This window comes from Alteromonas sp. AWM4_230, from assembly GCF_056158305.1.
In genome coordinates, this window is record NZ_JBSWTB010000001.1 from 1,027,501 (window position 1) to 1,085,171 (window position 57,671).

The 57,671-nt window shown below is 44.3% G+C and carries 44 protein-coding genes, 4 tRNA genes and 2 rRNA genes (2 of these 50 only partly in view); 31 read left to right on the plus strand and 19 right to left on the minus strand.

What is annotated here, in order from left to right:
- The 16 genes from ACXACS_RS04440 to ACXACS_RS04515 form a co-directional block, all read left to right on the plus strand.
- Positions 1–876 (plus strand): 23S ribosomal RNA (locus ACXACS_RS04440) (it extends 2,000 nt beyond the left edge of the window).
- 136 nt (positions 877–1,012) lie between these two features.
- Positions 1,013–1,128, plus strand: a 5S ribosomal RNA gene (gene rrf, locus ACXACS_RS04445).
- 284 nt (positions 1,129–1,412) lie between these two features.
- Positions 1,413–2,336: a class I SAM-dependent methyltransferase gene (locus tag ACXACS_RS04450; RefSeq protein ID WP_474804525.1), complete on the plus strand. Its 924-nt coding sequence runs from the start codon at positions 1,413–1,415 to the stop codon at positions 2,334–2,336.
- Positions 2,337–2,397: 61 nt separating this feature from the next.
- Positions 2,398–2,826 (plus strand): DUF4174 domain-containing protein, encoded by a 429-nt coding sequence (locus ACXACS_RS04455; RefSeq protein ID WP_474804528.1) that lies wholly within the window; start codon positions 2,398–2,400, stop codon positions 2,824–2,826.
- 166 nt (positions 2,827–2,992) lie between these two features.
- Positions 2,993–4,033 carry a UDP-N-acetylmuramate dehydrogenase gene (gene murB, locus ACXACS_RS04460; RefSeq protein ID WP_474804531.1) on the plus strand — a complete coding sequence of 347 codons (1,041 nt, stop codon included), beginning with the start codon at positions 2,993–2,995 and terminating at the stop codon, positions 4,031–4,033.
- Positions 4,030–5,016 carry a bifunctional biotin--[acetyl-CoA-carboxylase] ligase/biotin operon repressor BirA gene (birA, locus tag ACXACS_RS04465; RefSeq protein ID WP_179984680.1) on the plus strand — a complete coding sequence of 329 codons (987 nt, stop codon included), beginning with the start codon at positions 4,030–4,032 and terminating at the stop codon, positions 5,014–5,016. The genes murB and birA overlap by 4 nt, the downstream gene beginning before the upstream one ends.
- A gap of 136 nt (positions 5,017–5,152) precedes the next feature.
- On the plus strand, positions 5,153–5,911 hold the full coding sequence (locus tag ACXACS_RS04470) for a type III pantothenate kinase (RefSeq protein ID WP_474804534.1): 759 nt from the start codon (positions 5,153–5,155) through the stop codon (positions 5,909–5,911).
- Positions 5,912–6,020: 109 nt separating this feature from the next.
- Positions 6,021–6,096, plus strand: a tRNA-Thr gene (locus ACXACS_RS04475).
- A gap of 7 nt (positions 6,097–6,103) precedes the next feature.
- A tRNA-Tyr gene (locus ACXACS_RS04480) sits at positions 6,104–6,188 on the plus strand.
- A gap of 33 nt (positions 6,189–6,221) precedes the next feature.
- Positions 6,222–6,296: transfer RNA gene (locus tag ACXACS_RS04485), tRNA-Gly, on the plus strand.
- 7 nt (positions 6,297–6,303) lie between these two features.
- Positions 6,304–6,379, plus strand: a tRNA-Thr gene (locus ACXACS_RS04490).
- A gap of 67 nt (positions 6,380–6,446) precedes the next feature.
- Positions 6,447–7,631 carry an elongation factor Tu gene (tuf, locus tag ACXACS_RS04495; RefSeq protein WP_012519826.1) on the plus strand — a complete coding sequence of 395 codons (1,185 nt, stop codon included), beginning with the start codon at positions 6,447–6,449 and terminating at the stop codon, positions 7,629–7,631.
- Between the two features lie 293 nt (positions 7,632–7,924).
- A complete protein-coding gene (locus tag ACXACS_RS04500) occupies positions 7,925–9,277 on the plus strand; it encodes an alkaline phosphatase PhoX (protein ID WP_474804537.1) in 1,353 nt (450 codons plus the stop codon).
- A 265-nt stretch (positions 9,278–9,542) separates the two neighbouring features.
- Entirely contained in the window at positions 9,543–9,719 is a 177-nt protein-coding gene (locus tag ACXACS_RS04505; protein ID WP_474804540.1) for a hypothetical protein, read from the plus strand.
- Entirely contained in the window at positions 9,716–11,332 is a 1,617-nt protein-coding gene (locus ACXACS_RS04510; RefSeq protein WP_474804543.1) for a catalase, read from the plus strand. The genes ACXACS_RS04505 and ACXACS_RS04510 overlap by 4 nt, the downstream gene beginning before the upstream one ends.
- A 162-nt stretch (positions 11,333–11,494) precedes the next feature.
- Complete coding sequence (locus tag ACXACS_RS04515) at positions 11,495–12,109, plus strand: ankyrin repeat domain-containing protein (RefSeq protein ID WP_474804546.1); 615 nt, start codon at positions 11,495–11,497, stop codon at positions 12,107–12,109.
- 52 nt (positions 12,110–12,161) lie between these two features.
- Here the strand turns inward: ACXACS_RS04515 and ACXACS_RS04520 are convergent, their stop codons facing one another.
- The gene (locus tag ACXACS_RS04520; RefSeq protein WP_474804549.1) at positions 12,162–13,805 is read right to left on the minus strand and encodes an alkaline phosphatase D family protein; all 1,644 of its coding nucleotides are present in this window, start codon (positions 13,803–13,805) and stop codon (positions 12,162–12,164) included.
- Positions 13,806–13,892: 87 nt separating this feature from the next.
- Positions 13,893–16,130, minus strand: coding sequence for a DNRLRE domain-containing protein (locus ACXACS_RS04525; RefSeq protein ID WP_474804551.1), 2,238 nt, complete (start codon positions 16,128–16,130; stop codon positions 13,893–13,895).
- A gap of 143 nt (positions 16,131–16,273) precedes the next feature.
- Between ACXACS_RS04525 and ACXACS_RS04530 the strand changes: the two genes are divergently transcribed.
- The 4 genes from ACXACS_RS04530 (at position 16,274) to ACXACS_RS04545 (ending at position 21,841) form a co-directional block, all read left to right on the plus strand.
- Positions 16,274–17,773 (plus strand): ethylbenzene dehydrogenase-related protein, encoded by a 1,500-nt coding sequence (locus ACXACS_RS04530; RefSeq protein WP_474804554.1) that lies wholly within the window; start codon positions 16,274–16,276, stop codon positions 17,771–17,773.
- Positions 17,774–17,783: 10 nt separating this feature from the next.
- On the plus strand, positions 17,784–18,512 hold the full coding sequence (locus ACXACS_RS04535) for an Lcl C-terminal domain-containing protein (RefSeq protein ID WP_474804556.1): 729 nt from the start codon (positions 17,784–17,786) through the stop codon (positions 18,510–18,512).
- Positions 18,513–18,606: 94 nt separating this feature from the next.
- Positions 18,607–19,161 carry a hypothetical protein gene (locus tag ACXACS_RS04540; protein WP_474804558.1) on the plus strand — a complete coding sequence of 185 codons (555 nt, stop codon included), beginning with the start codon at positions 18,607–18,609 and terminating at the stop codon, positions 19,159–19,161.
- 232 nt (positions 19,162–19,393) lie between these two features.
- Positions 19,394–21,841 (plus strand): S8 family serine peptidase, encoded by a 2,448-nt coding sequence (locus ACXACS_RS04545; protein ID WP_474804560.1) that lies wholly within the window; start codon positions 19,394–19,396, stop codon positions 21,839–21,841.
- A gap of 287 nt (positions 21,842–22,128) precedes the next feature.
- On the opposite strand, the gene ACXACS_RS04550 is transcribed toward ACXACS_RS04545, so the two are convergent.
- The 6 genes from ACXACS_RS04550 to ACXACS_RS04575 all read right to left on the minus strand — a co-directional run bounded on the left by ACXACS_RS04550 (position 22,129) and on the right by ACXACS_RS04575 (position 31,150).
- Positions 22,129–22,758: a response regulator gene (locus ACXACS_RS04550; RefSeq protein WP_474804562.1), complete on the minus strand. Its 630-nt coding sequence runs from the start codon at positions 22,756–22,758 to the stop codon at positions 22,129–22,131.
- Positions 22,755–23,444: a sensor histidine kinase gene (locus ACXACS_RS04555; protein WP_474804564.1), complete on the minus strand. Its 690-nt coding sequence runs from the start codon at positions 23,442–23,444 to the stop codon at positions 22,755–22,757. Before ACXACS_RS04555 ends, ACXACS_RS04550 begins: the two co-directional genes overlap by 4 nt.
- Positions 23,437–26,622, minus strand: a complete 3,186-nt coding sequence (locus ACXACS_RS04560) for a protein kinase domain-containing protein (RefSeq protein ID WP_474804566.1) — start codon at positions 26,620–26,622, stop codon at positions 23,437–23,439. Before ACXACS_RS04560 ends, ACXACS_RS04555 begins: the two co-directional genes overlap by 8 nt.
- Positions 26,623–26,744: 122 nt before the next feature.
- A complete protein-coding gene (locus tag ACXACS_RS04565) occupies positions 26,745–27,587 on the minus strand; it encodes a GAF domain-containing protein (RefSeq protein ID WP_474804568.1) in 843 nt (280 codons plus the stop codon).
- A 147-nt stretch (positions 27,588–27,734) separates the two neighbouring features.
- Positions 27,735–28,580: a DUF6689 family protein gene (locus ACXACS_RS04570; protein WP_474804571.1), complete on the minus strand. Its 846-nt coding sequence runs from the start codon at positions 28,578–28,580 to the stop codon at positions 27,735–27,737.
- Positions 28,581–28,672: 92 nt separating this feature from the next.
- A complete protein-coding gene (locus tag ACXACS_RS04575; protein WP_474804573.1) occupies positions 28,673–31,150 on the minus strand; it encodes a S8 family peptidase in 2,478 nt (825 codons plus the stop codon).
- 286 nt (positions 31,151–31,436) lie between these two features.
- Here ACXACS_RS04575 and ACXACS_RS04580 point away from each other — a divergent pair, with 286 nt between their 5' ends.
- From ACXACS_RS04580 to ACXACS_RS04590, 3 genes are all read left to right on the plus strand, one after another.
- Positions 31,437–32,495 carry a chemotaxis protein gene (locus tag ACXACS_RS04580; RefSeq protein ID WP_474804576.1) on the plus strand — a complete coding sequence of 353 codons (1,059 nt, stop codon included), beginning with the start codon at positions 31,437–31,439 and terminating at the stop codon, positions 32,493–32,495.
- A 90-nt stretch (positions 32,496–32,585) separates the two neighbouring features.
- Entirely contained in the window at positions 32,586–33,638 is a 1,053-nt protein-coding gene (locus ACXACS_RS04585) for an aldo/keto reductase (protein WP_474804578.1), read from the plus strand.
- 107 nt (positions 33,639–33,745) lie between these two features.
- Positions 33,746–34,894 (plus strand): Na/Pi symporter, encoded by a 1,149-nt coding sequence (locus ACXACS_RS04590; protein ID WP_474804581.1) that lies wholly within the window; start codon positions 33,746–33,748, stop codon positions 34,892–34,894.
- 203 nt (positions 34,895–35,097) lie between these two features.
- On the opposite strand, the gene ACXACS_RS04595 is transcribed toward ACXACS_RS04590, so the two are convergent.
- Positions 35,098–36,261 (minus strand): DcaP family trimeric outer membrane transporter, encoded by a 1,164-nt coding sequence (locus tag ACXACS_RS04595; RefSeq protein WP_474804584.1) that lies wholly within the window; start codon positions 36,259–36,261, stop codon positions 35,098–35,100.
- Positions 36,262–36,519: 258 nt separating this feature from the next.
- On the opposite strand from ACXACS_RS04595, the gene acs reads away from it, so the two are divergent.
- Both acs and ACXACS_RS04605 read left to right on the plus strand, forming a co-directional pair.
- A complete protein-coding gene (gene acs / locus ACXACS_RS04600; RefSeq protein WP_474804586.1) occupies positions 36,520–38,466 on the plus strand; it encodes an acetate--CoA ligase in 1,947 nt (648 codons plus the stop codon).
- Positions 38,467–38,483: 17 nt separating this feature from the next.
- Complete coding sequence (locus ACXACS_RS04605) at positions 38,484–39,128, plus strand: response regulator (RefSeq protein ID WP_474804589.1); 645 nt, start codon at positions 38,484–38,486, stop codon at positions 39,126–39,128.
- Here ACXACS_RS04605 and ACXACS_RS04610 read toward each other — a convergent pair.
- The 4 genes from ACXACS_RS04610 to rimK all read right to left on the minus strand — a co-directional run bounded on the left by ACXACS_RS04610 (position 39,088) and on the right by rimK (position 42,570).
- A complete protein-coding gene (locus ACXACS_RS04610; RefSeq protein WP_474804591.1) occupies positions 39,088–40,059 on the minus strand; it encodes an amino acid ABC transporter substrate-binding protein in 972 nt (323 codons plus the stop codon). The two genes, ACXACS_RS04605 and ACXACS_RS04610, sit on opposite strands and share 41 nt — an antisense overlap.
- An 81-nt stretch (positions 40,060–40,140) precedes the next feature.
- On the minus strand, positions 40,141–40,575 hold the full coding sequence (locus ACXACS_RS04615; RefSeq protein WP_474804594.1) for an ATP-dependent zinc protease family protein: 435 nt from the start codon (positions 40,573–40,575) through the stop codon (positions 40,141–40,143).
- Positions 40,576–40,590: 15 nt separating this feature from the next.
- Positions 40,591–41,622 carry a succinylglutamate desuccinylase/aspartoacylase family protein gene (locus ACXACS_RS04620; protein ID WP_474804597.1) on the minus strand — a complete coding sequence of 344 codons (1,032 nt, stop codon included), beginning with the start codon at positions 41,620–41,622 and terminating at the stop codon, positions 40,591–40,593.
- 42 nt (positions 41,623–41,664) lie between these two features.
- Positions 41,665–42,570 (minus strand): 30S ribosomal protein S6--L-glutamate ligase, encoded by a 906-nt coding sequence (gene rimK, locus ACXACS_RS04625; protein ID WP_025257684.1) that lies wholly within the window; start codon positions 42,568–42,570, stop codon positions 41,665–41,667.
- A gap of 332 nt (positions 42,571–42,902) precedes the next feature.
- Between rimK and ACXACS_RS04630 the strand changes: the two genes are divergently transcribed.
- On the plus strand, positions 42,903–43,526 hold the full coding sequence (locus tag ACXACS_RS04630) for a mechanosensitive ion channel domain-containing protein (RefSeq protein ID WP_474804601.1): 624 nt from the start codon (positions 42,903–42,905) through the stop codon (positions 43,524–43,526).
- Between the two features lie 90 nt (positions 43,527–43,616).
- Here ACXACS_RS04630 and ACXACS_RS04635 read toward each other — a convergent pair whose 3' ends face one another.
- A complete protein-coding gene (locus ACXACS_RS04635; protein ID WP_474804604.1) occupies positions 43,617–47,060 on the minus strand; it encodes a PAS domain-containing hybrid sensor histidine kinase/response regulator in 3,444 nt (1,147 codons plus the stop codon).
- A 257-nt stretch (positions 47,061–47,317) separates the two neighbouring features.
- Here ACXACS_RS04635 and ACXACS_RS04640 point away from each other — a divergent pair, with 257 nt between their 5' ends.
- From ACXACS_RS04640 to ACXACS_RS04655, 4 genes are all read left to right on the plus strand, one after another.
- Positions 47,318–47,584 (plus strand): DUF4212 domain-containing protein, encoded by a 267-nt coding sequence (locus ACXACS_RS04640; protein ID WP_039216401.1) that lies wholly within the window; start codon positions 47,318–47,320, stop codon positions 47,582–47,584.
- Between the two features lie 3 nt (positions 47,585–47,587).
- Complete coding sequence (locus tag ACXACS_RS04645; RefSeq protein ID WP_474804608.1) at positions 47,588–49,294, plus strand: sodium:solute symporter family protein; 1,707 nt, start codon at positions 47,588–47,590, stop codon at positions 49,292–49,294.
- A gap of 98 nt (positions 49,295–49,392) precedes the next feature.
- A complete protein-coding gene (locus ACXACS_RS04650) occupies positions 49,393–51,222 on the plus strand; it encodes a putative nucleotidyltransferase substrate binding domain-containing protein (protein WP_474804611.1) in 1,830 nt (609 codons plus the stop codon).
- A gap of 5 nt (positions 51,223–51,227) precedes the next feature.
- Entirely contained in the window at positions 51,228–51,914 is a 687-nt protein-coding gene (locus ACXACS_RS04655) for a 3'-5' exonuclease (protein ID WP_474804614.1), read from the plus strand.
- Here the strand turns inward: ACXACS_RS04655 and ACXACS_RS04660 are convergent.
- The 3 genes from ACXACS_RS04660 to ACXACS_RS04670 all read right to left on the minus strand — a co-directional run bounded on the left by ACXACS_RS04660 (position 51,911) and on the right by ACXACS_RS04670 (position 54,254).
- Positions 51,911–52,894, minus strand: coding sequence for a GGDEF domain-containing response regulator (locus ACXACS_RS04660; RefSeq protein WP_474804617.1), 984 nt, complete (start codon positions 52,892–52,894; stop codon positions 51,911–51,913). The two genes, ACXACS_RS04655 and ACXACS_RS04660, sit on opposite strands and share 4 nt — an antisense overlap.
- A 208-nt stretch (positions 52,895–53,102) precedes the next feature.
- Positions 53,103–53,522, minus strand: coding sequence for an MAPEG family protein (locus ACXACS_RS04665; RefSeq protein WP_474804620.1), 420 nt, complete (start codon positions 53,520–53,522; stop codon positions 53,103–53,105).
- A 225-nt stretch (positions 53,523–53,747) separates the two neighbouring features.
- Positions 53,748–54,254 (minus strand): fasciclin domain-containing protein, encoded by a 507-nt coding sequence (locus ACXACS_RS04670; RefSeq protein ID WP_474804623.1) that lies wholly within the window; start codon positions 54,252–54,254, stop codon positions 53,748–53,750.
- 319 nt (positions 54,255–54,573) lie between these two features.
- On the opposite strand from ACXACS_RS04670, the gene ACXACS_RS04675 reads away from it, so the two are divergent.
- The gene (locus tag ACXACS_RS04675) at positions 54,574–55,731 is read left to right on the plus strand and encodes a tetratricopeptide repeat protein (protein ID WP_474804626.1); all 1,158 of its coding nucleotides are present in this window, start codon (positions 54,574–54,576) and stop codon (positions 55,729–55,731) included.
- Positions 55,732–55,786: 55 nt separating this feature from the next.
- Here ACXACS_RS04675 and ACXACS_RS04680 read toward each other — a convergent pair whose 3' ends face one another.
- Together ACXACS_RS04680 and ACXACS_RS04685 are read right to left on the minus strand one after the other, a co-directional pair.
- Positions 55,787–56,626 (minus strand): isopenicillin N synthase family dioxygenase, encoded by an 840-nt coding sequence (locus ACXACS_RS04680; RefSeq protein WP_474804629.1) that lies wholly within the window; start codon positions 56,624–56,626, stop codon positions 55,787–55,789.
- Positions 56,627–56,795: 169 nt separating this feature from the next.
- Positions 56,796–57,671, minus strand: partial view of a NupC/NupG family nucleoside CNT transporter gene (locus ACXACS_RS04685; protein WP_474804632.1) — the 3' portion only. The gene runs 336 nt beyond the window's last position; 876 of the gene's 1,212 nt are visible here — the last part of the coding sequence; its start codon lies beyond the right edge, outside the window; its stop codon occupies positions 56,796–56,798.

Sequence of the window (57,671 nt, forward strand, 5' to 3'; positions counted from 1 at the left end):
GTGAAGATGCTGTGTACCCGCACCTAGACGGAAAGACCCCGTGAACCTTTACTACAGCTTGGCACTGAACATTGAACCTACATGTGTAGGATAGGTGGGAGGCTTTGAAGCACAGTCGCTAGATTGTGTGGAGCCGTCCTTGAAATACCACCCTTGTATGTTTGATGTTCTAACATTGGCCCCTTATCGGGGTTGTGGACAGTGTCTGGTGGGTAGTTTGACTGGGGCGGTCTCCTCCCAAATAGTAACGGAGGAGCACGAAGGTTAGCTAATCACGGTCGGACATCGTGAGGTTAGTGCAATGGCATAAGCTAGCTTAACTGCGAGACAGACACGTCGAGCAGGTACGAAAGTAGGTCATAGTGATCCGGTGGTTCTGTATGGAAGGGCCATCGCTCAACGGATAAAAGGTACTCCGGGGATAACAGGCTGATACCGCCCAAGAGTTCATATCGACGGCGGTGTTTGGCACCTCGATGTCGGCTCATCACATCCTGGGGCTGAAGTCGGTCCCAAGGGTATGGCTGTTCGCCATTTAAAGTGGTACGCGAGCTGGGTTTAGAACGTCGTGAGACAGTTCGGTCCCTATCTGGTGTGGGCGTTGGATGATTGATGGGAGCTGCTCCTAGTACGAGAGGACCGGAGTGGACGAACCGCTGGTGTTCGGGTTGTGATGCCAATCGCATTGCCCGGTAGCTATGTTCGGAACGGATAACCGCTGAAAGCATCTAAGCGGGAAGCCGGCCCAAAGATGAGTCATCCCTGAACTTTAAGTTCTGGAAGGGTTGTTATAGACGATGACGTTGATAGGCAGGGTGTGGAAGCGTTGTAAGGCGTTAAGCTAACCTGTACTAATTGCCCGAGAGGCTTAACCATACAACGCCCAAAAAGCTTTAGGCTTTTGAGTGTTGTAGACAAGCTAAGCTCTGAAACACGAGCCGCAAGTAGAGTGAAAAGCAGTTACTCACTGATTGAATTGATATTATCTTTCCCAAATTGTTACCAGTTTTTTCCTGGCAGCCATAGCGATACGGTACCACCTGAATCCATTCCGAACTCAGAAGTGAAACGTATTAGCGCCGATGGTAGTGTGGGGTTTCCCCATGTGAGAGTAGGACACTGCCAGGTCCCATTAAGAAAAACCCGCCTAACGGCGGGTTTTTTGCTTTCTGCACCAGAGAAAATAATGGGGTCAGAGTCACGACTCTGACCCCATTCCTCCCCCAGCAAAACCCCATTGTTTAAACTATTCTCAATCTTTCCTCGCCAATACGCTGTTTCTATAACGGAATACGTTCATTAATTAATAAAAATTTATTTAAAATGCTTTTAAGCTGTGCTTTAGCCTGTCTATACTCGACTGCTCGGCGAGTTCAATATTTTTAAATTAGAAGTAAAAGGGCGGGTACCACATGAGTGATTATTGGTCTGACTATTGGAAAGTAGGTCATCTAAGTTCTTTTGCGCAATCCAGTAAAGATAACTATTCGGGAGAAATTGCTTCGTTTTGGGAAGAATTTCTTCGTGAGTACAATCACTCACATTGCAATATATTAGATATAGGTTGCGGTAACGGAGCGCTAACGGACTTAGCGCTAAACAAGTTCAAGTACACCCAACCCAACTATATAGGTGTAGATGCCGCTAAACTGAGTATTCCTAAGCACTTGATGCAAGAGAGGGTACGCTTCTACCAGAGTACGCGAGCAGAAACCCTGCCGTTAGAAAGCCATACTATAGATATTGCTATTTCACAATTTGGCTTTGAATATACAGATATGGGTAAAGTCTTAGAAGAACTATCACGCACTCTGAAATTAGGCGGGAAGGTTTGCTTTGTAATACATCATAAAGATTCGGCAATTGTTAAGCCCAATGCGTTAATTCGCCAGGCCGTAGATGAAGTTATGGTAAAGGACGGCCCTTTCGACCTGTTATCCATGTTGGTCAATTCTATTCACAAGATTGGTAAAAATAACCCTAATGCTGAAAAGTACCGTCATTCGTTGAATACGCAAATTCAACAGTTATCCCATTCTAACAAATTCGGCTTATATGGAACTGGGTTTCCAGATCTGCTTAAAAATACAATGTCTTCTTCGCCAATTGACTTCAAATCACGAAAGAACAAACTCAAAAACTTCCGCAGCGAAATGAAAACACTTGCTAAACGACTAGATAATTTACTTTTAGTTGCATTAGACAGTGATCGAATAGACAGTCTATTAATGTCTATGTCTGAATTAGGTTTTACCGATGTAAGTCAAACACCATTACGCCAAGAGAACGAGCTTCTTGGAATGTCGATACAAGCGAATTTAATTTTGCCGTCTTAAGGGAAATGTACTCTGACCCAACATTTTGTGCTAAATCGGTAGTTCACTAGTAGATATAAGTATGAAGATTATCTACTTTATTATTTTTATACTGCTCACGGGGTTCTACTCCACCTTTACATTTGCAAATAGCGCTAAGAACCATTGTGAAATTACTCTTGGGGAGCTTGCTTGGAAAAGCAGGGTATTAGTCTACAAAGTGCAAAGCAAGAGCGAGCTGGACGATCTTTATGCATTCGCTGAATATGAAAAGGTTGCCCTTACTGAGAGGAAGCTCGTTGTGATAGGTATAGTAGAGCAACAACCTGTTGTTGTTTTTGGTTACCCTAAGTGTCATGTCTTTCTTGGTAAGCTAAAACCGGAAAATAAAGTAACGCTCATAGGGCTAGATAGTACAATTAAAGCTAAATATGACACCTTTGATAGTAAGCTTATCTATAGCACGATTGATAAAATGCCTATGAGAAAAACAGAACTAAGGCGTTACTAAGTACGACTTTTAGAGAAACGCTACTCCGAATAGCGTGGTAGCGCTATAAATATCTTTAGGAGTAAAAAACTTACAGCAAAGCAGCTGAGTTATTTGCATGTTTGCGCTTTTATTTAACGCGTCGTTACCCTACCATTAGCGGATTGTTCGCAGTTCGTAAAATTCTATGCCCTCACTACAACCTTACAGCACATTCGGCCTTTCAGCGTCGTGTGATTCCATCCAGTCGTTTACCGATGTAGCCTCATTTCAATCTATCTTTAATACCTATAAGAATGAAACAAACAAAGCTATTTATATTTTAGGTGGTGGAAGCAACTCGATTTTTACCGACGATTTTGACGGTACGATTCTGGTAAACGAAATAAAAGGCATTAGTCACTTCGATACTGAAAGTCACCACTATTTACGAGTAGGAGCTGGGGAAAACTGGCACGACTTTGTAACTCTCTGTATGAAAGAGAGGTGGTATGGGTTTGAAAATTTAGCGTTAATACCTGGTTCGGTAGGGGCTTGTCCTATTCAGAATATTGGAGCCTATGGTGTAGAAGTAAATTCGTTAATCGATAAGGTGGAATGTGTATTTCTTGAAACCGGCGAACAAGTATTACTAAGTAATGCAGACTGTCAGTTCGGTTATAGAGACAGTGTGTTTAAACATGCCTTAGCCAACAAAGTACTTATCACCCATGTAAACTTTAAGTTACCTAAGCAATACGAACTTAAAACAAGTTATGGAGAATTAGCCGCACTTACCGAGCCGACACCAGAAAAGGTGTATAGTAAGGTAATTGAAATTAGAAAAAGCAAACTGCCAGATCCCAGTGAATTAGGTAATGCAGGTAGCTTTTTCAAGAATCCCGTTGTCTCAAAAGCAGTCTACGAAGCGATAGCGCAAGAATATGACTCGGTACCGCATTTTGTTGTAAGCGAAAATGCTGGTTCATCAAATACTGGAAACGAACAAGAACAAATAAAAATACCCGCTGCTTGGTTAATTGACCAAGCAGGTTTTAAAGGCAAAACGTTAAACAAAGTACGTTGCCACCCTACACAGCCATTGGTACTTACTAACTTAGGTGGCGCCACCGGAAACGATGTAATTACCATGGCGAAAAATATCATAGCAAGCGTACAGGATAAATTTGGCGTACAGCTCGAACCCGAAGTACGCTTATTAGGAAACAAAGGACTTATTTCGCTATGAGACAAGCATCAAAAGCTATAAGAAAACATATACTCGCTTTGTTGTCTGACGGTCAGTTCCATTCAGGTGAAACCATTGCTCAGCAAGTTGGACTTTCACGTACCGCAGTAGCGGGTCATATTTCCCAACTTGCCGATTGGGGTCTAGATGTATTTAAAGTAAAAGGTAAAGGCTACCGATTAGAACGAGGTTTTCCATTGTTAAGCGCTGACAGCATTAAACGTCATTTAGGCAATACAAAACGAGCGGTTATTGATGTGGAGTCGGTTTTACCTTCCACCAATACAGAAATGAAAAAGCGTATTGCGAGCAAACGAGAAGATCTTGAAAATGGCGATGTTGTTTTTGCTGAAATTCAAACCGATGGGCGAGGGCGACACGGTCGTTCGTGGTTAGCTCCTGTTGGTGGCAGCTTAACTTTTTCCATGTATTGGTCTTTTCCTGATGGTTATCAGAGTATGGCTGGTCTTTCTTTATTAGTAGGTCTAGCTGTTTGCGATGCGCTTAAGGAATTTGGTGTCGAAGACGCTGAACTTAAATGGCCAAACGATATTTATCTGCAGGGTAAAAAACTTGCGGGTGTACTTATTGAGGTAGAAGGGCAGATAGGTGCAACGGCGCATAGTGTTATCGGCATAGGTTTAAATGTTTGTGTTCCCGATAATCAATATGATGTTGGTCAGCCTCATAGCGATCTTGCGTCTTATTTAGGCACTATCCCCGATAGAAATGCATTAGCGGCAGAAATAATCAAATCTCTGTGGTTTTATTTGCCCAAATTTACTCAACAAGGCTTCGGGCCATTCACAGCATATTGGGAAGCGCTCGACTTATACGCAGATAAACGCATTGTTTTGCAGATGGGCGAGAAGCGTTTTTCCGGAATTGACAGGGGAGTGGACGCCAGCGGCGCACTTCTTGTTGAAACCCAAGATGGCATTACCCGATTCCACGGTGGTGAAGTTAGCCTTAGAGGCAATTAACGCTTTATTTTATAACTGAGCTACGAAAATTTTGGCCATTTTTATTATAAAAGTACTTCGTAGTTCATCTTTGTGATTTTTAGATAGAACTCTTTCCGTTCGTTTTACGCATTACATTGCGACTGAAACCTAAAATATGAACAACATTGAAGAAAACCACGTCATATTAGTGGATATCGGTAACACCCGAATAAAATATTCACTGCTTTGTCATGCAGAAGAAGAGCCTAATGCATGTGAAGATGCCAATTCTCTTTTCTCTTTTATCGATTCTCACAAAAAAATTTCCCATTTATATATAGCTTCTGTGAGAAATCAGGAGCTGGTTGATGAAATATCCGCCATGTGTAACGAGCGAAATATTATTTTTGTAGAAAAACAAACAGAGAAAGAAGCCTTCGGCATAAAAAATAGTTACACGAATGTTCAAAAAATGGGCGTTGATAGATGGCTTGCCATGGTCTGTGCTGCAGAAAAATCAAAAAAAGCATTTTTTGTTATGGATGTGGGTACGGCAATTACGGTTGATTTTGTTGTAGGTGGTCAACATTTAGGCGGTTGGATCGTGCCTGGTTTTCAAGTTATGCGTAATGCATTGGTAGCTTCTACTAAAAAAGTGTACGCAAATGATGAAATTCCGACCACCTTTGGGGTAGGGACCGATACAGAAGATTGTGTAGCATCAGGGTGTCATGCGGCACTATATGGTGTTTATTTGAGCGCGATTGATTACATATCAAGCAAACAAACCGATTTTGATATAATTTTAGGGGGTGGAGACAAAAAAGTGTTTGCATTCTTAAAATCTGCTGATAACATGCGCCTCGCTCATTTGGTGATGCAGGGTCTTGCCCGCTACGCTCGAAGTGAACTTCTAAAGGGAACATCGACGTAAGTTTTTGATTAGTTGAAAAATTGGTCAAAAAAGAAAATTGAAAAATTTTCAAAAAGACACTTGCACAGAGTTAAACAATACTCTAGAATGCGCACCCACTTGATGTAGTGCCGACTTAGCTCAGTTGGTAGAGCAACTGACTTGTAATCAGTAGGTCGCCAGTTCGATTCCGGCAGTCGGCACCATCAATCTGGAGGGGTACCCAAGCGGTCAACGGGAGCAGACTGTAAATCTGCCGGCTCAGCCTTCGCAGGTTCGAATCCTGCCCCCTCCACCACTTTCTCTATGAGGTGGCCAGAGAATTAGGATTGCGGGCATCGTATAATGGCTATTACCTCAGCCTTCCAAGCTGATGATGCGGGTTCGATTCCCGCTGCCCGCTCCAAATCAGTGCTGATATAGCTCAGTTGGTAGAGCGCACCCTTGGTAAGGGTGAGGTCGGCAGTTCAAATCTGCCTATCAGCACCAGTTTATTTCTCCCCAGCTCATGTAAAATTTCTAAATTTTTTAATGTAACTTTGCTGGGATAATAGAAATGGCAAAAGAAAAGTTTGAACGTACGAAACCCCACGTAAACGTGGGTACAATCGGCCACGTTGACCACGGTAAAACTACCCTAACTGCAGCTATCACTACAGTTCTTTCTAAAACTTACGGCGGTTCTGCTCAGGCTTTCGATCAAATCGATAACGCGCCTGAAGAGAAAGCTCGTGGTATCACCATTTCTACTTCACACGTAGAATATGACACTCCTACTCGTCACTACGCACACGTAGACTGCCCAGGACACGCTGATTACGTTAAAAACATGATCACTGGTGCTGCTCAGATGGACGGTGGTATCCTAGTAGTAGCTGCGACTGATGGCCCTATGCCTCAGACTCGTGAGCACATCCTACTTGGTCGTCAGGTTGGTATTCCTTACATCATCGTATTCATGAACAAGTGTGACATGGTTGATGATGAAGAGCTTCTAGAGCTAGTAGAAATGGAAGTTCGTGAACTTCTTAACGAATACGAATTCCCAGGTGATGACCTACCAGTTATCCAAGGTTCAGCTCTTAAAGCGCTTGAAGGCGACGCAGAGTGGGAAAAGAAAATCATTGAGCTTGGTGAAGCGCTTGATTCATACATCCCAGAGCCAGAGCGTGCAATCGACAAGCCGTTCATCCTTCCAATCGAAGACGTATTCTCAATCTCAGGCCGTGGTACTGTTGTAACAGGTCGTGTTGAGCAAGGTATCATCAAGGTTGGTGAAGAAGTAGAAATCGTAGGTATCAAAGACACTACTAAGACTACTTGTACTGGTGTTGAGATGTTCCGTAAGCTTCTTGACGAAGGCCGTGCAGGTGAGAACGTTGGTGTTCTTCTACGTGGTACTAAGCGTGATGAAGTTGAACGTGGTCAAGTACTAGCTAAGCCTGGTTCAATCACTCCACACGTTAACTTCGAAGCAGAAGTATACGTACTGTCTAAAGATGAAGGTGGCCGTCATACTCCATTCTTCAAAGGCTACCGTCCACAGTTCTACTTCCGTACAACTGACGTAACTGGTGCTGTAGAGCTTCCAGAAGGCGTAGAAATGGTAATGCCTGGTGACAACCTTAAATTTAAAGTTGAGCTAATTGCTCCGATTGCGATGGAAGAAGGTCTTCGTTTCGCAATCCGTGAAGGTGGTCGTACAGTAGGTGCTGGTGTCGTATCTAAGATCCTAGACTAATCTAGACTTAGCAACACAAGCCAAAAAAGCGCACTTAGGTGCGCTTTTTTTATGCCTGCGATTTAGTTCGTGATTGTTGTGCCCGCTGAAACACGCTGTAAACCCATCCCTTCTTTTACAAAAGAGCTTCGACACCACACCCCTGCAGGTCGGGTTACAGCGGGTATATACTCACTCCCTTCTATCGATATAAGATAAGCACGAAGATAAGAAGTGGAATTTTCATCCCTTTGTTGTTATACAATAACAATTAATGGCTATCATGCCCGGCTTTATTGTTTAACGAGATTTTCATGATTACACGACGCCAGTTTTTAGTAGGCTCTTTGGCATTTGGTGGACTAGCTACCAGTGCTTTTGGTAAGAAAATGAACTTGGCATCAATGCCAATTAGTGAAGGCTATGGCGCGCTCGTAGACGACCCTCAAAAGCTGCTCGATTTACCCAAAGGCTTTAGCTATAAAGTTATTTCTAGTTTTGGCAATGCGATGTCTGACGGTATGCATGTACCTGATAGGGCGGATGGAATGGGGTGTCTACCTATAGATGGTAGTAGCAATAAACTGGCGCTAATACGCAATCATGAACTACACCCTAAACATTTAAGTGCTCAGCCTAAGTCTATTCAAGCGCATACCAGCGACTTAGCTTATGATAGTTACGCTAATGGCATTGCTATACCCGGCGGTACCACAACCATGGTGTATAACCTTGCCACGCAAAAGGTTGAAAAAGAGTTTATTAGCCTGACTGGCACCGTAAGAAATTGTTCCGGCGGCATTACGCCCTGGGGCACGTGGTTAACCTGTGAAGAATCGGTAGACCGTCCTCATGGCCCTAACGGCGATGTAGTAAACAAAGATCACGGCTACATTTTTGAAGTACCTGCAAACGCCGACTCACTGATTGAAGCTAAACCTCTTAAAGACATGGGGCGTTTCAACCACGAAGCAGCTTGTGTCGACCCCAAAACTGGTATTGTCTATCTAACCGAAGATAGAGGCGACAGCTTGCTTTATCGCTTTGTACCCAATGAGTACGGTAACTTGGCAGCTGGCGGCCAATTAGAAGCATTAGTCGTTAAAAATAACCCTCAGTTCGATACACGTAACTGGAATGGCAATGCTATGCCTGTAGCTACATGGTTTGACGTTGAGTGGGTAGCTTTAGATAACCCAGAAAGCCCTAATGATGATTTACGTGTGCAAGGGTATGATAAAGGTGCTGCGCTATTTGCTCGGGGTGAAGGCATACACTGGGGCGAAGATGAGCTTTATTTCTGCTGTACCAATGGCGGGCAAAAGCAGCTAGGTCAGGTAATGAAGCTTGTTCCCTCTGCAGATGGTAAACAAGACAAGCTTCAGCTGTTTTTGGAAAGTGAAGACAAGAACCTGTACAACTTTGGCGATAATCTAACTGTGTGCCCGAACGGACACTTATTGGTGTGCGAAGATCAGTACACTGACATAGTGGATAACCATTTGCGTGGTGTTACGCCAAGCGGAGAAGTGTACAACTTTGCCAAATTACATGCGCAAACAGAACTAGCAGGTGCGTGTTTCTCGCCTGATGGCAATACGCTTTTCGTCAATATTTACTCACCAACCAAAACGTTGGCCATTACCGGTCCGTGGCTTAACGCCTAAGTTTATTAAATGATTTCATGCGCGGCGTTTTGACAAAAACGCTGCCACATTTCTTCTCAAACACTTAGCCCTACTATACTTACTAGCCTAAAAAGACAGATAACCTTCACTTCCCCACGGCAATAGCCATCACTCTCGTTCATAAAAAATTGCGATTAGCCAGCATATTTACAATCGGTTTGTCTGATTGTTTGAATCATATTATCTCGTTTTAATAGTTTTACTCAATTAATGATAATGCTCTCAACTTAACAAGGAGAGCGAAATGAGCGCACTATTAAAAAAGCTAACAACGGCAAATAGCCACCGTGTTTCCTCCACAACGAATCAACAAATTCAAACGCAATGCAACTACGCTGATAACTATTACGGCGACCAAGTTTGTGTAGAAGTTAAAGCCCCTAAACCTCGTACCAACCTTCATGTAGGAGTACAGCTGTGAGAACCTCAATGAAATCAACCTTAACTAAATTTGTATTAGGCGGCGTTGCTGCCAGTATGCTTACTTTAGGTGTAAGCGCAGATACACTAACTCGCCAAAATGGCGCACCGGTAGGCGATAACCAAAACTCGCAAACCGCAGGGCCATGGGGTCCAGTATTGCTACAAGACTCTCACCTTATTGAAAAGTTAGCGGCATTTGACCGTGAGCGTATTCCAGAGCGCGTAGTTCACGCCCGTGGTGTTGGTATTCACGGTTACTATGAAAACTATGTCGACCTATCTGACGAGACCATTGCCGCACCATTTCAAGGCGAAGGTAAAAAGACTGAAGTATTTGTTCGTTTTTCATCAGTAGTTCACGGACATTTATCGCCAGAGACGCTGCGTGACCCACGTGGTTTTGCGGTGAAGTTTTACACCGAACAAGGAAACTGGGATCTAGTCGGCAACAACTTCCCGGTATTCTTTATTCGCGATGCAATTAAATTCCCTGATATGGTTCACGCATTTAAACCGTCGCCGGTAACGAACAAGCAAGATGCGAAGCGCATTTTTGACTTTTTCTCTCACGTGCCAGAGTCAACGCATACATTAACCATGCTTTTCTCTGATTACGGTACACCAGCAAGCTATTTAAATATGGACGGCTCAGGTGTTCACGCTTTCAAATTTGTTGATGACGAAGGTAATTACAAGTACGTGAAGTTTACCTGGAAAGCGAATCAACCTATTAAGAACTTCTCTGCTGAAGAAGCAATGAAAGTTCAAGGTATGGACTTCCAGCCTCATACCACTGATGTGTATACCCGTATCGGTGAAAAAGGTGAAACAGCATCTTGGGATCTGTATCTTCAAGAGTTAGAGCCAGAACAGTTAGATGATTTCGAGTTTAATCCACTTGATACGACTAAAATTTGGCCTGAATCTTTGGTTCCTGCTAAGAAAATTGGTCGCCTAGTGCTTAACCGTGTACCAGACAACTTCTTTGAAGAAACTGAGCAAGCGGCATTTGCACCAAGCAACTTAATTCCAGGTATTGAGCCATCAGAAGACAGAATGCTTCAAGGTCGTTTGTTCTCGTATGCTGATACGCAGCGCTATCGTTTAGGTGTTAATGCGTACCGCATTCCTATTAACGCGCCGAAAAATGCGGTTATCAATAACCACGAGCAACACGGTCAGCTTCGTACAACTAGCTCTAATCGCGATGTGAACTATCAACCAAGCCGTCGTCTTGATCTTAACGAAGATCCAGCGTTTCGTTATTCAAGCAAGCCGCTTGCAGGTATGACACAACAAATTCCGTTCTATAAAGAACAAAACTTTAAGCAAGCGGGTGAGTTTTTCAGAAACCTGACTAAAGAAGGTCAAGCGCACCTAATTAGTAACTTAGGCGGAGCGTTAGCATCGGTACCTGAAGAAGAGATTCGCGTAATCATTAGTGCTTATATGTACAACGCAGATAAGAACTACGGTAAGGGCGTAGCTAAACTAGCTAAAGCGCCAATGTCGAAAGTTCGCCAAACTGCAAAAGACTTGATGGAGCAACAGGCAGCACGCGCTGCAAAAGCAAAGCAAGTTGCAGAAAGCCTAACGGCACTTATGCAATAAGCTAAGTAGCAATAACGTTGGGAGTTATATCACAGTGTTGAGTAACTCCCATTTTCCTTTAACAATGTTTATCTAACTGCTTTGCTAAAACTGCTTTGCTAAAACTGCTTTGCCAAAACAGTTTAGTAGTAACCAAATTTAATTTACCAGTAAGGGGGCACAATGTCTTTTTGGAAGCAAACACTTACGGCAGCACTGTTCGTCGTTGCCACCTTGACCAGTTTTTATACTAATGCGGCAATTGACACAACCACTCAAGCTAATACTCAACAAAGTGCAACTACGCCTAATATGGAAGCCTTAAAAGCACGCTATTTTGATGCGGCGCGAGAAGGCGATAGCGTCATGCTAGCTGCATTTTATCAAGCTGGTCTAGATGTTAACGTAGCGGATGAGAAAGGCTATACCGCGCTTATTCTTGCTGCCTATCACGGCCACACTGAAACGGTAGACTTCCTTATCAGCAATGCATACGCTAACCCATGTCAAGAAGACAATCGCGGCAATACTGCGTTAATGGGGGCCATCTTTAAAGGGCATGTAAGCGTGGCCAAACAGCTCGTGTTTGCCGATTGCGATATTGACGAAGAAAATGCACAAGGCCAAACCGCGTTAATGTTCGCAAGCCTGTTCGACAGGCAAGAAATTATCAATACGCTTATCGATAAAGGGGCTAACCCAGCTCATATGGATAAAGCGGGCAATTCGGTTGCCGATATCGCTCTTTCGCAAGGCAACTACGAGTTAGCGAAAATACTAAGTAAAAGCGTTGATTAATCTTCAACGCTTTTAAATCGCCCTAAGATTTGGCCGCTGTCAGCCACTGAACTTATTTAAAAGGGGTGTGCGTATAGTCAAAGGATACACCTAGGTCTTTGCGTTCAGTTAATCGCTGGCTTCCATTGGTGGTATACAAACTTTTTGCCAAATAAGCTTTATATGCAGCACTATCAATAGTATCTACGTACCACCAATCACAGGTTACTTTTTGATGGGTAACATCAACAATCATAAAGCCGTGAGATTTAAGCTCTACGTATTTCATATGTGGGTTCATTGTCGGTATCAATGTGGCTAGCGGGTCTGCAACAGGGTCGCTTAATCCCGGCGATGTTACCGACGGCGTCACAAACTCCACTGCTAAGGGCTGTTCACCAAGGCGAACACGAGCGTTGTAGGTGTAACCGTTAGTGCTGTCTTCAAAAACCTCCATTCCCCAAGACGTGTGGATATCACCTGTTAATATAACCGTATTCTCTATTCTATAGGCTTTGATGGCGTCCAGAATTCGTTGCCTAGCTTCAGGATAGCCATCCCATTGGTCCATGTTGAGCGCAAGAATATCTTTGGTAACAGGAATTCCGGCGGCCTCTAGGTTTGGCGCGTTCAGTCCTTTGAATTGACCAAACATCACTTGTTGCCCTAAAAAGCGCCATGTAGACGTAGATGTAGTGAGCTTATCTAGTAACCAGCGTTCTTGGGTATCGCCAAGAAGTGTACGGTTGGTATCGTAGCGTTCTGCTGAAACAGGTGAATCGACCTGCGGGTCGCGCCCTTCAATGCGTGTATCAAGCATATATAAATCAAGGAGCGAGCCCCACTCAAAATGCCTGTAGATACTGCCTTCGCGAATAGGCATCCATTCATAATAGGCCTGAATTGCGTACGATTTGCGTAGTTGGTAGTTGCCTTCGCCCTCGTTATGGTTTTCAGCGCCAGTGCGATGAGCATCGTTCGTAATTTCATGATCATCCCACACCGTGATAAAGGGGTAGGCGGCATGCAGTAAAGCTAAATCAGGATCAGTTTTGTATTGGGCGTGTCGGGTCCGATAGTCACTTAAGCTGGTAATTTCTTTGTCAGGCAGTGGCGCTCTGCCTAACCGAGAACCATCGCCATATTCATCTTCGGCGTATTCATATAAGTAGTCGCCTAAGTGAAGGACGGCATCAATCTCCCCAACGGCATTCTTGTTCGTAATGGCGTGGTAGACATTGAAAAAGCCCTCTGGGTAGTTTGAACAACTTACAACCGCAAAGCGGGCATGGCCTGTCGTGACAGGTGCCGTTTTCGTAGTGCCTATGCGGCTTCTGTAGCCGTTGACTTCAAATTGATAAAAGTAGGTGGTATCCGACGAAAGGTTTTGGACATCAACTTTTACGGTATAGTCTCGACTTTCAGACGTGCTTAACTGTTCTTTCAGCACACTGTTTTTCATCGAACTGTCCAAAGCAACATGCAGTGTGACTAGTGTTTCAGTTGCAATATGACTGATGCGAGTCCATAGGACTACAGCGTTAGGGAGCGGATCACCACTGGCAATTCCATGTTGGAAATAGTAGTTGTTATCAAGCTTAAAAGACGTATTCAGCGCTTCAAAAGGCGCGGCTGAAGCCCTAAAGCCTAAAATTGAAGCGGATAACCCCGCCGTTTTAAAAAATTGTCGACGGGAATAATTTATCGCGTTTTTCATTGTTTAACCTTCTCTCTCAATAGGGGAGCGCGCTTCAGCCGAATACAGCTACAGCGCTAGCCACACCTTAATTGCCTATATACGGAGTTATTTATCTGTAATTCGTAAACTCAGCCCCTGGTATTGAGAGCGAGCATGAATACCAATAGAAACGGCGCTTCCACGCGGTACGTCTATGATGCAGCTTTCCGTATTGTCCACCCCATTAGAGCGGCATACATAGTTACGAAAACTGACGTTTTGGCCAATTTGTACATACAAATCAGCATCGCCAAAACCGCGCTCTAAATAAATGGAAAGGGTTCTGTCGTGCTCAATAGCATCAACAATATAGGTTTCAAAAACTCCCGTTCTTGCGTGCAAGTTTGTTAGGTTCTGCGGCGGCGTTAAAAGGTTGTTAGGCGTTGAAAAGCAATCTTCGGTAGCTGAAAAGGCCACGTGTAAAACAGGTGCTTTGGTGTTTTCGCTAGCGTCGATAAAGCGTTGCTGTAGAGGATGGTTCGTTGAAATTCCAAGCCCAAACGCACCGTGTTCTATAAACTGCTGCTGCAGTGTTCGAATAGTAGATTCGTCTAAAGGAAGGGTTATATTATTACCTGCATCAATGACGTTAACATTTGCAAAAGTACTGCTTGAAAAGAGTGAGTGCCCACTATGCCAGTTCACAGTGTTTTCATTGAAGCTAGGCGTAACAGTTGATATGCCAAGTGCTGTGGGGTTCGGATACACGGGAAATAGTTCGCTAGCTAACCCGGTAGCGGCACTCGTTTCGCTTGGGTTAGATTGAAAAGACAAGGTAGCGCTATCGAGAGTGGCACATTTTGCTATGTCACTTGCATCAAAGCTCATCAGAGCTTTTGTTTCACCATACTGAATATGGTTATTAACCACCATCATACCGCTAGGGTAAGCATTGTAGTTCATCGTAGGTTTTGCACTAGAGATAAAACTATCGTGCTTTGCAGTAAGCGTATAAGCCCGTCGATTTTCTTGATTTGGCGGTAAGTAGGTTGTTAAACCTTTGCCGTTCTGAGTTAGAGTGAAAACAGCGCCTACGTCATTGGCTACCCACCATTTAATATTTTCAGGCAAGGCTAACGGGTTCCTTTCTCTTTCCTCCATCGAAAGAGTGCTGGCTTCTTCATCAAATTCAGCGGTACGCACTTGTATTTCACTAGAAGTAATGCTCAACACTTTAAACTGTTGAATACTGGCAAGGTCAATTGTCCAAGGGTAAGACTGATTAGCAGAACGGGCCGGAGCGCCCCAGCTGCCTTCACCCACATAAACGGTGCCGCCTTCGTCTGAACGACGAAAGGCGATGTCGTTTTGCTCTGGCGCCATAGGATAGGTCAATTTGTTAATGTGGGTATCTGACTCAACGACAAGGTTCATATTGTGTTGGTAAAACAGCGCTGCCCACCACAGGAATAAGCCTTTATTCGATGACTTTCCATCGAAATGAGGGAAGATGGGCTTGTGGTATTGGGCTAGTCGCCAAAAGGGCGCTTGCTGGCTCAACTGCAAGTCTGACGCAAGCCAATCATTCATCTGGGTTGCATACACTTGCCATCCACTTTCTTGGTACTGACTGTTGAGCGTATAAACCCTAGCCAACGCATTAACGGTTAACGCGCCGTAGGTGTCTTGTTCATCACAAAAATTGTCTCGTACAAAGTCGACACCGAACACCTGACATAAGGTGGCATAGTTGGTGTCTTCATGATTACCGTGAGTGGGAATGATGGGATAAATTCGCTTAAACGCTTTGCCGTTTATCACATCATTTGAAAAAGTTAGCTGCCAGTCATCAAGAAAACCCGCCATTTCAATTGGGGTATTGCCATTGGTGAAGTCACCGCCGTGCATAACAAACAAGGGGCGAATCTTCGCTACTAGCTTGTTGCCTTCCTGCCGCGTCGTCCAGCCCGTGCGTGTGTCGCCTCCTGCAATAGCTGTAAACGGGGTAGGTTCAGTTGATGCAGTTTTAAACCACATTGGAGTATCACAACCATCAAAGTCACATACCTTGAAGTAAATCGTACTGTCGGCAGGCAGACGGGTAAGCCGCACAAAGTAAGATTCAAGGCTAAAGAAACTGGCTTTGTGACTAATTTCTACCCGTTGCCATTGGTCTTCATCGGTTGACGTTCCATAAAGAACATAAGGTGAAAGGCTAACCCCCTTAGGTGAAAAACCTACTATCGCCTCGTGTGCGGGGTCGCTATCCCATGCTAACCGGTATAAATGAGTAGCTGATACTACCGTGCCCGCATAACTCAATAAAAGCAGTGCCAGAATCGTTCTATAACTACGCATAATCATATGACTGTTACCTTAGTTTTGTTTGGTGCGTATTGGATAAAAAAATGAGGCGATGAGATATGGGGGTAACACCCTATTGATGGGGGAGTCATAAAAAATTCATAATTGTGCAGCATAAGTATTCGGCAAATTTGTGTACGAAAATGACTCGCAAAAAACTGTTTTTATTTAGCCATCTTGTAGTAGGCTGTTGCGTGCTCACCCAGTTGTTAAGCGGCTTTCGTATTGCGTCACAGCATCGAGACTTTTGGCTTTATTTTGATTGGCTGTTACCTGAAGGGCTTGTGCATATTTGGCACGTGATTTCAGGGCTGTTATTGCTTTTGATGATGCCGGTAATGCTTTTCGCACTGCTAAATCAACGAAAAGAAAAGGCCGTACCAAAAACATTTAACCAAATAGGCTCTGCACTTATTTGCGTATCGGTAGTAAGTGGTGGGGCACAATTCTTTTTTGAACTCACACACTTAGTGGTGCGCTTTATCCATTATTATAGTGCGGTAGGATTACTTATTTTTATTGCGCTACACCCCTTGCGATACTACTTTCAAAAGCCGGTAACTTACCTTCTCCACATTATTTTCGAACCTTTCACTTTCAAGCGAGGCTATTTTTATTTAGGGGCGGCTGCATTGGTAACGTGTAGTTTGTACTTGCTCACATTATCTACGCCTACAACTCTGCGATCTAAAGTGGTTGCCGACGATGTGTTTATCAAAATTGATGGAAAAGCCAATGAGAGTGCTTGGCAAAAGGCGCCTGGCGTTACAGTAAAAACTTTTGCTGGTGCCAATTTTTATGAAGGGACGTCGGACGTTACGCTTAAAACGCTACACAATAAGACTGAAACTTATTTCTTTATTCGCTGGCAAGATCCTACGGAAAGTTTACTTCACCTTCCTTTGGTAAAAACCGATGACGGTTGGCAAGTAAAAAGTCATGGTTTTGAGCAGTTCGATGAGAAGGAGTTTTACGAAGATAAACTTGCGCTACTGTTTTCTCAAAGTTGCAATATAGCAGCAGCTGCTACCGCCCATTTAGGTAGTCAGCCTCGTTCTGAATTACCTGCTAATAAACATAAAAAGGGCTATCACTTTACATCCGACGGTGTCGTCGATTTGTGGCAGTGGAAAGCGGTAAGAACGAATGCGATGTACTTGGTCGACGATAGTTACATTGGCAGGCCCGTAGCGCCTATTATAGGCGAAAAAAGGTACACGGCTGGCTATCAGCAAGACAGCGATATGGGGGGAAGCTATGTCTTAAACTGGAAATGGTACAGCAGCGAAAATGTTACCCCGAAACGCCTTCCTAACGCTCCTTCATTTGAATCTCAAGGTTATGCTAGCTGGTTTGACTACAAAGCTTATTCTCCCAAACGGGATGATTTACCAGTAGGCAGTTTGATCAACTCCGTTTTGTACCGTTCTAATCAGCTTGAAGGGGGACGGGCCGACGTGCGTGCTTATGGAAGGTATGCAAACGGTTACTGGAACCTTGAAATTGTGCGAAAGAAGCAAGCTTCAGAAAAGACAGACATCAATTTAACTGATGGAATTTGTCTGTGGGTAAGCGCATTTGATCACGCTCAAATTGCTCATACCCGACATGTTAGGCCTTTGCGGCTTAGCTATGAATTGTAAGGGTAATACTATGCTTTTATTTGTAAAAAAGCTTTTAGTCCTTTGCGCGATTGTCGTTGTTAGCACGCAGTTAAGCGTGCTTTATCAATTTTTTAATAGCGTACCTAGTATGTTTGCTGCTAAAGAAATAGATGAGTATCGATTTGTAAAATTGAACTCACATGGGCATGCCATTTCAAACGAACAAGGCCCTTGGCACTGTGTTTACGACAGAAAGCTCGAAGTTGCCTGGCTGGTGGGAAGAGATGACGAGTCGCCTTTTGACAGTTATTGGAGCTACAGTTGGTTCGACGAAGAACAGCATAAAGGAGTGAAAGAGCGAGGGAGCTGTTATTTCAACAAGCCGGGGTGCGATACAAGGCATATTCAGCAGCAAGCAATTAAACGAAAAATATGTAACTTATCTAACTGGCGCCTGCCCAATGCAGAAGAGTTGGTTGCCTTAGTTCAAACTCCAACTAAATCTAATGGCCCTTTTATACAAAGCGCATTTTTCCCAAATATCCAAAAAGGTGATTATTGGACGCAAACACAAAGCAACAGTATTGATACTCAAGCGCTTACGCATTTAAAAGACGGAGCGGTTGCGGTCAACTTCAAACATGGAAAAAGTCGAGTTCTACCTTTTAGAAATGCTGCTCATGTCATGCTTGTGGCGGACAAAAAAGCGCTACCCCTTTCGCCTAATCAAAGTGCGTTCTTAGGTAGAAAGCAAAGCATTGCATATTCTCACAATTAATTAGCCATTGGCACTATGTAGGGGGAAATCCCTATTTGCACTTCGATCAGTTGGTTTGATACTGAGCCTACATTTTCGTAAAGGTAGATTTACTATGAAATCATTAATTGCCGCTGTGTTCGTTCTTTTTTCCGCGCCTTCTTTCGCTGGCGTAATCACTTATGATTTCACTCGATTAGTGTTAGGTGACGAAGCTGACGAAACCAGCTTAATCGGGCAAATCACCTTCGATGAAAAAGAAACGCAGTTCAATATGAATACATGGCTATCGTTTTTCTTTCAGTTGGAGTTTGATGGTGACATTTACAATATTTTAGAAGACGACATAGCCGACTTCGCGATAGTCGATTTAGATGATGGTGTGTTTGGTGATGAAAGCAGTGAAGGCTTTGAGTTCTTCATTGAAGATTCAAGCGTTCCTTACGAGTTTACTATTAGTTCAGGTTTAGCTGGACTAGGGCAAACCAATACTTGTGTTTTCTTTGAAAATAGCGACCGCTGTGCGGGCGGGTTGTTTCAATTGGTTAAAACTGTCGAGCCGAGTAGTGGCTCCAATAACGGCTCGACGCAAGTGAGTGAACCTGCTTCCTTCGCATCAGCAATGTTAGTTTTGTTCGCGTTTACCTCACTGAGGAAGCGCAAACAGTAAAGCATTTTTAATTTTAATAAGCGTTTCATTTCTTTTACTGTGTTCGTTCCCTCCAACCTATCAATGTTTCTCGATAGTTGGTGTTTTTAGCCCTCCACTTGTGAGGGCTTTTTTCTTTTTAGATTTCTGATTTTTCAACGCTTTTATAAATCACACCGAATAGGGGGAACTCCCCATAGTTTTGCTTCTTTGGTTGTTAAATACTCAAGGGGTACTCAAAGAGAGGTGTATTATGAAGTTCCTTAATAACAAAACAGTATTATCAGTTGCTATTGCTTGTGCCCTACCAGCGAGCATGGTGAATGCAAAAACTTTCGATAAAACCTTGGCTGATGCACTTGCTGCTTCGCCACTAGAACTACAACAAGTTATTGTTACATTTGAAGGTAAGGGACCTGCCACAACAGAACAAATTACAGCACTTGAATCGTTAGGCATCACTGGCGGTGTTAGCCTGCGTAACGTGCCAATTGTTGGTGTGTTAGCCAACAAGCAGCAAGTTGAAGCGCTTTATCAACGTGATGACGTTGTGTCAGTGTGGAACAACGACCCACTAGAATTAGAGAACCATGAGTCTACCCAAATTACCGGCGTACAGGCACTACAGGCTGACCGCGATATTCGCATTAACGGCATGCCAGTATCAGGTAAAGGCATTGGTGTAGTGGTAAACGACTCGGGTGTTGACGGTACCCACGGTGATTTAGCTTTCCCTGATCACGTTGTGCAAAACGTTTTAGCGCAGGTTAATCTAAATAGCTACAGCGGCATTTTACCGATTACATACCAAGAAAACGTATCTAACACCGATATCCTAGGCGGTCACGGTACTCACGTAGCAGGCACAGTAGGCGGTAACGGCGCCAAGAGCGGTGGTTTACACGCAGGTGTAGCACCAGGTGCAGACATCATTGGTTATGGCTCGGGTGCCGCTTTATTTATTTTAGATACTATCGGTGGCTTCGACTACGCGTTAACACACCAGTTCGATTACAACATTCGTGTTATCTCTAACTCATTCGGTAACACAGGTGATGTAGGTACAGACTTCAACCCAGACGACCCAACCAACGTTGTAACTAAAGCATTGGCTGACAGCGGTATTATTACCGTGTTCTCAGCGGGTAACTCAGGTCCAGGTGAATCAACTATTACCGGTAATTTTAAAAAGGCACCTTGGGTAATTACAGTGGCTGCGGGCAACAAACAAGGCGAGCTAGCTGATTTTAGTTCTCGTGGTGTTGACGGAAAGGGCGGGCAGGCAGTTGTTGATGGCGAAGTGTTCACGTGGGAAGACCGTCCTACCGTAACGGCGCCTGGGGTAGACGTCATATCTGCCCGTGCATCACTGTCTAGCTTAGGCGGTTTAAGTGCAGCTGACGACGCGGAAATGATTGAGCCACAGCACTTACCGTTTTATACCGTATCTAGCGGCACATCAATGGCTGCGCCGCATGTGTCAGGTATTGTTGCACTAATGCTAGAAGCAAATCCAAACCTTCAGTGGGAAGATGTGAAGCGTATTCTTCAGGAAACCGCAACGCCGATGGCAGGTATGGATGAGTGGGAAGTGGGCGCCGGCTACGTGAACGCTTATGCTGCGGTAACTGCAGTGCTTGACGGTGAAGAAGTATTTGGCGATACCGTGAAAAAGAATCGCGAATTTAACGCTTTTGCAAATGTGGCGGAAGGCGATAGCTTTACATTGCCTACGACTTACCTACCTGTTGGTGAATCTCCTGTAGAAAAGTTTGAGGTAAAGCCTGATGTATCTATGGTTGTTGCAAGCGCATCAATTGAAACTGCTACAGCCTTTGTACTAGAAGATCCGGCAGGAAATACCTACGGTTCTGGCATTGGCCTACCTGTTTTAGGTTCTTCTGTTGGTACAGCTGCGCCGGGTATGCCGGGTACATGGAAACTATACAGCCGAGGCATTGGCAGCATTAGTGGTGTGTCAGTTGACCCACTCGGCGTTACAAATGGTGTGGGCATTCCTGGTACTAACGATGTGAATATTCGCTTGTTAGTTACATCAGGCTATACCGGTATTGATGATGCAGTAGGCCATCCAGCGAAACCATTCATTGAATACGTAGTCGCAAATGAGCTAATGGACGCAAAGGAAAGTGGTTTTGCACCAGATGCACCGTTAACGCGTGTAGAACTTGCTGATACGCTAGCGCTTAGCGCTAATCTTCGTCAAACCAACGATGGTAATACAGTGAACTTCACTGATGTGAGTGCAGAAAACGCTGCCGCCGTAAATTCAGCAACAGCAACTGGCGCTGTATTAGGTGATTTAGAGATGAATACGCAACCGGTGATGCAAGTTGACGGCGACTTCTTTGGTAGCAATATGCAGGTAAGTAAGGAAGAAATGGCGTACTCAATGGTTCAAACATTAGGTCTTGAAGATGCCGCGAGTAGCTTTGACTCTGAAAAGGTTATCGCTATCGTGCTTGGTGAAGCGGTGGAAGTTGAAGATACAGACGCAATTGCACCTGAGTATCGCGGCTATGTTCAACAAGCTTTAGCTGCAGGGATAATGCAGGTGGAAGTGAAGGTAGAGCAAGGTCCATTTGACCTACAGCCTACGCTTAAAGCCTTCTTTAACCCACAAGATGGCGTATCACGAGGCGAAGCGGCGTTTATCCTTACGCAATACGCTGAGCTTTAATTTCTGATATAAGAGGGGCCTTGCTCCATCTGAAACACGGCGTAAACCCATCCATGGGGCCTTCGCCACAGCATCCATGCTGTGGAGAGTTTCAGATGAAGCAAGGCCCCTCTCTTTTGTTTTAACGTATAAAAGTTCTATAGAGTAGTGTTCTACTTAACGGAATTTGCTTTTGGGGAGTCCACTAAAGCAAGTTTAGTGCTGAGGATTTTAGCTACTGCAATCAGTATTCGCTTAATATGTAAAAAGGGGAAAGAATAGAGTTGTACGCTCCGAACAAATTCCAGCTATTCTAGCAAGCCTGCCTTTCCAGCCATTCTGATAAGTTCTGCGGAACTGCTTAAATTGAGCTTTTTATAAATGTTGCTTCGGTGATTTTCTGCGGTTTTAAGACTCATATCTAGTAGTTCAGCAATCTTCTTACTGGTGTTGCCTGCGGCAACTAAGAAAAAGACTTCTCGTTCTCTTCGCGTCAAAACGCTCAGCGGTGATACGTGCTTTTGACACTGTTCAGTGGATGACTGGGTTAATTCGTCGGGGAAAGAGGTTTTGTTGGCCGCCACTTTTTTTATCGCATCGACTAAGCTGTCCCCAGACGACTCTTTTAAAATGTAGCCCTTTGCGCCAGCGTCGCGCATGGCCTCTATATATTCCACTTCGTTGTGCATAGACAGCACAAGTATCTTTGCATCACTGCGCTGAGACAATATTTTATCAATGGCAACGAGCCCGCTCATGCGCGGCATAGAAATATCCATCAGAATAACGTCGGGGGAGAGCTTTAGCACCGCTGCAATAAGCTCAACACCGTCATCACATTCTCCGACCACTTCAATATCTGGGTTTGCATTTAGCATTTGAGATACGCCTTGACGCATGAGTACATGATCGTCGGCTAGCACTACTCGAATTGTCATACAGGTACCGTTACTGTTGTTCTTGTGCCTTGCCCTACAGCTGAATCTATTTCTAGCTTAGCGTTGAACGCTTCGGCTCTATCGCGAATACTTGAAAGACCAATGCCAGGCTCTATAGTTCTACTATCAAACCCTACACCATTATCAAGAATATCTAAACGAATAACGTTATGGTGGTAAGAAACCGTCAGGGTAAGGTGTGTTGCTTCACTGTGCTTTATAGCATTTACCAATGTTTCTTGCGCAATTCTGAATAATAAGGTGCTTATATCTTTCGAGAGATCTGTGGGTAGATTTATGTCAGTGTTATACGCCATATCTTCACCACTAAGCAGGTTCCGACACAGCCAGTTTAGTGCGGGTTTAAGGCCCAGGTCGTCTAAAATGGTGGGGCTCATAAGGCGTGATAGCTGCCTCACGTCATTTAGCGCCATTTCAGCGATACCGTGTAGTGCTTCTATTTCAGGCGAGGAAGATGAGAGCGCCTGCAGTCGTCTTGTCAGCCCAGTAAGTAACTGCCCTATACCATCATGCAACTCTCTAGAAAGTTTAGCTTTTTCGGATTCTTGTTGAGCCCACAGGCGTTTCGCAAGCTGCTGAAGTACTTCCTGATCAGCGTCTAGTCGCGCTTGAAGTGTTGCCTGTAGTGCCTTAATGCTCTCTATTTCTTTGGCTAAATCACTCAAAATAGGCGTTCCTGTAGTCACCCGTTTGTTTTTCAGGTAGTTGAGACAGCCACTGCGTTGTTAACTTATTTACGGTATCTTCTTTGCCGGGAATAGCGCGATAGTATAGGTGATTGCGCCAATATGAAGGGTATAGCGCGAGCTTTTGCTTGAGCTTTTCAACTGATGCTTCATCACCTAACGACGCTTGTATATACAGCCACTGCAAGTATTGTTGATAATAAGTAGGTTTAATAAGAGTGCCAAGCTTTTCCATGATACTGCTCGAAGCGCCTAAAGATAGACGCTGCTGCATATCGAGCAAAATCTTTGCTTCGGTGATCGCGGGTACATTGTCGTTATTTAGAAGCGTTTTGTAGATGTCGTCACTTTCATCGTTAAGGTTACCTTGATGATGCTTTAACCCTAACGTTAGCCATTGATAAACGGCGAATTGCTCGTGACGTTCTTCGTTGATGGTGGGCAATACCGACTCAAGACGCTTCTCTAAGCATGACCAGTTTGCAGTTAACAAGCATATTTCACCCTCCCAGAGCAAAACTTCTGTTTTTGCTCGGCTATCTTCAGACTCCTGAGCTAAGCGTTTTGCCTGTGCAGCATGTTGTGTGGCTTCTTCTAAATTTCCGTTTGCAAAGTTTAAATAGCTGAACAGAAGGTGATTGTAGAGCTTTTCCTGATTATGTTGTGTACCTAATTGCCTATCTACCGCCGTTAAGTAATTGCTTGCGATATTTTTATCACCTTTAACTAAACTCAATTGCGCAAGATTTTGATGGGTTCGAAGTAGGTGAGATTCATCACCATTTCTCTCAAATAGCATCTTAGCCTGCTGCCAGTATATTTCTGCAAGAGAGATATCACCAATCAAAAAGTGCATATAGGCCACGTTGCTCATGCTTTGGGGCTGAAGTACCTTGTCATCGCTTTGAACACGAATATCAAGGCCTCGTTTGTAGTAATCTAACGCTCTTGCAAACTGTCCTCGTTCTTCAAACATAAAGCCTAGGGTGTCGTTTACGTGCGCTTCTTGTGCTAAGTCACCTAAATCGTGAAGCAGCTTTACAGCTTCTTCTAGCGACGCTTCAGCAGTGGTGTAGTCGCCTGTGAGTGAAGTAGCAATAGCATAGTTTGCTAAGGTTTTGGCCCGTTGAGAAGGCTGTGTTTTCGCATCTCGTAGCGCTAGCGCGTCTTTAAAATAACGCGCCGCTTCTACATTGTCGGCCGTTCGCAGGTAGGCAATGCCAAAGGCATTCAGCACTAAACTTTCACCTTGGGTATCCTTGGCCTGTCGAAATGCCACAAGTGCGCGTGTTAACGAATCGCTGGTGGCCGTTTCTATATCTCCATTAATAATTTGCAAACGAGCCAGCTCAAACCACAGTTGTCCGTTATTCGGTCGAAGGGCTAAAGCGGCTTTGTAGTCGGCCATCGCTTTGGCATCTTCGCCCGCCCACTGGTATATGTCGGCCCGCATTGATAGCAATTCTGGTCGGTTAGGAAATTGAGAAACCAGTGCATCTATCGATTGTTTTGCAAGGGCTAAATCTTCATTGAGTTCAGCTCTTAGAAGTTCGCCTTGTAGTCGCCAATACAGCGCTAATTCGGGAAGGCTGGTTAAGGTTTGCAGGGCCTGTCTGGCACTATCATAGTCGCCAGTATTTATACTATTGCGGGCTGTGGCTACCCACCCACCGGGGTAATCGGGGGTTGTCGCGGTAATGGCGTCGACTGCATCTGTACTATTTAGCGTTTCTCCCTTTTGCCACGCTGAATCTAACGCATCTAGATAACGTAAATCAGGGAGTGGTTGAGGGGCTTGAGTTTCAACAGCATCAAATAGTTGCTGAATTAATTTATTGGAGAACTCCACTAAATCCTCAGAAAGGGTGTTTGCATCCACATTGTGCGACACGGTAAAAATAGGCGTATTAGCAGGCATGCTGAGTAAGCTTGCGTGAAGCAAGTAAGCACTATTACTGGTAGGCGTAGCATCAAGAAGCAGTACGCTATTAGCTGCAAGTGTAGCGGCTAAATCAGTGCGATCATTATTCTTAGTAAAGGGGGATAACCCTAAATTTCTTACCCAAGCTTGAGTCTGTTCTTTGTTGTCTAACACTATGTTGGGGTGGGTAGACAAAGGGTAACGAAGTAATGTGTTAATGGTTTCTAAAAGCGGGTACTGAGGGTCGTTCAATACCAGAAGCTGGATAGGGCTATCTGTCGCTAATTCGGGGGGACTTTTTTGATACCAAGTTAAGGAAAAAATACTGGCACTGCCAATTAATACCAGTAAAGCAATTATAGAAAATCCAACAAGGGTTTTGTTAGGCACGGTCGCACTGCCATTAACGCTAAGGGCATGACCTTTAACGCTGAGGGCTCTACCATTAACGCTAAGGGCCTCTTCCAGCGAAAGCCTCTTAGCCGGTAAGTGATGGGTTAATTGAGCAATGCAGGTTTTGCGCTTTTTTGACCACAAGTAATGGGAGATGCCAACGCCTTCTTCTTCAACACAGCCCAACATGTCTTCTAGCACTTTACCTAGGCTATAGGTGTCAGAGTGCTCACTTGCTTTTCCGGTTTGAATAACCTCAGGAGCGGTGTAGCGTTGATGCCCGCTGGTCTGGACACCCGAAGCCGCGCTTTGTCCTATGCCAAAGTCGATAAGCTTAATATCTTCATTATGGTCTATTAGGATGTTGTCTGGCTTTATATCGCCATGCTTAATCCCTACGGCTTTGCATGCAAGTAAAGACTCAATGAGCTGTTGCTGCCACTTATCGAAATCGGCCCTACTGATTGGTTTTTGAAGACGCGTATAAAGAGGCTCCCCTTCTATGAAAGCCATGGTAAAGAATGCAGTATCTCCGTCAGAGAAAACATCATGTACACGAATGATATTGGGGTGTTGAAGCTGTCTGGCAATATTAACTTCATTGCGGATAGTTTGCATTTTAACCGGGTCGCTAGCACCACCTTCTATCACTTTTAGCGCCACTTTTACATCAAGTAGCTCGTCGAGCGCACTATAAACATTAGCCTGAGCGCCACAGCCTAATTGCTCTACAATAAGAAAACGGTTAGCTAGGCGTGAATTTGGCGCAATAGATGGCCCTAAAGCTAAGGCTTCAGTTTTAAGGGAATTATTTTGCGACGAGAATACATCTGGCCTGTTCAAAGCCTTCTCCACACTTCACTAATTAACGTGACGAAGCAACTCAAATAGGGTTTACGCCACGCAGGCCTGTCTACAATAGGTATAACAAATGGTCGACTGGCTTAAACGTTATTGCTTTTATTCTAGCTTATAAGTGAAAGTTTATGCTCTATTGTGTGGAATAACAAACGCATGGAAATCATATTTGCTAAGGAGGTGGCAAATTCTATGTCCGTTTGTGTGAAGTAACGACGCCCTAAAACAGAGTCAGCATATAAAACACCAATAGGCTTTTCATCCAAACATACGGGTACACAAACGGCTGCCTGAATACCGTGGTTTATTATACTGTGCTGCTTATTAAGCGTGTTGTCGCAAACAATATTACCGATAGCGCGAACGGCATTTGTCTGCATACATTGATTGATAATAGTGCGGCTGCCTGTAAAGTCATCGCCCTGCATCCAATCTTCATAACCTACACCAAGCTGATAGTTATTTATTTTATCAAACAGAATGAGCGAAGCGCGTTCGCACCCAAGCGACTGAGTTAAACACTCTCTGGCGAGGTTAATAAGTGTAGTGCTGTTATTACAGTGCTGTAGTTGGTTTTGATATCGTTTTAGCTGTTGCTTACGCCATTCACGTTGGCTATCAAGTTTAACGACATTATTAAATGCGACAGGCGTGAATTCACAAGGAATTGGACCAAGTTGCAAAACGTGAGGTTTGTCTAGCGTAAGATGTTTTACGGGGGTACCTGCGTTGCTGAAGCACCCTGTAGAACTGGTGTCGTCCAACTGCCAAATATGGTCGTTGTCAGCATATTTTGCGGTGCGTAAAACAATGTGAGAACGTGAGATTTGAGGGTGAGGAATAACGATGTCGGCACTATCGGCGCGCCCTACTTGATATTCACGGCCCTCAAAAAGCAAGTGTTCACTTACGCTACCGTTGCTTTCTGTAAAGGCAAACTGTAATGGCATGGCATCACCCTCATCATGTCACTGTCGCTGAATTTTGATTGTTTTTTTTCAACCTACAACCATGCCCGGATAGGCACGAAGCCAAGTTGACCCTAGTCCCGTGTAGCTTTTTGAAAAACAGTGTGGGTTTAAGGTCAACAGGACTATTTACAGCGTTCTTAAACTGAAACGTAATGTTTGCAGCTGAGTAAGAAGTAAACCTTTCACATTAACTACGTCGCCGCTTGAGCGCCATACGTCGGCAATTTGGCTTCCAGATGCACTGTCAACAAGTGTGATAAGGCTATCAACCGCAATTAATGCTGCATCGTCATCATTTATCGCTAGCGCTGATTGAATGTCATTTATTCCGCTATCAATAGCAGCTTCTAGCAGTGGGGCTATTTCGTCGCGGTTGTCATTAACAGCCGTACTTAAAGAGGCAACTTTGTCATTAATGACAGTAGTTGAAGGACGATTGTCGAGCAAGATAATGAAATCGGAAAATTGTCCTGTGCTACCGCGCGCACGAAAGCTACCAGATGAAGTAAGCGTTGTTATATCTTCAAACTGCCCGCCGTCATGCGACGTAAACAAACGCCATGGAATGGTTGGGGTGTAATGAATGGCTTTGGTGTAAAGCTCAACCGTCGCTAAACCTTCAAAGCCAAATCCTGCGTCTGTTTTCGGCGAAATAGAAACAAGAACAGGGAAGCCTGAAACGGCACTTGTTAGTGCTGAAGGCAGACGGTCTGTAATCGTTAAGTCTGCTGGGTCTAGCAGCTCTGCAGTAATATCAATAGTGTTAGCATTAAGACCAATGCTGTTTTCAAACTCAACGGTCAAATCAACTTCGATTAAGCTGGTAAGCGCAAGCTTCGCTTGGATCTTATTGTCATCGACAGTTAGGGTTGCAGGAGTAACTACCTGTGCTTGCGCGGTTGAAAGCAGAAGTAATGCAGTGGTGGCAACAACAGTAGTAAGTTGTCTGAATTTCATCGCAGTAAACATCATAGGATGACCTCTTTCAGTGCTGGTTAAAATTTAACCTAAAATAGCGCCATTATCAATTAGTATAATGGCACCGTTTTCAGTGGTTTGCGATTTTATTCAAAATATTGGGTGAAAAAGCGTGAAGCGAGTACAGCATAATGCGCTCTGGTTATCACTGTATCTGGCGCGAAGCTCGCAGTAATAGTTGGCGCAATGCTAAATGGGCTTTGCTCTACACCAAACTCAGCGTTAATGAGAGACAAGGTTAGCGCTAACTGCACATATCCCTTCATATCAGCCGGAATGTTGTATTGGTCTTCTAAAATGATTTGTTCGCCATTATAGTCAACAACGATGTCGGCATTGGGGTCGAAGCTAAGTGCTGCTTCTTCAAGACCTAACATTTGCACCAGCGAATAAGCAATATCTAACTTGGTTACGCTAGCAAAGGGGTCGGCGCTGCCGCCTACGCTTCTTAGAACAGGCGCTTGTGTACGAAGCTTATCTTTAAGTGCACCACCTTTGACCATGACCGATTCTACAAACGCTTTATCAAACCCAGGTACAGAGCCGATGTTAGGGCGCTCTTCGTTTAGCAGGTCACGGTATTGTCTTACTGCACCGCCCATTACCGCATAGCGAGCAAAGTCCTTACGTTTAAGGCGGGCATCTGGCGAGAAACCACGGCTGTTAATGGCATCCATTAGACGCTCGCTAACAGCAAATTCAATGGCGTTTTGCTGAGGGTGACCTTCAACATCATCCATACCTTCAAAGCCACCACTATTTTCAAACGAGACAGTAACGTTGAAGGTTTCAGGCAGACCTGGGCCGTTGGTTAAACCTAATGGGTCGGCCTCAATACCAGACAGTGACGTCAATCCATAGACATATACGCCCCAAGTGCCCGGCATTGCAGGAGCAGCGACACGCATGGTAGTTGTAAGCACTGGTGTTGTAAGGTTACCGCGATATTCAGTGCCGTCCGGCGCAACAAGAACAAGCTTGGTTAAGTTTGCGAAACTATCGGCAGACGCTTTAACAAGTACTTCTTCTGTTCCTACTTCAAACTCTATAACTTCAGGCGCACCTACTGGAGAGTAAAAAACATCGAAGTTTTCTACACGGTCGCTGGTGGTCACTAGTGCATTTGCTTTGAAGCTTTTGCCATCTAGGTTATTAACCGTAACTTTATGATCCATGTCTTCAAGAAGGGCCGCGGCAACCGCAGAGCGCGCGTTAACATAACCCGCACCCACTTCCCAGCGCTCGTAGCCAGGCATATTAGTAGCAGTTTCTTGAAGCAAGCGCTTTATGGTTAAGTTATCAAGATTTGGGTTTGCTTCTAGCATTAACGCAATAATGCCCGATACATGTGGCGTTGCCATAGAGGTACCAGAGATCATGGTATAGAAAGGAATATTTTGCGGCTCTATCGCACCAATATCACCATCACCGCCATTAGCTGCCGCATTTAAAACAGCGCGAGTAGAGATAATATCTACACCAGGAGCGACAATGGTTACGTCGTTTGTATACGTCCAATCTGTGCCGTCTGGCATAGTAAAGTCACCAGACTCGCCTTTAAGACCACGAGATGAAAAATCGGCAAGTTTGCCAAACTTATCGCCCGCACCCACAGAAATTCCCCAAGGAATTTGCGCGTATGGGTTATGTGAATCTTCACCTGGGCCATCGTTACCCGCAGCGAAGACACTAATCATACCCATTGTGTGCGCTTTATAGCTGGCCAATGATATAGGACCAAGTGGCTCATACTTGCCGCTTGAACCCCATGAGTTGCTAATAACTTTGATAGGGTTGTCAAAGGTGTACTGCTTACTTATCGCGTAATCAAAACCACCGATGGTATCAAGTAGCAGTACCGCTGCACCCGAACCATAACCAATAATATCTGCATCTGGTGCTGCGCCGCGGTGCTTGCCGCCAGACATAGCGCCAGTACCTGCGATAGTGCCAGTCACATGTGTACCGTGGCCTGAGTTTAAGTCTGTATTTACTTGGTTAGATAATGTTGGGCCAGTTATACCAACAATAGACAATGCGCCTGGGTTCAAAATCGCTTGCACATTATCAACCACGGTATCACCAAAGAAGTGGTCTTGATGAGAAGCATCAACACCAGAGTCAATGACTAAAACCGTTGAACCTTTACCAGTAAATTCGACATTGTTGCGCGATGCAAATGCTTCGCCCTGCATATCAGCAACACCCGTTATCTCACGCGCATCAGCGTTGTATAAGCTCATCTCACGGTTTGCGAATACTGAGCGTACTCCGTCAAATTGTGCAATAGCTTCAATTTGAGCTTTGGTGGCTACTACACCAATAATTGGCAGGTTTTTAAATTGAATACCTTCTGTAATACCCAAGTTTAATAGTTGAGTAATTTGAGATTCAGCAAGAGGCGACATTTGATCGTACGTAACAACCGCCATCAATGATTCTGTAGGGGATAGAGACACTAGTTTATCGGCCATTTGAGAACCAATGTAAGCGTCGGCTAGCGTGTGAGCCGAAGGACTTGCCAGCATTGCAGCAGCTAAGGTAGATAGGGCGAACTTCTTCATATTCTTCTCCAAATTCTAAAGGCTGCGGTTTGCTTTGGTATCGGGTTACGTCATCGCAGCAAGGTACGCCTCAATAGTGACTTTTTGAGAAGGGCCAGAACATAGGGGTTTCACCCTAATTATAAGATTTTTTTAAATAGCAAAACGTTCAAAAATGCTACAAAGGTTTAATAATAAAACGTGCGTTAAACATCTATATTGATGACGTATGTTGATGTGTTTTCAGCGTTTATTAGCTTTTTTTTATGTAGCTGGTGCGCGCAATTTCTCCCAAGAGGAGCTTGTCATGAAGTTCGATTCTATTAAATCTCGCCTAGTTTTAATGACCCTTGTCTGCGTTATCGGTATGGGGGTATTAGTTGTTAGCCAGCACTACTTTACCCAACGACTTATAGGGTTACACCAGCAGCGTGATGTGTTGTTAAGAATGGGGCAAGATCTGCTGCAAATGAGACGACATGAAAAAGACTTTCTTCTGCGCCACGAGACCGTTTATTACGACAAGTTCCTTGAGCGGAGCTATGAATTTAAAGGTCGCTTAACAACTCTGGTTCCCTTGTTCAATGAGTACAGATTGCCTGTGGCTGACGTGGAAAGCCTGTCATCTTCGATAGAAGCCTATAGCGGCACATTTCGACAGGTAGTATCGCTTCAAGAACGGATTGGATTAAGCCAAAACGATGGTTTGAGAGCGCGCATAACCGAGTTAGAAAATACCCTTAGCGAAGGGCTGCGTGCTCAAGGCTCGCAAGCGAGTGAATTGTTGACTGGTATTCAACTGGCAACGCGCAATTATCAGATAAACCAAGAAGGGGTTTACGCAAGGCAAATGATGACGTTGAGTGAGCGTTTAGCTTCTGAATATAGCGGTACTGCTTTACTGAGCGGCACTTTGGTTCAATATAGAGAAGCGCTTTTACAGCTAGTTGATGCATTTACTACCTACGGCGTAACTCATAATGAAGGGCTTCGTGGCGAATTTAGACAAAGCGCTCACAATGTTGAAACTCAGCTAAAAGGCGTCGATGCCGCCCTGCAACCCATGATCGAGCAACAAGAAGCACAGGTGCGTATTTATAGCTTAAGTATTGCCGCGCTTACGTCTGTCGTATTAATTCTGGTGCTGATCAAGAGTTTTGCGACATTTCATCGCGCATTTGTTAACTTTCTTACTTTCTTTTATCGCTGCAAGCGTCAGTATCAAACGATTGATACCAGAAAGTTAGGGTTTGCAGAGTTAAAGTCACTCGCAGAACTGGCGAATGAAATGGTCGAGTCGAAAAGAGATATTGAGGCGCGTCTCGCCAGCGTCGAAGCCGAGTTGGCCAATAAGAAAGCCTCATAGCTTTCATTTAAAAGCTAAAAGTAGGTAGATTTTCTAAAGCGGCCGACTCACTATTGCATAAACAAGGTATAAGCCAAGGTAGAAGCAAAGATGAAGTTTAACCGCTTAGGAAGTAGCGACCTACAGGTGTCAGACATCTGTTTAGGAACAATGACATGGGGTATTCAAAATACCCAGCAAGATGCAGATGAACAAATAGCTTACGCCCTCGATAAAGGTGTTAACTTTTTAGATACCGCGGAAATGTATCCCGTTCCTCCCAATGTCGATACGTACGGCGATACAGAGCGCATTATAGGTAATTGGCTCTCGCGAAATGAAGCGAAGCGCTCAGATATTGTATTGATGACTAAAGTTGCCGGCAGCGGATTGAAGTATATCCGCAATGCTGGCCCCATTACGTCTGATGCAGTTAGCAACGCGCTTACTGATTCGCTAGAGCGTTTAAATACTGACTATATTGATGTTTACCAGCTACATTGGCCGAACAGGGTAACGCCACATTTTGGAAAGCATTGGCCTGATGGCGCGGATCCCACGAAAACGAATCGCGAAAAAGAAATAGAGGGTATGCGCGATATTCTTTTGGGAATTAAGCGGGCATTAGACGAAGGAAAAATAAGACACTGGGGGCTGTCGGATGATACGCCTTGGGGCATTCACATTTTTCTTACCCTTTGCAAAGAGCTCGATATGCCCCTTCCCGTATCTATCCAAAATGAGTTCAGTTTACTGCACGCAAAAGACTGGCCGTATTTAATCGAAATGTGTGAGCTAGAAAATATTGCATATTTACCGTGGTCACCATTAGCGACAGGCATGCTAAGCGGCAAATACCAAAACGGCGCAAGACCAGAAGGTAGCAGGTGGACGCTAGCTCAGCGCATGGGACTTTTCAGAGATAAAGCGCCTGCGCAGGCTGCTACAGCAGAATATGTGAAGATTGCAGAAAAAGTGGGCATTACACCATCACAATTAGCGTTAGCATGGTGCCAGCAAGTACCTGGTGTTACGTCTACTATTATTGGGGCAACAACAATGCCTCAGTTAAAAGAAAACATTGAAGCGTTTGATATAGAGCTCTCAAGCGAGACGTTGAATGATATTCACGATGTATTTAGAAGGTATCCTCTTGGTTTCTAATAGCTAGTGCTTATTTGATGAAGAATGGCGGGTATATCCCGTCATTTTTGTGTCACACGGTCGTAATAGTATGGTTTTTTCTGTATTAACTCGTACTCGTTATCTGAATGATTGACCCACAAATACTATCAGCCAGCACTGTAGAAAAGAACAATAACTGGCACCGATGGCTGCTTCTTGCACTACTTGTTTATGTCATGTTACTTGCGGTGAGCATGATTGGAAGTGGTTTCAAATATGCCGCTGGTGAGCATGCTAGAGAGCTTTTTAATTTTGCATCAAACCCAATAATGGGCCTTATAATTGGCATGGTTTCGACTGCGTTAATTCAGTCTTCAAGCACGGTAACTTCAATTATTGTTGGTATGGTTGCAGGTGGTTTACCCATTACCATCGCGGTACCCATGATGATGGGAGCGAATATTGGTACTAGTATTACCAATACCTTGGTAAGCCTGGGGCATGTTGCTAAAAAAGAAGAATTTCAGCGCGCTTTTAACGCAGCCACTATTCATGATTTTTTCAATGTTCTTTCCGTACTTATATTCCTTCCACTAGAAATGGCCTTTGGTATTTTAGAGTATTTGAGTGGTCAGATTGTAACACTTATTCATACTCCAGAAGCGCTGGGCGTAAGCGGATTCAACCCAATAAAGGCGGCCACACAGCCAGTAACCAATTTGGTTTCTCAGTCCCTTGAGTTTTTACCTTCTGTTTATCCAGGTATCGCTAAAATTCTGATTGGTATTGCGCTGATCATGGTTTCTATTACCTATATGGGAAAAATTATGAAGTCCCTTATGGTAGGAAAAGCGAAGGATTTACTACACAAAAGCATAGGGCAGGGGCCCATATCCGGCATCACATCTGGCGCCTTAATGACGGTGTTGGTGCAGTCATCATCCACGACCACATCACTCATGGTGCCCTTAGTGGGGGCAGGGGTGCTAAAAGCCCGTGAAATCTACCCGTTTACTCTTGGTGCAAATATTGGAACTTGTATTACCGCCCTTATTGCTGCGTTAGGCGTGGCGGGCGTGAACAGCGGTTTTGCGTTACAGATAGCGCTGGTACACCTTATCTACAATGTGTTGGGTGTCACACTCATTTATGGTGTTCCTGTATTGCGTAATATTCCTATTAATTTGTCCTACCAGCTATCTGTCCTAGCTGCAGAACGAAAGATGTACGGCGCAGCTTACGTGGGTGGATTGTTCTTTGCAGTACCACTGGGAATTATTTTTACGACAATATAAAAGCGTACCGGCAGTTCTAAACTGCACTAGAGAGGTAAATGCGGGCTCATTGTTTCTGATGGTGTAATATAGGTTAGCGTGCTTACTACCTGTGCGGGCCGGTATAAACTAGGCATTAAACGCATTTAGCAACCATTCGGTCAATAAAAAACGGCGTTTCCGAGCCCAGAAACGCCGTTCTAATTTGTAAAGCTGCGTACTTATTAAAACGCGTATTTAGCTGAAACTTGGAAGCGGTTCATGTCGCCTTCAAGACCGGCTTCAATTTCACGTTTTGCGAACGCATACTCAGCTCCAACAGTTAGCGCTTTCGTTGGCGAGTACAAGTAGTTCACACGTGTGCTGTAGGTACTTTCAGTCGTATTTAAGCCAGTAAGCGTTACGTCATTGTCGGCTTCAAACGCTGAGAACATAATGCTGCTGCGTGCTTTTTCGCTCCACTTGTGACGATACGCAATGCCATACCCAGTTGAGTCAATGGCTTCCAAGTCGCCACTTTCAGTAAGAACAGCGCCATTTACTGCGTTCAGTGCAGAGTATCGGCCTAAACCTTTACCCGTATTGAACGTGAAGCGAATATCATCGCCATTGGATAAGTTATATTTACCTGTTAACGACACGCCAAAGCTAGTCTCGTCAGCGTCGATGCCTGCGGCATTATCATAAGAAAGTTGTCTGACTAAGCCCGCTACTTTTACATAACCCCAGTCTTGCTTTGTGGTGTAGGCGGCAACTAAATCTGGAACACTACTGTCATCACTTGTTATCCTGCTACCACCACCAAACGGCGTAATGGTTGATTCAGGGTTTTCTAGTGCAATCTGAAACCCGCCGTTGGTATATCTCACCATGACTTGACGACCAAAGGTGATACCGTCGGTAGTACCAATAAAATCAAGTGATTCTGGTAACGAACCTACGTCCATAAAGGTCGTCCATGTTTGGCCCACCAACCAATTCTTGTAAGTTAAGTATGCGTGACGTACTCGTGGAGTATAGGAGTTACTGATGCGCTCATCACCGCCGCTAGTCACAACAAAATCCAGCTCGAATACACCGTTAATAGTGTCACCTTCGGCGGTAGGCGTTGATGTGGCAAAGCGGAAACGAGATGTTCTGATGTGTGCATCGAACTGTGGGTCTTCGTCAACGCCACCAACGGGAGTTAGTGAAGGTATATAAAAGTCTCGACCTACGCTGCCAGAGGCAATGGTGCCATCTGAATAGTCGCTTACCATAGCGTCAACTTTAATATAACCCGTGAATTTCACACTAGTGTCGCCGATTGTTGCTGCTTGTGCTGTGCCGCCCGCTGCCGCTAGGCACAGCGCTACTGCGGTAGCGGTATTTTTTATTTTAGCTTTCATCGTGTCTGTTCCAAAAAAAGTGGTTAAATAAATGTAAATTCAACGTTAACATCGCTGATTGTGTACTTATTATCGCAAATTTAAATAAGCCGTTGGTCGCATAAGACTATAGTCGTAATACTTTTAGTCTAACTTTTTTATTACTACCTTAGTTTTATGCTGCTAAGACCAAAGTCTCATTTTGCTTTGTGGGTGAATAGCTAGAGTGTTTCACCATACAACAAGAATTTTACATTATTGATATTGGAGGCAATCTTTATGACCGCCAGCAAAACTTATCCTGTGCCTGAGAACATTCTTCAATCTACTCATTTGACTGCGTCGCAGTATGACGAGATGTATAAGCAGTCAGTAGAGCAACCCGAAGTGTTCTGGGCTGAGCACGCGTCTATGCTTGAGTGGTACCAAAAGCCCACCAAAATTAAAAACACCATGTTTGGTGAAAATGATGTGTCTATTAAATGGTTTGAAGACGGTGAGTTAAACGCTAGCTACAACTGTATTGACCGTCACTTGGCAACCAATGCCACAAAAGTTGCCTTTCATTGGGAAGGTGACTCACCACAAGACAGCCAAGATGTGACATACCAACAAGTGCATTATGAAGTATGTAAGTTAGCGAATGCACTTAAAGAGATGGGAGTCACGAAAGGTGATCGCGTCGCCATTTACATGCCTATGGTGCCTGAAGCTGCCTACGCGATGCTTGCGTGTGCACGTATTGGTGCGGTTCACTCGGTAATTTTTGGTGGTTTCTCACCAAACGCTATTGCCGACCGCATAAATGACAGTAGCGCAAAGGTCGTTATTACAGCCGATGAGGGGCGCCGCGCAGGAAGAAGCATTCCGCTTAAAGCAAATGTCGATAAAGCTTTAGCCGATGATGCCTGCCCGTCAATTACACATGTTTTGGTGCATAAGCTAACGGGCGGCGATGTAGACTGGAACGAGAAGCACGATGTATGGTGGCATGAAGCTGTGGACGGTATGTCAGCACAATGCGAGCCTGAAGTAATGAATGCGGAAGACCCGCTATTTATTCTCTATACATCGGGTTCTACGGGTACGCCAAAAGGTGTGGTTCATACAACAGGCGGTTATCTGCTCTATTCCGCTATGACCTTTAAATACGCTTTCGATTACAAAGACGATGACGTTTATTGGTGTACTGCGGATGTGGGCTGGATTACAGGTCACAGCTATATGGTTTACGGCCCCATGGTAAACGCTGCGTCGCAAGTGTTCTTCGAGGGTGTACCTACCTATCCAGACGTTAAACGCATTGCGCAGGTCGTAGAAAAATACAAAGTAAATAGTCTTTATACTGCGCCAACCGCGATTCGTGCGTTAATGGCTCACGGTGACGTGCCTGCTGAAGGTTGTGATTTATCATCACTTCGTTTGCTTGGCACAGTGGGTGAGCCAATTAACCCAGAGGCGTGGGAATGGTATCACCGTGTTATTGGAGAAGGCCGTTGTCCTATTATCGATACATGGTGGCAGACTGAAACTGGCGGACACATGATTTTGCCTCTGCCTGGAGCAACAGAGTTGAAACCTGGCTCTGCAACCCGCCCATTCTTTGGCATACAGCCGGCGCTATTTGATGCTGATGGCAATGAACTTGAAGGCGCGGCAGAAGGTAACCTAGTGATCAAAGATAGCTGGCCAAGCCAGGCTCGAACGGTTTATGGCGATCACCAGCGCTTCATTAACACCTACTTCAGCGCATACAAAGGCGTGTACTTCACAGGTGATGGCGCACGTTGTGACGAAGATGGCTTTTACTGGATCACTGGCCGCGTAGACGACGTACTAAATGTATCGGGCCACCGTCTAGGTACGGCTGAAATAGAAAGTGCACTTGTTGCTCACTCTAAAGTGGCTGAAGCTGCGGTAGTCGGTTTCCCTCACGATATCAAAGGGCAGGGGATATATGTTTATGTAACGCCTAATGAAGGTGTTGAAGCAGACGAAGCGCTGACTAAAGAACTTAAAGCGTGGGTGCGCCAAGAGTTAAGCCCCATTGCCACTCCTGATATGATTCAGTGGTCGAACGGGCTACCTAAGACACGCTCTGGTAAAATCATGCGCCGTATTTTGCGTAAAATTGCGGCCAATGAGCATGAGCAATTAGGTGACACATCTACATTGGCGGATCCATCGGTTGTTGATACACTGATAGAGGAACGTCTGAATAAGTAGAATTAAGGATATAGACAATGATAACCCTTCTAATCGCTGATGATCATCCGCTGTATCGCGATGCACTACGAGGCGCGTTGTCGTTGTCACTTCCAGCCCTTACCCTTAAAGAGGCCGGAGATCTAAACACCACAGTCGATATTCTCAATAATGAGGATATCGACTTATTGCTTCTCGACTTACATATGCCAGGCAGCAATGATTTATTTGGCTTGCTGCATATCCGAAAACTCTTTCCTGAACTTCCTGTTGCCGTGGTTTCTGGAACGGAAGACGCTACCCTTATTTCGAAGATCATTAGCGTAGGGGCACTTGGTTTTATTCCAAAAACGGCCAGTGCACAAGATATAGCCAATGCAGTTGAGGCTATTTTAGATGGTGATGTGTGGTTGCCTGAAAACTTAAGCGAAGATGTTGATGAGGTGGATGAAGCGTTTTCTGAACTTGCTGACAAAGTTGCGTCGCTCACACCGTCCCAGTATAAAGTACTTTGCTACATGCGAGATGGGTTATTGAATAAGCAAATTGGCTTTAATTTAGATATTGCTGAAGCCACCGTTAAGGCGCATGTTACCGCTATCTTTAAAAAGTTGGGCATTAATAACCGTACCCAAGCGGTACTCATTGCTTCGCAGCTTGAGCTGGAGCCACCGGTTCAGTAACATCGTGTTTAAGCACGGCTTCAGACATAGCAAATTCAGGTAGAAACTTTTCTAACGCCAAGCGGCTTTGCTCGCTCAATAGCGGGTTTTCGATTTCAATAACCGTACGCCCATCAATTAAGGTCATCCCTTCTTTAAAGTTCTTATGTGCAAGCAGTAACTCTTGGAACTTCCCGGTTTCAAATAGCATCAGCAGGCCTTCAGCGATACGCCCTGCTAATGCCTGATTATCACTGCCAACAAAGAAAAAGATAGGGCTTGGGTATGAAATGATGAGGTTGTCATCGATAGTTAAACCTTTTGACAAGGTTTTGTTGGCAAACTCTTCGTTAATTTCCATCACACTTCTTGGAAACATATCAGCGAACCCTTCCGAAACAATGCGGAATGAAGCGCGATACGTGGTTTCTAAAACAGGAATATCATTAGCCCGAAAAATCTTTGTATCAGGCCAGTCATACCCTAAAACCGCGCGAAACTCTTGGAGAGCTGCAAGGTTTTTTACCTTTTTTAGTCGCTCATCCCCTTCTTTTACAAACAAGGCGCGCTTACCAAATAGCCCGGCCATGATAGGAATGCGAACAGGAAGGAACTGACGCTCGCGCTCGGTTGACGTTACGCTCCACGTTACGTCTAGCATATTGTGTTCGAGGCTGCGCAACTGGCGCTCTTGGGCCGTTTCTTGGTTACTAACAATAAACTCAAAGGTACCGTACTGCGACTGAGTAACACGCAAGGCTTCTGTTAGCAGTGACTTTGCGTATGAATAAACGCTATCCCTTCCAGGGTGGACGTTGGGTAATCGTAAAACGGTATGAGGCAAGTCTGCGCTTACCTCATCAGAAGGTTGCTGTTGCCCGTAAACAACGAAGTGCGCAAGTAAACTCATTAACAAAATGATACGGCTTAGAGATTTAGCTTTGATATCCATATTTTTAACTCATTTACGTGGCGCCAGCCCGGCTAATTGTCTTGTTAAAGGTTACTTTAAGTATAGCCCTTTTTTTAGCGGCTAATCTTTTCCAGTAAGTAAAAAATCGTGTTCGGGGTCTACAATAAACTGTCCACTCATCGCCTCTCTGCCAAGTAGCATTAAGTAAGTCATTTCAGAGCGATCCGTTAGGGTTAACTGGATATCCCATTGGAATCCGTCCATAACGATAGGCGTAATGATAACATAGCGTTTCTCACGTGTAGCTGTTGAACTTTTTACGCGCTTTTTGCCTTCAACGCGCGCTTCCCGTCTAACTACACGTTCTACGTTATGAATGTCTGGGTGAATATCAAATTTAATCCATAGTTCACCGTCTTGCTCAAACTCTTCAATATTGTCTACGTGAAGTGATGACGTTGCCGCACCTGTATCAACGCGCACGGTTAAGTCGGAGATAGCGAGTTTGGGCAAGTCGCACAGTTCTACTGCACCAACAATTTTCTTATTGTTCATCAGTTTTCTACCAATTTATAAAACAGGGTTCTGCTCTGGCGGCAATAAATTGTCTTGTAATAGTTCTACGTGTTCGGCAACAGTATCAGGCTCTGAAAAGTATGCAATGTGGTAAACGGCTTCACCTTCTTGGGTAAGCGGAATATTTTGTTTACCAATTACAACGCCTTCAGCTGGGCTTTCAAGGCTGTCCAAATAATTGCCAAATGGATCCGCAATAATGGCTAGTTTGTCACCTTTTTCAACATGATCGCCTAGTTGGGCTAGGTGATTTACAAATCCACTCTCAGGCGCGCGCACCCAGCCACTTTGTCTGGCAATGAAACGCTCAATGCTATGGCCCTTGCTACGGCTTTTGTTTAGCATGCCTAAGTGGCGCATGGTATTGATTATACCTTTTACGCCTGCGCGAATAGAAAATTCATCATAGCGCAGTGCTTGACCAGCTTCATAGAGCAATATTTTAACGCCATTTTCACTGGCCGCTTCGCGTAACGAACCGTCTCGTAATTCAGCATTAAGCAGCACAGGCACACCAAACGCTTTGGCCATTTCAAGCACTTCAGGGTCGTCTAAATCCGCGCGAATTTGTGGCAGATTACTTCGATGAATAGCGCCTGTATGCAGGTCGATGCCCACGTCGCACTTACTCACTATCTCTTTGAAGAATAAGTTCGCCAACCGCCCGGCAAGCGAGCCTTTTTTACTGCCAGGAAAACTGCGGTTTAAATCACGTCTGTCGGGTAAATAACGAGACTGGTTTAAAACGCCGTAAACGTTAACCATGGGTACCGCTATTAAGGTGCCCCTAATGCGTTCAATCGCTTTTGACCGGATAAGGCGGCCGACTATCTCAATGCCATTTAATTCATCACCATGGATAGCAGCGCTCACAAACATAACAGGACCAGGTCGCTTTCCTCGTTTAACATAAACGGGGATACTCATATTGGTCGCTGTATACAGCGGTGGCATTTCTAACTCAATCTTTTTTGTTTCGCCAGGAGCAATATTTTCGCCCCCAATTTTTAAAACATCACTTACCACTAACGTTTTCCTATATTTACGTTATTGCGTAGGTTGAAGGGGTTAGCCTTTTCCTCGGGTTTTTGTTTTATGTGGCTCGGCACTCTTTTCAATAAATTCAATGATCATGCTGGCAACGTCTTTATTGGTAGCTTTCTCGATACCTTCTAAGCCTGGTGAAGAGTTAACTTCCATCACTACAGGGCCGTTGTTTGAGCGAAGAATGTCTACACCGCAACAATTAAGGCCCATGGTTTTTGCTGCATCTACCGCCGTTTTGCGCTCAGCAGGGCTTAGGCGAACTAAACTTGCTTGACCGCCTCGGTGAAGGTTAGAGCGAAACTCTCCAGGCGCCGCCTGACGCTTCATAGCAGCAACGACTTTCCCACCAACCACAAAACAGCGTATATCAGAGCCACCTGCTTCTTTAATAAATTCCTGTACTAAAATACTGGCATTAAGCCCCATAAATGCTTCAATAATGGATTCTGCGGCTTTTTGGGTGTCTGCCAATACAACGCCTATACCTTGGGTACCTTCTAGCAGCTTAATAACCACTGGCGCGCCGCCCACGGTTTTGATTACATCGTCAATTTTGTCCGGGTGATGAGCAAAGCCGGTTCTAGGCATGCCAATGCCTTTGCGCGAAAGCAGCTGGAGCGAGCGAAGTTTATCTCGAGAGCGGCTAATCGCCACTGACTCGTTAAGGCTGTATGTACCCATCATCTCAAACTGTCGAACTACAGAAGTACCGTAAAAGCTAACAGATGCGCCGATACGGGGGATCACTGCATCATAGTAAGGTAGTTTCTTACCGTTATAGCGAACAGACGGTCGTGCGCTCGTAATATCCATGTAGCAGTGCATTGTGTCGATGACGTCGACCTCATGCCCGCGAGCCTGCCCAGCTTCCACTAAGCGTGAAGTAGAGTAAAGACGTGGATTTCTTGAAAGAATAGCGATGCGCATTATAAAAAAGCCTGTAGTTTGTGATTTATTTTGTCGTTTAATCGACGTGTCATTTACCACGTTAGCACGTGAGTATACCAATCTGTATAGATAATCGCCCATTCAATAGGTTAATTTATGTGCGGACTGGTATTAAAATTAGACAAGTCATTTTTGCGCGCATACTAATAGAAGTGAAAGGGGGTGTCTTACGAATAATTCTTGTTGTGTCGATTGCTTTTAATGCATGAACTTGTCTGTTATTCACGTTAGCATTAGAGCGCCTTGGCTTTTTAAAGCAAAAATAGATAAAGAAGCCAGTATGCGTGATAAAAACAGTAAGGAAAAAATTAATGAATGAGTGGTGGCATGGTTTTTTGGCGTGGTTAACTCAGTACCAGTCAAACGTCGTGTTCAGTGGTATAGTTCTGCTTATCTATTTGGCAATGTCGCGGAAGCTGCTACCAAAATTAGAAAATAATATCGTAAAATCAAAGCTCAAATCTAACAGTGCTTTAAAAGGACTTTTTGCTGCGCGTGTGATTGTAGCAACTGTATCGCTTTCCCTGCTGCTGTTGGCATGGGGTATCGATTTCTCAGGCCTACTTGTACTTTCTACGTCCATCATTACGGTAACCGGGGTTGCACTTTTTGCAAGTTGGTCGCTCATCAGCAATATTACGGCATACTTTATTTTGCTTACCAATGTAGCCTATAGCAGAGGCAACTATGTGCGCATTCTCGATGGCGATAACTATATAGAGGGCGTTATTGCGGATGTTGGGCCATTCAGTACTCGTTTAATCACCGCCGACCGCGAAACGCTAATGTACCCCAACAATTTGATTCTAACTCGCCCAGTGCTACTCAACCCGAAAGAAAAGTGGGGGGCCATGGGTAAAGTTGTGGCGAAGTCGAGTGTAGAGACGCCGGTGGTTAAGACGGAAGAAACTAAACCACATGACGAGTTACTGTAAGTACTTCTTTATTCGTCATTTACAGTGCAATAGTAGAGAACGAAAAGCATTCAATTAACGTGGTGCAGATACGTCATTGTTCCACAATAATTAAACGTTTTTCGCTTCTCTAATATAACGCGTCATACTTTGTAGTAACGCGCGTAGTTTTGCCGGTTTAAGCGGCTTAGCCAAAAAGTTTACGCCTTGGTCTTTACACTCAGTCACTAAATTCTCATCTGGTGTTGCGGTTATAAGCGCCGCTGGCACTACAACGTTTAGTCGATGTCTTATTTCTTCAATTAGCGCAAGCCCATTTTTCTCGCTATCGTGACTTAGTTGATAATCCATCAGTAAGATCTGAGGCTGAATGACCTCACAAACTTTCAGTGCATCATCCCAGTTATTCGCTAAGAACACATTTACGCCCCATTTTTGTAATAGGGTTTGCATAGCATCCAAGTTTTCCCTTTGGTCGTCTACGCAAAGTACATTCATTCCAGTAAATGTGGTACTACGAGGCTTTGCTGCAATACTAGAAACTCGTTTAGGTTTGGCTTTCGCAAGAGAAAATGCAAAGCAACTCCCTTTTCCTACCCTTGAGGTTACATTTATGTCGCTGTCTAACTGCAGGCTTAAGCGGCGCACCACACCCAAACCCAAACCTAATCCATGCTCTTTACTTTCATTGGCGCGAAAGAAATCGCCGAATATACTGTCTTTTTTATCACTAGAAATACCAATACCTGTATCGATAACTTTGAAATAAACGGTTTCTTTAACAGATCTAATCGTAAAAAGAACTCGCCCTTTTTCGGTATATTTCACTGCATTTGACAACAAATTTTGGGTAATTCTATATAAATAGGTTTTATCTCCTCGTACCCAGCAAGGGCGGATTATGGCTTTGAAACCAAGCCCCTTTTCACGGGCACGCATAGCCATTTCATCAACTAGTGGAGAGAGTAGGGCGCTTACATCAATTGATTCGATATCGGGTTTCATCTCTCCTTGATCTAATCTAGCAATATCAAGCAGGGTGCCGATGAGCGTTTCACTTGAACTAACGCTATGGCCAAGCTTCTGAACTATATTCTGGGCTTGTTCAGAAAGTTCCTGTTCTTCCAAAGCACTTACGTAAAGCTTAGCTGCATTAAGCGGCTGTAATACGTCATGACTGGCAAGGGCTAAGAAACGGGTTTTACTGGCGTTCGCGTCTTCCGCGGCTTTTCTTGCCCTTATTAGTTCTTTCTCGGCCTCGGAGCGTCGTTCTATTTCAAGGCGAAGTTCTGCGTTAATCGAATGCACTTCTTCCGTACGTTTCTTTATGCGAGCTTCAAGGTCAATGTTCGATTCTTCAAGGGCTTGCTGAATTTCCACATGCCCTGTGATGTCGTTGAAGCTTGTTACAAAACCGCCACCGGGCAGTGGGTTGCCGACCATTTCAATGACTCGACCATCTTTACGCTGGCGAGTAAATCGGTGCGGCATGCCGGAGCGCAAGTGCGCTAAGCGTTTTTCTACTTCAGCATCGACATCGTGCGTTCCAAATTCGCCTTGCGATGCGTTGTATCGAATGAGCTTTTCTATTGGAGAGCCAACAGCAAGTAAGTTGTCGGGGTAAGGATACAGGTTAGCGTAGCGCTTGTTCCAGGCGACCAAATTTAAATGTTTGTCTACCACGCTAATGCCCTGATCCATGTTTTCAAGCGAGGTTAATAGCGCTGTCATATTAAATTGCATCGCCTGCGTGGTATCGTCGAAAAAGTTAATTACCTCAGTAAAATCCATTTTTTTGCCACGTAGCGCACTGTCTAAAAGTACCTTCGCACTAGAGGCGCCAATAACCCCGCCAAGAGCGCGTTCACAGAATGATAAAAACGATTCATTAGGTGTATCTGCGTGGCTTAACTGGCAATTATTTAGCTGTTGATATTGGGTAAGAAGCTGATCGCAACGACCTGTTCCCATAAAGGTTGAAAGCAAAGTGATAAGGTCAGACACGGTAACGTTTGTGGCTTGAGCTTTCACCGTGTTGTTACTAGAAATGGCGGGAGAAACGAACGCTTCTGCCTGCATTCTGTCGATAAGGCGCTGGGGAGCGAAATGAGAAAAGAGTATATACACCAAGCTATTTGCGGCCAAGCTAATCATGGCCCCTTGGCTTATCAATTCGTTTTGCTCCATTTGAGAGACTTGCTCACTTACAATAGGAAGCACTAACCAAAGCACCCAGATAACAAGCCCTACCATAAGCCCCGCATAAACGCCGTGGGCATGCGCGCGCTTCCAATAAAGGCCCCCAACAATGGCGGGCATTAGCTGAATTACAAGGGAAAAAGCGATAAGGCCAATAGAGTGAAGAGAGCGACTGCTGGTCATCTGCTGGTGGTATAGAAAAGCCATCAATAAAATAAAGGCGATAACAATCCGTCTAATTAGACGGATTTTTTTGGATACGTCTTTTTTGTCGTCGGTGTTGCCGGTGAACGCTAAAATTCGTGGCAATATCACGTCGTTGGTAAGCATGGTGCTTAAGGTAAGCGTGGCGACTATGATCATAGCCGTAGCCGCAGACAGACCACCTACAAATACAATGACTTGAAGAAGTGCAGACTCCGAAAACATCGCAAGAGACAATACATAGGAGTCAGGTTCAATGCCTTGACCAGCAAAGATGGCCTTACCCGCAATAGCAATGATAGGGATAACCGCGGAAATAATGGTTAAGTAAAGAGGAAATAGCCAACGCGCTGTGCGAATGTGCCCCAAGCTTAAGTTGTCGATAATGGCAACGTGAAACTGACGAGGTAAGCAAACAATGGCTGCCGCAGCCATAATAGTTTGTGCAATGAAGCTAAACGAACCGAACTGAGCAAGCGCAACCTCGTTAGTAAAACTTTCGAAAAATGCACCAGACTGGGTACGCTTCCACGCGCTGTAACCTACAATAGCAACCAGCACTAAAGCAAGTAGCTTGATGGTAGACTCAAATGCTATGGCCAGCATCAGGCCACGCCTATACTCTGTTACATCAGTTTGGCGCGTACCAAAATAAATCGCGAAGGCAGCGATAAAGCCTGTGGCGGCAATGATAATTCCATTGCTGTTAGGTTGTTGAGTTAACAGTTGAAAGGTGGCGCCTACCGCCTTAAGCTGAAGCGCAATGTAGGGAATGGTTGCCAGTAAAGCAATAAGCGTAACGACTAAGGCTACGGTTTGACGCTTGCCATAGCGAGACGCAATGAAGTCTGAAATGGTTGTGATATGCTGCTTTTTACTTACCAGTGTCAGTTTGTAAATAAACTTGTATCCCAGCACATAGACTAAGATGGGCCCAAGCATGATTGGCAGGTAAATCCACGTATCTCTACTTGCTTGCCCCACCATGCCAAAGAAGGTCCAAGCGGTACAATAGATTGCCAGGGCTAATGAATAAATGGCGGGATGAGAAGTCAGTGCTCTTGCTGTAGGCGAGTTCTTTTCTCCCCAACTTGCTAATGAAAACAGCAAAAAAAGGTACAAGACTGCAAGCGTTACCCAACCAAAAACCATAACCTTCCTTTAACTTAGTTTTAACAACCGTGCTGATATTATAATCATTTCGACCATGGTCTACCTACGACCATGGTCTCATTTTGAATTTCACACCTCAGGTCTAGAGTAATAGCCGACCTCCTAGATGCTTGACTTTTGCTGCTTTGGTTCTGTCGTGTACAAAAGTTTCAAACGCAGCAATAACGTTAACAAAGCCGAGCGTTAGGGAATTGTAAAATCATAACAACTAGTTAACCTGACATGAGGGTGAAACAATGGCATTTAGAAACGAAGAGGACAAAAAAGCCTACTGGAGTGAAAACCTAGCGCTCCTAGCTAAGCTTTTAGTCGTTTGGTTCATCGTATCATTTGGTGCCGGCATACTGTTTGTCGATATCTTAAATGAAATTCAGTTCTTTGGCTTTAAATTAGGCTTCTGGTTTGCACAACAGGGCTCAATTTATGTATTTGTTGCTTTGATCTTTGTCTATATGGCGAAGATGAACGCCATGGACAAACGCTACGGCGTAGATGAGGAGTAAATCATGGACGTTCAAACTTTAACATTTATTATCGTTGGCGCGTCGTTCGCGCTGTATATTGCAATTGCAATTTGGGCACGCGCTGGGTCGACGAATGACTTTTACGTGGCGGGTGGCGGCGTACCGCCTGTTATGAACGGTATGGCTACAGCGGCAGACTGGATGTCGGCTGCATCGTTTATATCAATGGCGGGTCTTATCTCATTTATGGGATACGACGGTGCGGTATACCTTATGGGCTGGACCGGTGGCTATGTTCTACTTGCACTTTGTTTAGCGCCTTACCTACGTAAGTTCGGTAAATTTACGGTACCTGACTTTATTGGCGATCGTTACTACTCACAAACAGCACGTACCGTTGCGGTATTTTGCGCCATCTTTGTTTGCTTCACATACGTTGCAGGTCAAATGCGTGGCGTAGGCGTGGTATTCAGCCGTTTCTTAGAAGTGGATATTGTGTCTGGCGTTGTTATTGGCATGGTTATCGTGTTCTTTTACACCGTACTTGGCGGCATGAAAGGCATCACCTACACACAGGTTGCTCAATATTGCGTAATGATTTTTGCGTACATAGTACCTGCCGTCTTTATCTCAATGATGGTTACCGGGCATATCCTGCCGCAAACCGGTTTTGGCGCAACCTTGGCAGACGGTTCGGGGGTGCATATGCTGCAGAAACTCGATAATTTATCCGTCGAGCTCGGGTTCAATGAATACACATCAGGGACAAAAAGTACTATCGATGTATTCTTTATCACCTTTGCCCTAATGGTGGGTACTGCGGGCCTTCCACACGTTATTGTTCGCTTCTTCACTGTGCCTAAAGTTCACGATGCACGTAAATCTGCAGGTTATGCCCTAGCGTTCATCGCCATTCTTTACACTACGGCACCGTCGCTTGCAGCATTCGCTCGTGTGAATATGATTGAAACCATTAACGGTCCAGAGATGACGGGCACCAGCTATGAAGAAGCGCCGTCGTGGATTAAAAATTGGGAGCAAACTGGCCTTATCGCGTTTGAAGATAAAAACGGCGATGGCAAAATGTTCTACTCGGGTGATGAGCGCAACGAAATGAAAGTTGACCGCGACATTATGGTATTGGCTAACCCTGAAATCGCGAACTTACCAGCCTGGGTGATTGCGCTGGTTGCGGCAGGTGGTGTGGCAGCAGCCCTTTCTACTTCAGCGGGCTTACTGTTGGTAATTTCCACCTCTGTGTCCCACGACTTACTGAAGCGGAACTTTATGCCGAATATTACGGATAAAGCCGAGCTTATGTACGCTAGATTGGCAGCAGCGGTGGCTATTGTCATTGCAGGTTACTTCGGTATCAATCCGCCCGGATTTGTGGCGCAGGTGGTCGCCTTTGCTTTCGGCTTAGCGGCGTCGAGCTTCTTCCCTGCAATTATCATGGGTATCTTTAGCAAGCGTATGAACGACAAAGGCGCTATCGCGGGTATGATTTCAGGCATTGCGTTTACTGCGGCTTACATTATTTACTTCAAGTTTGTAAATCCGGCTGCGAATACGCCTGACAACTGGTGGTTTGGTATCTCTCCTGAAGGTATTGGTACTTTAGGTATGATGGTGAACTTCATTGTTGCATTCTTAGTGTTTAAAGCAACAGATGAAGCACCTGAAGAAATTCAAGAACTGGTTGAGAGCATTCGTTATCCTAAGGGAGCGGGTGAAGCATCAGCGCACTAAATTAGTATTGCCTTAAGATAGGCTTTAGCAAAATAAAACCAATCTACTGGCGAAAGTGAGTAGGTTGGTTTTTTCTTTTTGAGAACTGGACAATCTCTATGACTGCGATGGCTAAACAAGTTGAAGACTTTCTTAATACATCCGCACCTTTTGATTTGCTGGATAGCGAGCAGAAGCTTCAGCTAGTAAAACATACTGAACTGGTATACGTAACCGCGGATAACGTTGAGGAACTGCAAAAGGATAAAGTGTCGCTTTTTCTTATCCAAAGCGGGCAGTTTTCCGTCCAAGATTCTGATGCCCCTTTACGCCATTTAAGTGAGGGAGACTACTTCGGCTACATCAATATAATGGAAAAACGTAATTTTCCACTAAGCATAACGGTGGACAGCCCAGGGCTGGTTTATTGTTTTGATGCGCTAGCTGTAGAACCTTTACTAGAAATACCTACCATACGGCATTTTTTTGATGGCCTTAGCAATAACGCTCTGCAAAACCATGCCATTGCAGATAGTAATTCAATGTGGCTTTATAAGGGGCTTTTAGATGCTATCGAAAAGGCGCCGGTTTCCGTCGAGGCTCAAACCTCAATTACGGTTGCAGCTCAGTTAATGACATCGCAAAAAGTCTCTTCTTTGTTAGTAACTGAACAAGAGAAGCTAATTGGTATCATTACTGACCGCGATTTAAGGTCGAGAGTGGTGGCAGCCTCTTTAGACCCCCATCTTCCGGTTAGCCAAATAATGACAGCTAACCCGGCTCAAATTATGGGTAACAGGACCCTATTTGACGCGCTAGCGCTAATGACGGAAAAAAACATTCATCACTTGCCTGTTATTGATCACCAAACGCTCGTGCCCCTTGGCATGGTAACCGCAAGCGATATCATTCGTCAGCAGCGAGGAAACGTACTCTTCATTATTGGTGAACTGAGCAAAGCCGAGAACCTTTATGAGCTTACGCGCTTGTCGTGGCAACTGCCTCATTACTTTTCAGCTCATGCTAAAAAGGCAGGTGATTACGACATTGCTGGGAAAATATTGTCACAAGCAACCGATATTATGACCAGAAAGCTAATTGGCTTTTTCCAACAAGCTAACGGTAAAGCTCCCATGATGTTTGCGTGGTTAGTGTATGGTTCACAAGCCCGAGAAGACCAAACCATGGGCTCAGATCAAGACAACGGGCTACTTCTTGCCAAGCAACCTACCGAAGTGCAAGCCGAGTACTTTTCGAAAATGGCAAAGTACGTATGCAAAGGGTTGGCAAAGTGCGGCATCAAGCTTTGCGATGGCAATATTATGGCCAGTAATCCTAAGTTGAGACTATCTCTCGATGAGGCGCTCGAAGAAGCTAAACAGTGGGTAAAAGCGCCCACTAAAGACGCCATTATGCACTTTAATATCTTTTTGGATGTGCGGTGTGCCGCGGGTGATGTAAGTTTATTTAAGCAGCTTCAAAAACAGCGCGCCCCTTTAATGCAGCAAAACATGTTCTTAGCAGCCCTTACCAGGCATAGTAATGAAATATCGGTGCCGCTTTCTATGTTCCAGAAGTTTGTTTATGAGAAAGGAAGAAAAGAAAAAGATGTTATTGACCTAAAGACCCGAGCTGTCGCTTTAATCAATAATATAGCAAGAATCTATGCCTTGGCTGATGGGGTGACTTTACCTAACACGCTCGCACGTCTAGAAGCGTTATCTGCTCGTTCTCAGCTTTCAAAACGCGATGCAACGAATCTTAGCGATATTTGGCTGTTCCTGAATCGTCTGCGCTGGCGTCATCAACTTGAAAACAAAGTTACCGATAATCGTGTTTCCATATCAAGCCTGTCATCAATTGAAAAACATCAGCTTAAAGCTGCTTTTAAAGCCATAGAAAGAACGAATCAAGCTATGGTGATGAAGTTTTCAGGTGGCGTGAGTTAATCGATATGGTGCAAAGGTGGATAAAGGCATGCGCACAGGCGCTCACGAGCAAAACGAAACTGAAAAAGCGTCTTCGCGAACTTAGCGTTCACAATACTTCATTTACCGCAGTTGATTTAGAACTTACTTCGCTAAACCCTTCAGCAACGCAAATTACTTCTGTGGGTTATGTGAGTGGCAAGGGGGGCCGTATCGATTTATCGACGAGCGGTTATCATGTTATCAACACGACCGCAGACCTAGGGCAAAGCCCTGTGATTCACGGGTTAACCCCTGACATCTTGCAAAAAGGCGAACATTTAGAAGTGGCGCTCGGTGCACTCACGCCTTTATTTCAGCAACACATTCTTATTTTTCACAACGCTAAATTGGACTTGATGGCGTTGAACAAAGCTTTTAAACAGTGCGCTTTACCAAAATTAGAGGTGGTTTATATTGATACCCTTCAGCTTGCGCTGTATCAGCTAAACAAGCAGCATCAGGTTTTACCAAGTAATAGTGCTACGCTAGGTGTGTGCCGCCAACGCTTAGATCTTCCAGCTTTCAATGAACACAATGCGCTAGATGATGCGTTAGCTACGCTTCAGCTTTTCCTAGCCCAGTTGACGGAATTAAGTGTAGAGAAAGAGGCTACGCTGGACTGTCTGCTTCACACCGGGGCTGTTGGTTGCACTCAGCTAGGCGACAGCTAGAAACTTTTTATCGCTTGTGAAGAACTGGGGCTCAATGCTTTTTTCGTAGGCGCAAGTGAAGGAGATACTAAGCGATTACGCCCGGAAGTTTTAGCTGCATACAGGTTTTTATCCGCTTCCAGCATGACATAATCAATCGTTTTATCATCGTTGGCAGTTTTTATCGCTAAGCCTGCACTCAGTGTTATGCGCCCGTACTCAGACGAACTATGTAGAATGTTGAGGTCGTAAACGGTTTCTAATAGGCGCTCGGCGACAGCTACTGCTCCCTCCACATCAGTGTTTGGTAAAATTACTAAAAACTCTTCACCACCAATTCTCACCAATTTATCCATAGGACGAAGGAGTGCATCGTTTATCGTTTTACTAACCTTCCATAAGCAGCTATCACCATCTAAATGTCCATACATATCGTTAAATAGCTTAAAGTGGTCGACATCAAATATAACTAAAGACAATGGGGTGGCATTGCGTTCGCTATCTTTAACTAATCGGGGGAGATAGTCATCCAAATAGTGTCTGTTGTAGGCACCGGTTAGTTTGTCGATATAAATTAGTTTTTCTAAGAAATCACTTCTGAGCTTGTGTTGAAGGTGCGACTTTACGCGATTGCGCAGCGTACAAGCATTCACAGGCTTAACTACAAAGTCTACACAACCAGAACCCCAACAACGAGATTCTTCCTCGTCTGTTGATGAAGAGGTAACGAAAATAATAGGTATGTGTTCACAGGATGGCTTTTGTCTAAGCAGCGCTGTGGTCTCGTGCCCATCCATTTCTGGCATGGAGACGTCCATAAGGATTAAGTCTGGCCTGTTATGCTTGCAGTACTCAATGGCTTCCTTTCCTGAGCTCACAGAAAAGCACTCTACTGTTTCTTCGAGTAGTGTTTCTAAAATAAGTCTACTGCTGGCTTGATCGTCGACAATCAATACACTGCAATCAGTTAAAGTCCGATCGCCGACTTGGTCAATGTACACTGGGGCTCCTAAACACATATGTGAGTGTTCAATTAATAAGAATACGCCTGAATTTGGAAAAGAACATTAATCAAAAGTGTAATATTTAAGCGTAGGATTCATTATCACTGTTATCTGCTTCTCTATAAAAACCTTTAACGAATAAAGCACTTTCCATAGGTAAAAGAATACTTCGCTGTATGATATTTGTACAGCGCAAGGGAGCTAGCTAGAATAGCAACTGAAATAACGCGAGCCCATAAACGCCAAGTGTACATAGAGCTCCTACCATATAAAAATAGCTTCTTGGGCTAGGGTTCTTTTCTGTGGCAACAGCATAGTACAGCGCCATATGTATGATACGGCTGAGCGCGAATGCCCATACCAAAATGGCGAGTACATCTGTTTGCGCGCCAAGAAACATGCAAAGCAGGGCGGGCAGCACAAATTGGTGAATATTTTCAAGCGAGTTATGAAAGGTTCTGTGACTTCTAAATACAAAACTATCGTGGCTCAATTCTTCGCTAACTTTACCGGGGATGTAGCGAGACTGTTTTCTATGTGCCACAGCGGCAACAATGTTTTGGACAAAAACCGTTAAGCTAATCACTAATAGACCAGCAATACTGTATGTGTAAACCGTAAACATATGAACTCCTTTTCTAGTCCAAAGGGCAAGGTTAATTATTTGAAGTTCTAATAGCATCGAGACTGATTTGTTTGTTCAACTCACGCGCCTGATAGTGCTAGAACAATAAAAACAGTGTTTCATAAGATTTTTTACGGAGAAGCTATTGGGAGAGATCGGTGATAATTTTAAGAAAAGCAAAGATCGACTAAAGGCGATCTTTACTTTTCTTTTTAGAGGAACATCTTATAAAGAGGCTTTTACATCGTTTGGAAGTAATACCGTATCAATAACGTGAATAACACCGTTGCTGGTCATCACATCAGCCTTGATAACCTGAGCATCGTTTATCATGACTTTATTCATAGTAGTAGAGACCATAACTTTACTTCCTTCCACTGTAGTGGCATCAGAAAGCGCAGATACGTCTTTGGCCGTTACTTTGCCGGCTACAACATGATAGGTAAGAATTTTCACAAGTGTTTGTTTGTTTTCTGGCTTAAGCAGCATTTCAATGGTTCCATCAGGTAAAGCTGCAAATGCATCATCGGTTGGCGCGAAAACGGTAAATGGACCATCTCCTTTCAATGTAGTGACTAAATCAGCAGACTTTACGGCAGCAACCAGTGTAGAAAACATGTTATTGCTTGCGGCTGTATCGACAATATCTTTTTGCTCTCCTTCAGCGTGGTGACCGGCGAAAACGCTGGTGCTTAAAACAACCAAAAACAACACACTCATTAATTTCTTCATAATCTTTCCTTTAATATGTAAACGGGCTTTGAATGAAATTCACCATCCTTCGTTTTGCCTACTACTAAATGACAGCCAATGAAAGGTACTGAATTGAGAATAGTTACGGCGCTGTTTAATATTTTGATGATTAACTTTGTGTAATGCCGTTAAAGAAACGATTACCATTACTAAGAATGAGGTAACAGAGCAGTGAGTAAGCCCATTTTGATGTTTTTTTGCGATAAAAGTACAACTGCATAAGTTGTAAATAAAATGTAAAAAAATGGTTTGGGTGCTATAATTTTAAACTATCGAGTAACTAAAATAGGTGCCTGATATGAATACTCGACTAGTTTTAATTTGGCTACTTTGCTGTTTTCTAAGTGCTTGCCAGTCTACGGATGAGCAAAATATAGCGTCGCCGCCTACCTTATTAAACGATAACCTGTTTCCGTCGCACCATTTGTTTCCCGTAGAGACCATCGACGAGATTTTTTACTTAGGTGAAGACGCTCAGTTTTTTGCTGAAAAAGCGGTACATAACAAAAGCACTTTGCAGAAAAACGTTAAAGGTTTAGTGAAAGCTATTTTTGACCATTCAGATTACGGCATGCTTTATCGCAATAGTGCGAATACGACAGCAGACACTACGTTTAACAACCGCGCGGCAAACTGCTTATCCCTTTCAATTATGACCTATGCGCTTGCTGAACACGTGGGTTTAGACGCGACCTTCTATGAAGTAGATATTCCAGAGTATTGGACACGAAGGGAAGGGTATAGCCTGCTAAATGGGCATATTAATATGCGCGTCTCAATGCCTGAGGCTAACAACGTAACATCGATTGGAGGCTTATGGGCAGACGTAGACTTTGACCCGCAAATGCTACGCAACTACTTTCCCAGAAAGCCAGTAGCGAAAAACAAAATAGTGTCTATGTACTACAACAACAAAGGTGCAGATGCGTTGGTGGCGAATAGCTACACAAGGGCTTACAGCTACTTTCGTGCCGCTGCTACATTAACGCCTGAATTACAGCAAAGCTGGGTCAACCTTGGCGTTTTATATAGAATGGTTGACGCTTATAAGCAGGCTGAGATGACTTACAAGCACGCACTATCACTAAATGATGAAAACCTCACCGCATGGGAAAATTTATCTATTCTTTATACGCATCAAGAAAGAAATGAAGAAGCAATGCAGATTACGCAAATGGTTGAAGCAAAGCGTAAGAACAACCCTTTTTATCATTACATATTAGGGGAACAAGCTTTTGATGCTGGCAAGCTTAACGCTGCAATAGCGCATTATAGAAAAGGGCTTAAGCTTGATAATGCTCGTCACGAGATTTTATTCGGCATGGCCAAAGCGTATCACGAGTTAGGCGATGTTAGCGAAGCGCAACGCTTCTTAGAGAGGGCTGTGAAGTATTCACCAAACCAACAAGAAAAACAGCGCTATTCTTCTAAACTAGCTACCTTGGCAAGCAACTAAAAAAAAGCCGCAGACTAGCTGCGGCAAAAGAATAACACTACAAAAGGAACTTAATTTATATAACGCCCAGCTCACGAAGGCGCTCTTGCAGGTATGACCCTGCAGTATGACGTTCTGAAAGAACAACATCTGGTCTTGGGTGTAAAAACAATGGCAACGAGATACGAGATTTCGTCATGTCAGTGCCATCTGGGTTTACAACCCTATGGGTAGTTGATGGGAAATATCCGCCTGATGCTTCTTGAAGCATGTCGCCAATATTCACGATCAAGTTCCCGAAATCACAAGGAACGTCAATCCAACTACCGTCTTTAGCTTGTACTTGCAATCCTGGCTCGTTGGCTGCTGGTAAGATAGTAATCAAATTAATATCTTCGTGAGCAGCAGCGCGAATCGCATCTACTTCTTCGTCACCTTTTAGTGGTGGGTAGTGCAGTATACGCAGCAAGGTCTGATCAGAATCTTTGATCATGTCACCTAGCGGTTGACTGTACTTATCGCTCACCTCTGAAGGAGAATGTTTTTCTATCCAACCCAATAGCTCTTTCGCTAGTGTGTTTGCTTCCCCATAGTACTGGGAAATCTGCGGGTGAAGTGCTTCTGGACACTGACCCCACGGGTAGAAATGGTAATACTCTTTAATGTCTTTTTTCGTAAAGCCTTTGGCTACCTCAGATACGCTCTGAGGGAAAAATCCGTCTTGTTTACCCTTGTTGTACAGGTAATCGTTCTTCTCTTCACTGTCGAAGAAGCCCTGCCAATTGTCGTAAATACCTTGAACTAATGACTGTTGGATAGGGTGATTTTTTAAAACACCGAACCCTGTTTCGCGAAGTGACTTCACGAATTCTTCTTGTGCGTTTTCCGCTTGGTAATCAACAGCAACTAATTGCATAACTTTATCCCGTATATTTTGACTGCGGCATTATAAAGGTAGACGGGCTACAGAAAAAAGTCGCAGAAATTGACATAAATCAACCCCGCGAGGAATTTGCGCGTAATTTACAGAAACCTGACCAGTTAGTCTAGTAAAATCTTGACCAACTGGTCCAAATTAATGAAATTTAACCAAGAGAGAGGTAAAAGCCCGCTAGCGCGGCACTCATTAAGTTAGATAACGTTGCAGCAATAACAGCTTTTAACCCCAGTCGCGCAATTTCTTTTCTGCGTGTTGGTGCCATAGCACCAATTCCACCCATCAAAATAGCGATAGAAGAGAAGTTTGCAAAACCACAAAGTGCAAAGGTGATAATGGCCTGAGATGCTTCAGATAGCTGTGATTGGTTTTCTAAGAAGTTAAGGTAAGCAACGAATTCGTTGACCACCATTTTCTGACCAATGAAGCTACCTGCAAGTTGTGCTTCCTCCCATGGTACGCCGATTGCCCATGCGAGAGGTTGAAGTACATAACCCAGGATCCCTTCAAACGTAACGTTTTCATAGCCAAATAGCGCTGCTGTCCAGCCAATAAGGCCGTTAAACATGGCAATTAACGCTATGAAAGCGAGTAGCATAGCGCCCACGTTTAACGCAAGCTGCATGCCTGACGCTGCGCCACTGGCAGCAGCATCAAATACATTAGCGTAGCCGGTATCTTCCGCGTCTACGTCATGTAAATCTTCATTTGGTTTACTGGTTTCAGGCAAGATAATTTTTGCCATTAGCAAACCACCTGGCGCAGCCATAAAGCTTGCGGCCAATAAATATTTAAGGTCAACGCCCATTCCAGCATAACCTGCCATGACAGAGCCTGCTATTGATGCCAAGCCGCCTACCATAATGGCAAACAACTCAGAGCTTGTCATATGTGGGATAAAAGGACGAACAACAAGAGGGGCTTCGGTTTGACCCACGAAGATGTTAGCAGCTGAAGACATAGATTCAGGGCGACTGGTACCCAGCGTCTTTTGTAAAAAACCACCGATAACTTTAATAACAAC

Bases quoted from the DNA above. Each gene is read 5' to 3' on its own strand.
- ACXACS_RS04450 (WP_474804525.1), top strand. From the start codon at position 1,413: ATGAGTGATTATTGGTCTGACTATTGGAAAGTAGGTCATCTAAGTTCT.
- ACXACS_RS04455 (WP_474804528.1), top strand. From the start codon at position 2,398: ATGAAGATTATCTACTTTATTATTTTTATACTGCTCACGGGGTTCTAC.
- murB (WP_474804531.1), top strand. From the start codon at position 2,993: ATGCCCTCACTACAACCTTACAGCACATTCGGCCTTTCAGCGTCGTGT.
- birA (WP_179984680.1), top strand. From the start codon at position 4,030: ATGAGACAAGCATCAAAAGCTATAAGAAAACATATACTCGCTTTGTTG.
- ACXACS_RS04470 (WP_474804534.1), top strand. From the start codon at position 5,153: ATGAACAACATTGAAGAAAACCACGTCATATTAGTGGATATCGGTAAC.
- tuf (WP_012519826.1), top strand. From the start codon at position 6,447: ATGGCAAAAGAAAAGTTTGAACGTACGAAACCCCACGTAAACGTGGGT.
- ACXACS_RS04500 (WP_474804537.1), top strand. From the start codon at position 7,925: ATGATTACACGACGCCAGTTTTTAGTAGGCTCTTTGGCATTTGGTGGA.
- ACXACS_RS04505 (WP_474804540.1), top strand. From the start codon at position 9,543: ATGAGCGCACTATTAAAAAAGCTAACAACGGCAAATAGCCACCGTGTT.
- ACXACS_RS04515 (WP_474804546.1), top strand. From the start codon at position 11,495: ATGTCTTTTTGGAAGCAAACACTTACGGCAGCACTGTTCGTCGTTGCC.
- ACXACS_RS04520 (WP_474804549.1), bottom strand. From the start codon at position 13,805: ATGAAAAACGCGATAAATTATTCCCGTCGACAATTTTTTAAAACGGCG.
- ACXACS_RS04525 (WP_474804551.1), bottom strand. From the start codon at position 16,130: ATGATTATGCGTAGTTATAGAACGATTCTGGCACTGCTTTTATTGAGT.
- ACXACS_RS04530 (WP_474804554.1), top strand. From the start codon at position 16,274: ATGACTCGCAAAAAACTGTTTTTATTTAGCCATCTTGTAGTAGGCTGT.
- ACXACS_RS04535 (WP_474804556.1), top strand. From the start codon at position 17,784: ATGCTTTTATTTGTAAAAAAGCTTTTAGTCCTTTGCGCGATTGTCGTT.
- ACXACS_RS04540 (WP_474804558.1), top strand. From the start codon at position 18,607: ATGAAATCATTAATTGCCGCTGTGTTCGTTCTTTTTTCCGCGCCTTCT.
- ACXACS_RS04545 (WP_474804560.1), top strand. From the start codon at position 19,394: ATGAAGTTCCTTAATAACAAAACAGTATTATCAGTTGCTATTGCTTGT.
- ACXACS_RS04550 (WP_474804562.1), bottom strand. From the start codon at position 22,758: ATGACAATTCGAGTAGTGCTAGCCGACGATCATGTACTCATGCGTCAA.
- ACXACS_RS04565 (WP_474804568.1), bottom strand. From the start codon at position 27,587: ATGCCATTACAGTTTGCCTTTACAGAAAGCAACGGTAGCGTAAGTGAA.
- ACXACS_RS04570 (WP_474804571.1), bottom strand. From the start codon at position 28,580: ATGATGTTTACTGCGATGAAATTCAGACAACTTACTACTGTTGTTGCC.
- ACXACS_RS04575 (WP_474804573.1), bottom strand. From the start codon at position 31,150: ATGAAGAAGTTCGCCCTATCTACCTTAGCTGCTGCAATGCTGGCAAGT.
- ACXACS_RS04580 (WP_474804576.1), top strand. From the start codon at position 31,437: ATGAAGTTCGATTCTATTAAATCTCGCCTAGTTTTAATGACCCTTGTC.
- ACXACS_RS04585 (WP_474804578.1), top strand. From the start codon at position 32,586: ATGAAGTTTAACCGCTTAGGAAGTAGCGACCTACAGGTGTCAGACATC.
- ACXACS_RS04590 (WP_474804581.1), top strand. From the start codon at position 33,746: ATGATTGACCCACAAATACTATCAGCCAGCACTGTAGAAAAGAACAAT.
- ACXACS_RS04595 (WP_474804584.1), bottom strand. From the start codon at position 36,261: ATGAAAGCTAAAATAAAAAATACCGCTACCGCAGTAGCGCTGTGCCTA.
- acs (WP_474804586.1), top strand. From the start codon at position 36,520: ATGACCGCCAGCAAAACTTATCCTGTGCCTGAGAACATTCTTCAATCT.
- ACXACS_RS04605 (WP_474804589.1), top strand. From the start codon at position 38,484: ATGATAACCCTTCTAATCGCTGATGATCATCCGCTGTATCGCGATGCA.
- ACXACS_RS04610 (WP_474804591.1), bottom strand. From the start codon at position 40,059: ATGGATATCAAAGCTAAATCTCTAAGCCGTATCATTTTGTTAATGAGT.
- ACXACS_RS04615 (WP_474804594.1), bottom strand. From the start codon at position 40,575: ATGAACAATAAGAAAATTGTTGGTGCAGTAGAACTGTGCGACTTGCCC.
- rimK (WP_025257684.1), bottom strand. From the start codon at position 42,570: ATGCGCATCGCTATTCTTTCAAGAAATCCACGTCTTTACTCTACTTCA.
- ACXACS_RS04630 (WP_474804601.1), top strand. From the start codon at position 42,903: ATGAATGAGTGGTGGCATGGTTTTTTGGCGTGGTTAACTCAGTACCAG.
- ACXACS_RS04635 (WP_474804604.1), bottom strand. From the start codon at position 47,060: ATGGTTTTTGGTTGGGTAACGCTTGCAGTCTTGTACCTTTTTTTGCTG.
- ACXACS_RS04640 (WP_039216401.1), top strand. From the start codon at position 47,318: ATGGCATTTAGAAACGAAGAGGACAAAAAAGCCTACTGGAGTGAAAAC.
- ACXACS_RS04645 (WP_474804608.1), top strand. From the start codon at position 47,588: ATGGACGTTCAAACTTTAACATTTATTATCGTTGGCGCGTCGTTCGCG.
- ACXACS_RS04650 (WP_474804611.1), top strand. From the start codon at position 49,393: ATGACTGCGATGGCTAAACAAGTTGAAGACTTTCTTAATACATCCGCA.
- ACXACS_RS04655 (WP_474804614.1), top strand. From the start codon at position 51,228: ATGGTGCAAAGGTGGATAAAGGCATGCGCACAGGCGCTCACGAGCAAA.
- ACXACS_RS04665 (WP_474804620.1), bottom strand. From the start codon at position 53,522: ATGTTTACGGTTTACACATACAGTATTGCTGGTCTATTAGTGATTAGC.
- ACXACS_RS04670 (WP_474804623.1), bottom strand. From the start codon at position 54,254: ATGAAGAAATTAATGAGTGTGTTGTTTTTGGTTGTTTTAAGCACCAGC.
- ACXACS_RS04675 (WP_474804626.1), top strand. From the start codon at position 54,574: ATGAATACTCGACTAGTTTTAATTTGGCTACTTTGCTGTTTTCTAAGT.
- ACXACS_RS04680 (WP_474804629.1), bottom strand. From the start codon at position 56,626: ATGCAATTAGTTGCTGTTGATTACCAAGCGGAAAACGCACAAGAAGAA.